This is a genomic window from Shewanella sp. GutDb-MelDb (assembly GCF_002836075.1).
Taxonomy (GTDB): domain Bacteria; phylum Pseudomonadota; class Gammaproteobacteria; order Enterobacterales; family Shewanellaceae; genus Shewanella.
This window is the reverse complement of the sequence record NZ_PJBM01000132.1, coordinates 1-46,139: the sequence shown is the minus strand read 5'-3', so window position 1 is coordinate 46,139 and position 46,139 is coordinate 1. Positions and strand designations below refer to the sequence as shown.

The following is a 46,139-nucleotide window of genomic DNA, read 5'->3' as shown; positions in this document are numbered from 1 at the left end:
TCAAAGTAAAAACTAAGCTAAAACGTCGATTTTATCTGCAGTTGTTCAGACATTAGGCTAAATAAATTATGCTTAAACAAATGTCATCAGAACATCTATTCTAAACCTCAAAATAAAATGTCATTTAGCGGTGAAAAATGAGATCTATGATTTAAAAAATATAAAAATAAATAAAGAGTCGATATAGTTAACATTTTTAAAATAAACATACTGTTATGGGTTCTTTTGGTTAACAATAAACGATACATTCATGACACTCTTTATTTAATGTAGCCAGGCTCTTATGACTGCCCTTTTAAGACAACTAACCATCCTCCAACGACTTATTTTAATGCTCATGCTGGCAGCGATCGGTACCGTTTGTTTTGCCAGTTTTTCGATAAACGAGCAATACAACAACCTTGTTACGCAAAAGTGGCAGCAAAATGATGCGCAGCTAAACACGGTTATCAGTGTTATTGAAGCGCATCGGATGCAAGCGGCTAATGGTGATATTTCTGAAAGTGATGCCAAGGTAGAAAGTGCTAACCTTATCAGCCAGATCCATTTTAGCGATAAAGGCAACTTCATTTTACTTGATAGAGATAACACCATTTTAGCCAATGGCGCGAGTAAGCAAACTATCGGTAACAAACTTGCCAGCATTAACCAGCAAGGTAATGACACCACACTCTCTGCAATCGTTGCAGCTGCTGCAATCAATGGCACAGCCAAAGGCCAAGTCAGCTTTATTAATGCTCAAAGCAGCCAGTTAGAAGATAAGTTGGTTGAGGCTAGGTACTATCCCGCTTGGGATTGGACACTCATTACCGGCAGTTATAATAGCGAGATAAACAATGTCATGTATTCGATGGCATTTGATTACGTGCTTATCATGCTAATGATATCTATTCCCATTTTTTCATTCTTCTTATTGCTTAATCTATCGATTACCGCACCGCTTAAAAATGCGATTGCGGCGATGAAAGATATTGCACAAGGTGACGGTGATCTAACCAAAAGGTTACCCACAAAAGGTAAAGATGAGGTAGCAGAGCTAGCAGAGGCTTTTAATCTGTTTGTGATAAAGATTGCAGATACTGTTGCTCAACTACAACCGCTAGGAAAAAACCTAGATGATGATGCCACACGTTTACTTAATGCCGTAGAGGAGTCAAATAGCAGTGTTGATCACCTCCATCAAGAAACCAGCAGCGTTGCAACTGCAATCAACGAGATGCTATCAACCACCCATGAGATGGCGACCAACACCAGTCAAGCCGCAGACGCCGCAAATAGTGTCAAACAGCAAGCCCAACTCAGCATGGAAAAAATGGATAACACCCTCGATAATACGCAGCGATTAGTCGAAGAGTTAAAAACATCTGAACAGATAACCCACCATCTTGGCACGTCTTCAAAACAGATTGGCAGCATATTAGATGTGATAAGAGGCATCGCCGATCAGACCAACCTGCTTGCGCTTAATGCCGCGATTGAAGCCGCCCGTGCCGGTGCGCACGGCAGAGGATTCGCTGTTGTTGCCGATGAGGTGCGTGCTTTAGCAAACCGAACTCAGGACTCTACCAATGAAATTCAAAAAATCATCACTGAGATCCAATCAGGCGTGAGTTCGGTCGTCTCTAGTAACGAGCGTACACAACAACAATCTGAGCAAGTGCAGAGTCAAGCTAAGGGTGTGGGGGAATCACTAGCTGAAATTTTGGATCTTGTTGCTCATATCAGCGATATGAATACCCAGTTAGCCAGCGCAACAGAAGAGCAATCTCTGGTCACGGAAGAGATTAATCGCAATATATGCAGTATTACAGAACTGACTGAAGTGTCAGTAAAGGCCAACGAAAGTAACCGCCATGCCGCAGTGTCATTACAATCGATTAGCAAAAACTCAGCCAAAACATTAAGCCAGTTTAAGGTCAGCTAAACGCTTATCCACATTAAAAAAGGGGCATAATTTGCCCCTTTTTCATTATTCAAACTATGTTAAGCTAAATTCAATTCGGACGATCTATCAATACGGAATTGAATTTATGGCACGCATGACCTTAGCGATTCATCCGCAACTTTTTACTATTCATAGCCTTGCTCCTGACAGTATCGTACCGAGTGCGATTTTTCAGCAAGATATCTACTTTATCGGTAAAACGAGCGAAGAACTGTCAGTTGTCGTAATTTCAACATTCGAAATGGATAGCCTAGAGCAGGAAAACGGTTGGCGCTGTCTTGAAGTATTGGGCCCTTTAGGCTTTTCCATGACAGGCATATTATCGAGCGTATCAGGCGCATTGGCCGCAGAAAAAATTAGTATATTTGCTATCTCTACATTCGATACCGACTATATTCTGGTAAAAAAAGACACCTTGGCCGAAGCCACAAAAGCACTCAAGAAAAAGAACTATCAAATCATTGAACATCAGAGCAGATAATCATCAGCTTATACAGCCGATTCTTAGCCTTTTAACGAGAAGATTATATGTACCAAAAAACCGTTACAATAACTGCTAAGCACGGTATACACACTCGACCTGCGGCACTATTAGTTAAAAAAGCCAAATCATTTGATTGCGATATCATCGTAGAATGTAACGGAAAACAGGCCAGTGCAAAAAGCCTTTTTAAGCTACAAACACTAGGGCTTTATTTCGGTATAGAAGTCAAAGTTATCGCTGAAGGTGAACAAGCTCAGCAAGCAGTTGAAGAAGTTTCTGAACTCCTTATTACACTTAGCTAAAAGGCTCCGTTATGTCGATTAAAGGTATTGTTGTTTCATCAGGCGTCGCGTTCGGCCAAGCCCTACACCTCAATCTACACCATGAAAAAATCGACTATCGACGTTTGTCCCCTGATAAAATCCCTAATGAACAACGAAAACTAGCATTAGCATTCAATAAGCAAAAAAGTCATTTAGCAGAGATACTAGCCAAGCTTAAGGTCGGTTCTGAGCATTATGATCTGATTGAAGCTGATTTACTCTTTCTTGATGATGATTCGCTCCTAGAGGTCGTCGTAAATGAAATTCGCCAGCTACAAATTAATGCAGCGGTGGCCATTGAGAGAGTATTTTCCCATCAAGCTTCGGAGATTGAACAACTAGAAGACCCCTATTTAGCCAATAGAGCACAGGATGTTTTGTGTTTAGCGAGTCGCTTAATCGCCAGACTCAGCGGCGCACAGCATCTGGACCTCAGCCAGTTAACTACGCCAACCGTTATTTTGGCCCATGATCTCACCCCTGCTGAATTCGCCATGCTACCGCTACAACACATAACAGGCTTGGTGCTTAACACCGGTGGGTTAACAAGCCATACTGCGATTTTGGCACGCAGCGCTGGGATCCCAGCGCTGTTAAGTTGCCAATTTGAACGGTCACAAATTAACGATGGCGACGCCGTCGTACTCAACGCTATCGACGGCGAGCTGCATCTAAACCCCACCGCTGACATCATCGAAAGACTGACCCAACTGCGCCAACAAGATGAAGCGCACAAACAGCAACTCTTGCTGCTTAAAGATCTCCCCGCTCAGACCCTCGACGGGCACTGTGTGGGATTACTGGCTAATGTGGGCAGTTTAAATGAAATAAGCCATCTCACCGATGTTGGCGCTGAAGGGATCGGGCTCTTTAGAACCGAGTTCATGCTAATGAATACCATGACTATTCCACAGGAGAAAATACAATACCACTTCTATTGCGATGCGCTTCAGCTCATGGATGGAAAGCCCTTTACCATACGTACCCTCGATGTGGGCGCTGATAAAGAGTTACCCTGCTTAAATCCAGCTTGTGAAGATAACCCCGCCCTAGGCATCAGAGGCATTCGATATACCTTCGCACATCCTGAAATCCTGGTCACCCAGCTAAAAGCCATTTTGCGTGCTGCGAACCACGGACCTATTCGGTTGATGTTTCCTATGATCAACCAAGTCGAAGAGCTAGACACACTTTTTGAATTGATTGAACAATGTAAAAGCAGCTTAAACGAAGAAGAAAAAGGCTACGGTGAACTGAGTTACGGAATCGTCGTTGAGACACCTGCCGCGGTGATAAACCTTGCATCAATGCTGCCTAGGCTCGACTTCATCAGCATTGGTACTAATGATTTAACACAATATGCAATGGCGGCTGACAGAACAAATCCGCAACTGACACGGGATTACCCTTCACTTTCACCTGCCATTTTAACCTTGGTTCAAATGAGTATTGATACTGCCAAGCAACATAATGTCAAAGTCTCTCTTTGTGGCGAACTGGCCAGCGACCCTATTGTTGCACCTTTACTTGTGGGAATGGGTATTGATGAACTCAGTGTCAATCTAGTCTCATTATTGGAAGTCAAATCGGCGATAAGAGCCAGCAGTTACTCATCTTGCTTAGAGATGGCCAAACAGGCACAAAAGATAGAAAGAATCGAAGAATTAAATCTTTATCTAACAGGTCTTAGTTTATAGAGATATAATAAATGCAGTCTAATTTGAATATTATAATGATTCCAAGGGGCAAATAAATGGGATTTTTAAGCCGCATTAGACGTCTTGTTTCCGGACAAACAGACATCGCGGGCAGTGTAAATGTATATGCACCCGTTTCTGGCAAAATTGTTGCGATCGAGAAAGTACCCGACGCTGTATTCTCTGAAAAAATTGTCGGGGATGGATTAGCCATCGCACCAACAGGCCAGCATATTGTTGCGCCGATAGATGGAACCATAGGCAAAATTTTTGAAACCAACCATGCCTTTAGCATTGAATCGCCGCAAGGATTAGAGATTTTTGTTCATTTTGGGATAGGCACTGTAGAGCTTAGGGGGAACGGTTTTAAACGTCTCGCTGAAGAAGGCCAAGAAGTCAAAATGGGCGAGCCTATCTTAGAGTTCGATATTGAATATCTAAAAGAGCATGCCGATAGCCTATTGACACCGGTGCTTATCGCCAACATGGAAGACGTGAAAGGTTTGGATAAAAAACAGGGGACCTTAGAAGCGGGTAAAGACATTATTTTTTCCGCCATACTTTAAGCTAATGGTTCGTTTCACATAACAAAAGCCGAATGCAATCATTCGGCTTTTGTTGCTTACATGTAATGTTTCCTAATCATGTTTATCACATATCAGCGCCAATAAGTTGAATAAAACTCAATAACCCCAAGCAGAGCTATTTCTTCCTTGAGGCTTTACAAAACCAATGACACAATGAGATTCACTAATAAAATTAATAATGGAGTACCCGCTTTGACACTTTTCGGCATTAAGAATTGCGACACCGTACGTAAAGCCCGTAAATGGCTAGAACAAAATAATCTTAGCGTTGATTTTCATGATTTTCGTGAACATGGGCTCACTGCCGAGCAAGTCGAAGAATGGGTCGCTGTCGTTGGATGGGAAACTTTATTTAATAAACGTAGCACCAGTTTTAGAAATTTAACTGACACCGAAAAAAATGACATTAATGAAAAGAAAGCTATCGCGCTAATGGTCCTTTATCCAACATTAATCAAACGCCCTGTACTCGTCAACGGCAGCAAGGTTAATGTCGGATTCAAAGAAGCTGAATATAAAGCGTGGTTTAGTCTATGAGCCAATCTAAAGATTCTTTAGTACTGGCATTGGCAAAAGATTTAATCTCTCGTCCATCCGTTACGCCGCTAGATGAAGGTTGCCAAACCTTGATGGCTACAAGACTCGCTGCTGCAGGTTTTAACATTGAAGATATGGTGTTCGAAGACACCACGAACATGTGGGCTCGAAAAGGCACCCAAGACCCTGTTTTCTGTTTCGCTGGCCATACTGATGTGGTCCCCGTTGGCGATCTCAACCGTTGGCACACGCCACCTTTTGAGCCTGTCGTCATTGATGATTACCTGCATGGACGCGGCGCAGCAGATATGAAAGGCTCACTTGCGGCAATGGTCGTTGCTACTGAACGGTTTGTTAAAAACCATCCCGACCATAATGGCTCTATCGCCTTTCTTATCACGAGCGACGAAGAGGGGCCCTTTATTAATGGCACCACTCGAGTTATTGATACCTTAGAAGAGCGTAATGAAAAAATCACTTGGTCATTAGTCGGTGAGCCATCATCAACGCATAAACTGGGTGACATTGTTAAAAATGGACGCCGTGGAAGCTTAACAGGCAACCTCACCATCAATGGGGTCCAAGGACACGTCGCGTACCCTCACCTTGCTGACAACCCTATTCACAAAGCGGCACCAGTGCTCGATGAATTAGCCCGGATGAAGTGGGACAATGGCAATGCGTTTTTCCCGCCTACCAGCTTTCAAATCGCTAACATCAATGGCGGCACAGGCGCATCAAACGTTATTCCAGGTGCGCTAGAGGTCATGTTTAACTTTAGGTACTCTACTGAAGTCACCGCTGATATATTGATCGAACGAGTGCTTAACATACTCGACGCACATGGACTGGATTATGATATAAACTGGATATTCAATGGCTTACCATTCTTAACGGGTGATGGACCACTGCTTGATGCGACACGCGATGCGATTAAGAAAGTCACCGGTTTAGATACTGATCCTCAGACATCAGGTGGTACTTCCGATGGCCGCTTTATTGCGCCAACGGGGGCACAAGTGCTGGAATTGGGGCCTGTCAACGCAACGATTCACAAAGTGAATGAATGCGTTAAAGTTACCGACCTTGAGCAACTAGCTCTGTGTTATGAAGCCATTTTGGAAAATCTGTTGTGCCAATAGCAGCCCCTCACCTTTATGGACTCAGCAGTGCTCATTTAATTGAGTGCTCCGGTTACCTCCTTGAGCAAGAAACCGCACACGCATTTGCTCAAATGCGCACCGCTGCTGAAAAAGAAGGTATTGCGATAGAGATATGCTCTGCTTTTCGAGATTTTGATCGACAACAGTTAATTTGGAATGCAAAAGCCAGTGGCACTCGCACATTACTCAACAAAGACGCTCAGCCAGTCGACATCGGCGGCAAAACTGCAGAGCAGATTATCGCGCTAATACTGCTATGGTCTGCACTACCTGGGACCTCAAGACATCATTGGGGTACTGATATCGATATTTTTGATAGTAACAAGATATCAAAGCATGATTTACAGCTAATTCCGCAGGAGTATCAACTGAATGGGCCCTGCTATACCTTGAGTTTGTGGTTAACTAACAATGCTCAACGTTTTGGCTTTTACTTGCCTTTTCAACAAGGCTTGAGTGGTGTCAGTGCTGAACCATGGCATCTTAGTTATTATCCGGTATCTAAGCACTACGTGGATGCGTTCAATGTAGAGACCTTAGCCGATATCCTGCAACACTCGTCGGTATTATATAAAGCACAAGTTCTAGATAAGTTAGACGCGTTAACCCGAGAATATGTTTACCGTGTCGCGCCAGTCCCGCTATAATCAAGTATCGAAATTAACAACAAATAAATTCACAATGACAGAGAATAATCCGTGAAAAATCTAGATTTTGCCACTCATAGACAGCAATACACTATCGATAATAAAGCCATTAGCTATATTGATATCGGCCAAGGCCCTGTGCTTTTGTTTGGGCACAGCTACCTGTGGGATGCGCAAATGTGGGCGCCACAGATTGAACTTTTGAGCCAACAATATCGTTGTATCGTTCCAGATTTATGGGGTCATGGTTTATCAACAGATATGCCAGCTCAATGCCGTAACTTACGCGATGTTTCAGCTCAAATGCTGTCTCTAATGGATTCGTTAGATATCGGAGACTTTTCGGTTATCGGTTTATCTGTCGGTGCTATGTGGGGTGCAGAATTAGCGCTACTTGCGCCAACCCGCGTCAAACGTTTGGTCATGCTCAATAGCTTTATTGGCTTTGAACCAGAGATCACCCGCGACAAATACTACGCTATGCTTGACGTCATAAAGCATGAAAAAGGTATTTCCCCAGCGCTACGAGCCACTATAATTCCGTTGTTTTTTGCGGATAATCCTAATCAATTACTGGTTGATAAGTTTGAATTAATACTCGCCAATATCAACAGCGAGCAAATCGATAGCCTATTCCGTTTAGGAAAGATGATTTTCGGCCGACGAGATACTCTGGAACAAGTGGAAGAACTGACGTTGCCCTGTTTGATAATGGCTGGGGTGCAAGATAAAGCACGTTCGGTATTAGAGAGTTACCTGATGCACGATGCCATTGATGGCAGTAAGTTTATCCATATACCCGATGCGGGGCATATATCGACGTTAGAGCAAGCTGAATTTATTAATCAGCACCTAACTGAATTTCTCTCTGCTACAAATTAGCTAGAAATGAAACAAACTAAACATACATTACTGTCACGTAACATTATTTAACAACCAGTTAAGGTTTGTGTTCTACTATTTTACTGATCGTTAGGGCACAAACAACCATGACTGAATAGACCAGCAAGGCAATCAATTGATGATATCCTTACCCTGCATCACCGTTCTAGTTAACTGACTGAAAATAAGAGCAGAATGAAATTACTAAAACCGCTTTTTGATAATAATAGACGCTGGGCTGGTCGCATACTCAAAGAAGACCCCAAATTTTTTGAGCAATTAGCCAAACAGCAAAACCCTGAGTACTTATGGATTGGTTGTTCTGATAGCAGAGTCCCTTCTAATCAGATCATTGATCTAATGCCTGGCGAAGTATTTGTTCATCGTAATATTGCCAACATGGTGATCCATACAGATCTTAACTGCCTTTCGGTACTTCAATATGCTGTCGATGTGTTAAAAGTTAAACATATCATGGTCGTAGGGCATTATGGTTGCGGTGGGGTAAAGGCTGCAATGGGCACAGAAAGGCTTGGGTTAATTGATAATTGGTTAGGTCACATACGAGACATTCATCGTCTGCATAAAGACACATTATCCAAAATGGATGAAGCGGAACGTTTTGACCGTTTGTGTGAGCTTAATGTAATGGAACAGGTCGATAACGTTTGCAGCACCACTATAGTGCAAGAGGCATGGCATCGTGGCCAAGAAGTGGCCATTCATGGTTGGATATACAGTGTCGAAAACGGCCTACTCTCTGATCTTGATGTGACAATAAACAAAGAAAGCGAGCTTAATAAAGACTAAGTAGCTTCTATATAAATACAGGCTATCAGCGCGTTAGAGTCGATAGCCTTTGTTATATCAAGTGTGTTAATGCATTAGCCAAATCCACCGTTCTAGTCGATTTATCCAATGGTCGTTCCCTAAATTAACAGACTTTTTTATTGCCCTACTTCCTTCGACTAAACCGCGTAATTGAGACTCCCGATAACCAAACAAGCATACTCACATTTCAGAAACCGCCGTTATTGCGTGTAATTCGTATTAATCGATAGAAAATTGCTAAGAAATCTCGCAGTTACCCCCATATCACAGTTATAATCCATTAGTTATTTTTAGCGCTTATGAGCGCAGTAAATTCTAAGGAAATGTCCATGCCTGGTTTTGAATTATTTGGTCCTGAAGAGAAGCAGGAAGTTGCAGACGTAATGGAGAACGGTTTTACTTTCCGTTATAACTTCGATCATATGCGTAATGATCGTTGGAAAACACGTGAGATGGAAGCCTTACTTTGCGAGAAAATGAATGCAAAGCATGCTCACTTAGTATCAAGTGGTACCGCTGCACTGCAAACCGCAATGGCTGCAGCTGGCATTGGCGCAGGTGATGAAGTTATTGTACCACCGTTCACGTTTGTCGCTTCAGTTGAAGCTGTATTCATGGCAGGCGCTGTTCCTATTTTTGCTGAGATTGATGAAACGCTTTGTTTATCTCCTGAAGGCATTGAAGCGGTTATCACACCAAAAACTAAAGCAATCAACTTAGTTCAAATGTGTGGTTCTATGGGTAAGATGGATGAGATTAAAGCAGTTTGCGCTAAGCACAACCTGGTTATTCTTGAAGATGCTTGCCAAGCTATTGGTGCCAGCTACAAAGGTCAGGCCCTTGGTACCATCGGTGATGTAGGTTGCTACTCTTTTGATTCTGTTAAAACCATCACTTGCGGTGAAGGCGGAGCGGTCATCACTAACAATGAAACCATATACAACAATGCACACATGTTCTCTGACCACGGTCATGACCATGTTGGCAACGATCGCGGCGCTGAAGGTCATCCCATGATGGGGCTCAACTTCCGCATCTCAGAGTTAAACTCTGCGATGGGCTTAGCGCAGCTGCGTAAGCTTGATAAAATTATTGATATTCAACGTACCAATAAGAAAGTCATCAAAGATGCAATGGCGACTATTCCGGAGCTTACATTCCGCGAACTGCCCGATCCAGAAGGCGATTCAGCAGGTTTCCTAACCTTCTTTATGCCGACTGAAGCTCGCACTATTGAGATCAACAAGAAGTTAGCTGAAAATGGCGTTGATGGTTGTTTCTACTGGTATATCAATAACTGGCATTACCTAAACAACTGGAAGCATATCCAAGAGCTTAAGTCTCCGGCCGCTTTACCGATCACATTAATCGAAGATCGTCCTGATTATACTAAGGTTTCAGTACCAAAGTCTGATGCCATTATGAGCCGTACTATCTCGATGTTGATCAAGCTATCTTGGACTGAAGAAGAGATAAACCAACGTATCGAAAATATTAAGCGCGCGTTCGCTTAATAAGATTTATTTCGTTGTCGCGTCTATTCTTAAGACGCGATTGCACTTTTTACAGTAATAGTCTCAACGGAGAATGTTGTAATGAGTTTTAAAAATTTCAAATGTGTACCAAAAATGATTTTTGGTCGCGGATCGTTTGTCCAGCTAGATACTGTTCTCGCTGAAGAACGCAAAAGTGAAGATGATTTTGTGGTCTTTTTGGTCGATGACGTTCACCAAGATAAGCCTCTTAGTGGCCGAGTCCCTGCTAAAGACCAAGACATGCTTATCTATGTCAATGTCGATGACGAGCCAAGCACTAAGCAAGTTGATGCGCTGACTGAACAAGTACAAGCTTTTAGCGGCAAGTTGCCAGTAAGTGTTATCGGTCTAGGCGGTGGTTCTACCCTCGACTTAGCAAAAGCTGTAGCTCTTATGCTAACCAATGACGGTGGCAGTGCTAAGTATCAAGGTTGGGATCTAATAAACAACCCAGCAGTACACCACATCGGTATTCCGACAGTATCAGGTACTGGCGCAGAAGCGTCTCGTACAGCAGTGCTTTGCGGACCTGTGCGTAAGCTTGGACTTAACTCTGATTACACCGTCTTTGATCAAATCATCATGGATTCAGAATTAATTGCTGGCGTGCCTACCGATCAGTGGTTCTATACCGGTATGGATTGCTATATTCACTGTGTTGAATCACTTGAAGGTACCTACCTCAACGAATTTGCTAAAGCGTTCGCTGAAAAGTCGATGGATCTTTGCCGTCAAGTCTTCATTGACGACCATGAAGAGAAAGACGACAAGCTGATGATGGCATCTTACATGGGCGGAATGAGCATTGCTTACAGCCAAGTAGGTGCATGTCATGCTGTTTCATATGGTCTAGGCTATGTACTTGGTTACCATCACGGTATCGGTAACTGTTTAGCATTCGACGTGCTTGAAGAGTTCTATCCTGAGGGTGTTGCAGAGTTCCGTAAGATGATGGATAAACATAACATTGTCCTACCAAAGAATATCTGTAAAGACTTGCCTGACGAAACTATCGCTAAGATGGTTGCAGTCACAAAGAGCATGGGTCCACTTTGGGACAATGTTTACGGCGAAGGCTGGGAAGAGAAAGTCACAGACGAAATGCTAACTAAGCTATTCCGTCGTATCTAAGTCCTCTTTAGATGCTAAATGGGCTTTTATCAAGAAGCCCATTAATTTTATTATTAGGTAAATTGAATGAATGTAACCTTGTTGATCCCTGCTCGATACGGCTCAAGTCGTTTTCCTGGCAAGCCGTTGGCTCCAATTAACGGTAAACCGATGATCCAGCATGTTTACGAGCGTGCATCACTAGCAAAAGGGCTTAAAGATATCTATGTCGCAACCGATGACGAACGCATAAAAGATGCCGTCGAAGGTTTCGGTGGTAAGGTTATCATGACAAGTGCAGAAGCCGCTTCAGGTACAGATCGTATCGAAGATGCGATTACACAGCTAGGGCTTGCAGAAGACGACTTAGTGGTTAATTTACAAGGTGATCAGCCACTGATAGACCCTATCTCTATCGAACAAATTATTAGCCTTTTCGACCGTCACCCTGGTGAGTTCGGAATGGCAACTCTCGGATTTCAAATTACCGAAGAGGAAGAGCTCAACGATCCAAAGCACGTAAAGCTGGTGTTTGATAATGAGTTTAATGCATTGTATTTCTCACGTGCACGCATTCCTTTTGGCCGTGATACAGACGATTACCCCGTGTATAAACACTTAGGGGTATATGCCTACACGCGTAAGTTTGTGCACACGTTTGCCAAGCTGCCACTCGGTAGATTAGAAGATTTGGAAAAGCTTGAGCAGTTACGAGCGCTAGAACATGGCTACAAGATCAAAGTCGCCATCAGTGCTTTTGACTCTCCAGAAGTGGATACACCTGAAGATATTCGTATCTGTGAATCTCGTTTGGCAGTTGATTAACAATAAGGTAAGAATATGTCTGATCTAGAAGTTGGCTTACTTATTTTATTAGTAATTGGTGTCATCGCCAGTAATTTAGCCGTGCTTAAATACAGCGCTAAATACAAGATGCCTCAGTTCGGTAAAGATCAGAAGAAACCTAAATCAACAGATCCTGTCGATCAGGATAAAAAGAAAGAACAAGATGATAAAGGCGATAAACCACAATAATTTTATCTTTCTATTTTGTTGAAATTCAGACAATAAAAAAGGCGCTTACAGCGCCTTTTTTGTTTTCTATTTTTAACTCACCTTTCTAATGAGCCTAATCCGCAAGCTCTTTTTCAAGTTGTTGGGCAACCATCTCTGGCGAACCCGAATTTTTCGCCAACAGCGAATATGCCACGGGAATAACAAATAGCGTAAAGAAAGTCGCTAAACTTATTCCCGATAAAACGACAACACCAATGACAAAGCGTGTCTCTGCGCCAGCGCCTTCGGCCATGACCAATGGAATCGCCCCCGCAGCGGTGGTGATCCCAGTCATTAAGATAGGGCGTAAGCGTTGACTAGATGCTTGAATAATAGCGTTTTGGAACTCGACGCCTTTATCACGCAGTTGATTGGCAAACTCGACAATTAAAATCCCATTTTTAGCCGCTAAGCCTACCAACATGATAATACCTATCTGGCTGTATATATTGAGGCTTTGGTCCGTCGCCCACAAACCTATTAAGGCACCGAGTGTCGCCAATGGCACTGTTAGCATGATCACCACTGGGTGAACAAAACTTTCAAATTGTGCCGCCAATACTAGGAACACAATACCGAGCGCTAAGATAAAGACGAAGTACATAGAATTACCTGAATCTTGGTAATCTAATGACTGACCTTTATAACTGACGATCGCTTCAGCTGGCAGGTACTCGAGAGTCAAATCATTAAGATAATCAAGTGCTTCACCAAGACTATAACCATCTGCAAGGTTTGCCTCAATGGTAATTGCTCGCATGCGGTTATAACGATTCAGCTGGCTTGCATCTGCAAACTCTTCAACACTGACCAAGTTTGATAACGGAATAAGCTCTTGTGAACGTTCTGAACGCACGTAAATATTCTCAAGATCTGCTGCCGTATTTTGATTATCACGATTACCTTCAATAATGACATCATACTCTTCGCCATCGCGCATAAAGGTGGTCACCAGCCTTGAACCTAACATCGATTCCAGCGTACGACCGATATGTGAAATAGAAACACCAAGATCTGCGGCTCTATCTTTATCGATAACCACTCGAAGCTGAGGCTTAGTCTCTTTATAATCATGATCGACGCCAACAAGATTAGGATTTTCTTTTACCTTTTCGAGAATTATATCGCGCCAGCGAGCAAGTTCCTCATAGCTGGGTCCACCCAGTACAAACTGTACCGGTTTACCCACACCACGCCCAAAAGCTTGACGCATAACAGGGAACGCTCGTACGCCGGCTAAATCAGATAAACGTCCACGAATATCGCCGATAATTTCAAAAGCACTGCGTCTTACAGCCCAGTCTTCTAATACGATAATCGCCATACCGTTAGAAAAGTTAGAACTCCGACCAAAACTACGAGGCGCACGGATCAATAAGCGTTTGATCTCACCTGAATCAACTAACGGCATTAATCTGTTTTCAATTTCATCCATATAAGATTCGATATACTCAAAGCTTGCCCCTTGTGGACCGTTGACGATAAGGAACATAGATCCCCTATCCTCTCTGGGTGCAAACTCTTGCGGTACTTCTGTTGCAAGGTATGCACTGCTGACCAATGCAACAAGGATGAATGATGACACAATAAACGGATGTAACATTGCCTTTCTAAGCCAAGCTCGATAGCCCGCTGATAGCTTATTCATTCCATTATCTATTTTCCTTACAAGCCAAGAAGATTGACCAGCAGGCTTAAGCAGTTTAGAACACATCATCGGGCTTAATGTTAACGCCACAATACTAGAGAAGATCACTGCTGCGCTCATTGTGACGGCAAACTCTTTAAACAGCTTACCCAAATCACCTTCGAGAAAGGTGATTGGCATAAATACCGCAACCAATACTAAGGTTGTCGCCACTACAGCAAAGGCCACTTCCCGAGCGCCAAGGTACGCGGCTTTTAGCGGACTATCGCCCTCTTCAATGCGTCTATGGATATTTTCCAGTACAACGATGGCGTCATCAACCACCATACCAATGGCGAGGATCATCGCCAGCAACGTCAATAGGTTAATGGTGTAACCCAGCGCATAAAGCACGATAAAGGTCGCCATTAATGATACGGGGACAGTGAGTGCAGGTATTAACATGGCACGCACACTGCCCAAGAACAGATAGATCACCGCTATGACCAAGAACATGGCTATAAACAGCGTTTGATAAACCTCTTTAACCGAGGCTTCAATAAAGACGGAGCTATCGTAAGAGCGTTTTATTTCCATGCCTGCTGGTAAAGTGGGGTTAATTTGATCCACTAAAGCATTCGCTGCACGAGCAACATCTAAGGTATTGGCCGTCGATTGCTTAGACACACCAAGACCAATCATCGCCTCTCTGTTACCTCTAAACGTAATGCGCTCCTCTTCAGAGCCTATTTCTACTTTTGCTACATCGCCTAGTTTAATCAAGTAGCCGTCATCACCTTCGGCGAGTACCAAATTGGCAAAGTCATCAGAGGTACGATAACTTCTTTCTAGTCTAACGGTAAAGTGACGCTCTTTAGATTCTATGCTACCTGCTGGTAACTCAACGTTTTCAGATCGCAGTGCCGATTCAATATCAGCAACGGTTAAGTTTCTTGCGGCCAATGCTTGTCTATCGATCCAGACACGCATCGCATAGACTTTACCACCGCCTAAACGCATATTGGCCACACCATCGATCACAGAGAAACGGTCGACAAGATATCGCCTGGCATAGTCGGTCAGCTGCAATGTGTTCATTTGATCCGAGACCAAGTTGAGCCACATAATGACTTCATCTCCGCCATTGGCTTTTTGGACTTCTGGTGGATCAGCTTCTACAGGAAGGTTATTCAAAAGACCTGACACTCGGTCTCTGACATCGTTGGCAGCGGCTTCAATGTCTCGACCAACGTCAAACTCTAAAGTGACGTTCGAGCGACCATCACTGCTTGATGAACTAATGTGTTTAATGCCTTCGACACCACTAATTCTATCTTCAACGAGCTGAGTAATTCGGCTTTCAACCACTGCGGCACTGGCGCCGCGGTAGTTAGTCTGAATTGAAACGACTGGGGGATCGATATTAGGATATTCGCGCAATGGCAGTTTTTCAAATGCCACTAAACCAAAAATGATTAACAAGATACTGATAACCGAAGCGAAGACTGGCCGCTTAACCGAAATGTCCGTTAAGATCATGCCACAGGCTCCACGCTAGCTTGCTTTAGAAAGCTAAATTTCTCACTAAAGGTCACTTTAACGGTATCACCTGGACGAACTTTTAAAATACCACGGATCACCACTTGCTCGTCGAGTTCAACGCCATCAATGATCTCAACCCAGCCACGTTTTCGTAAGCCAAGCGTCACTTGTTGCTGCTCCACCACGCCCTCATCATTGACCAAGTAAACATAGTGTCTATCTTGTATTGGAATAATCGCAGACTCGGGTAAGATTAAGGCTTCTCGGCTTTGTTTGATCAGTTTTACTTTCATCAACATGCCCGGCAGCAAACGGTGCTTAGGGTTTGGGATCAGTGCTCGGACAATGACGGTACGCGTACTGGGATTTATGCGGCTATCAATGGACACCACTTTACCAATAAACATCTCGCCATCAAACGCAACAGCTGTCGCTTCAACAACCTTTCCAATCGCTAACGATTGAAGAAAGCGTTCCGGTACGGAAAAGTCCAGCTTAATGACCGAGATATCATCAAGTGTAGTAATAGCGTTACCAGGAGTCACTAATGCACCGACACTGACCTGACGTAAACCGAGTGCACCTGAAAATGGTGCGGTGATCCGTCGATCACTTAACGCCGATTGCGATTGCGCTAATTCTGCTTTCGCGGTATCGATGAGTGTTTGTAATCTATCTCGCTCAAGCTCTGCAATCGTTTGGCTTGTGACTAGCGAGCGGATCCGGTCTAATTCCCGTTGATGGTCTTGCACTTTCACTTTTGCGACCGTCACTCGTGCTCTTTGCTCGCTATCTTGTAACTGCACGATTAAGCGACCTTTCTCAACCAAATCACCATCTTCAAAGTTGACCTTAGTCACGACCTCAGACACTTTAGGGGTTACCGTAATAGATTCGTTTGCTTTGCTGGTGCCTAACGCTTCCACTTCATCACGGATCGGTTGAATCGTCGCTTTAGCGACCACCACATTGGGTGTAGGCCTGGCTTTTTTAACCTTAACCACGTTCCCTTGTTGATAATATTGATACCCAAAGCCTGCTGCTAATGCAATCAGTATGATTATTGTTATTTTTTTCATGGATTTCCTAACAAACAACTTTATTCAATTAGGGGTAGTTTACCTTGCTGTGACTATGCATCAATACGTTTTACTTTTTCTTACAAATAACACACTTCAGTCACATTCGTAATCTGCAGCACTTTATCAATAGATTATCAATTATTCGGGCATACCTGTGGTAAAAATCCTTATCACCACCTTCTGCCTAAAATTTTCCTCTATCGACCGGATATAACACCCTAAGTATTATTGGCTCGAGAGATGACAAAACACTAAACCCGTTTATTGCAGATATAAAAAAAGGAGCCCAAGGCTCCTTTTTTATGTTCTGTAATGCGTTAACGCACTTTTCGGTCTTCTTCCATTAGCTCGGAGAAGCCTTCGTAAATAGCAATAACAACTTCGCTATCTAATGGCGCATTGTCAGCACCTAATAGATTGATCCGTGTTTTATTATCGTCAGTGTCGTCTTTAAGCTCTATACGGTAAGAACCTTCATCGAGTGTCAGTTTCTTTTCACCCCATAATGAGCTCCAAAAACCTGAGTCATCAGTCACATTGATATATAACAATCCTTTGTTGCTATCCATATCAACGATTTCAAAGCCCATTTCTGGCAATACGATACGCAAACGATCCCACGTACGCTTAAACTTAGCGTCAGCAAGCCAATACGCTTGCTCGTCTTGCTCTGATATCAGATTAACGTCAATACCTAGGCTCTGCTTAAGACGCTTAGCTTTCATTGCTTGAGCACGTTTAACACTCATATAGCTTATCGATTCATTTAGAATGTCGATGGTATAACGACGCTTATCTTCGCCACTGAGCAGAATGTCTTGCTCCTCACCATCATAAGATTCTTCATGTTCGATTAAATCGATGGTGACGCTACCGCTGCGACCGTGTGGTCGAACATCAATATTGTATTTGTAGCGTTGACGTAATAGATAAATTTTATCGCTGCTCCAAAAACTGGATTCGACCACCTCTGAGCGTTCAATCCAATCGGTTTCAAATGTACCCGCTTCATAATCTTCGGCGCGAACTTCAATCGACTGACTGGTGAAATACTCTTCTAGAACATCAAAGATCTCTTTCTTTAGGTCAGAATCATTATCAATCGATTCAACCATAATCTTAATATTGTCATCGCCTTCTTCAACACGTGTACCTGCTGACATAGGTAAAACCTGTAGCGGCGGACGAATGTCTAAGGTACTACCCACTAATGTGGTATCAACTTTAGAACCCACTTCAGGAATATCATATTCCTTGCTGTAGTTAGGTTGATTTAGGCCTTCAGGCATAACTAACTGAGGTGCAGAGGTGAGATCTTGATATTGTTGATCCACGTCATTTGCTTGCCTTCTGTCAATCGGCGTACTGCACGCTGTAACTGCTGCGATCAGTAATAATGGTGATACTTGCTTTAGCATTTATTCTTAAACCTCAATTCGGGCATTTTTCATTGCTTCTAGCAACAGACCATGAAACTCGGTAGAAAGTTCAGTTAAAGGTAAACGAATTTTACCTTGGCTGATAAGTCCCATTCTATGAGCTGCCCATTTTACCGGGATAGGATTAGCTTCACAAAACAGTGCACCGAACAAACATTGAATAGATTCTTCAACTTTTATAGCCTCGGCAGTGTTACCTGCTAATGCAGCATCACACATGGCCTTAAACGCTTTAGGAACAATATTGTTTGCCACCGATATCACACCATTGCCACCTAAAGAAATAAATTCTCGAGCCGTTGCATCATCACCGCTATAGAGTAAAAAGTCATCACCACATAATTTACGCAACTGACTCACTCGAGCTAAATCGCCCGTAGCCTCTTTAACGCCAATGATGTTGCTAACACTCGAGAGCTCTGCAACTGTCTCTGGTAACATATCAACGGCCGTACGACCGGGTACGTTGTATAGGATTTGAGGAACATCAGTGCTTTGTGCAACCGCTTTATAATGTGCAATAAGTCCTTTAGGCGACGGCTTATTATAATAAGGGGTCACTCCAAGCATGGCGGCAACGCCAACACTTGATAGTCCTTTTGTCAGTTCTATTGCTTCTGATGTTGCATTTGCGCCATTTCCACCAATAATTGGAATGCGCCCTGCTGCAAACTTTACAGTTTGTGCAACAACTTGAATATGCTCGTTTGCTGGCAAAGTTGCCGACTCACCTGTTGTGCCAACAGCAACAATTGCATCTGTACCTTGGGCGATATGGTACTCAACTAAATGTTCAAGACTCTTATTATCTACTGTGCCATCACTATTCATTGGTGTGATTAAGGCGACGATGCTTCCGTTTATCATGTGTATTCCCCAAGGGTTCAGGACTGGCTATGGTACTGATGCAAGCCGTTAAAAACAAGCACTACTGAGCAACTGATGCCAGATTCATTATCAACTTGAAATATATTAAATATGCCAGCTTGCATCAACGACAAAGATCGCAAATTAACTTACTTGTGGTAGCATTGTTAACCGCAAAAAAGCACACGTCATAAATTTGCTGTTTTTTTGTTCTACTAATACAAAAAATGAGGTACTTAATGTCCAATCACTTGGTCGTTACTGCAATGGGGGCCGACCGTCCAGGCATTGTGAGTAAATTTGCTCGACTCGCAAGTGAGTGTGACTGTGATATTGTCGACAGTCGAATGGCACTTTTTGGTAATGAGTTTACCTTGATTATGATGCTGTCAGGTTCATGGTCTTCTATCACTAGGATGGAATCTACCCTGCCGAGTTTAAGTGTTGAGCTTGAATTGATGACAGTCATGAAGCGAACATCAAAACATACTACGCAGAATTATATTTCCCGTTTAGAAGTCAACTTTAATGGCCATGACCAACGTGGCACCATGAAGAAGATCACCCAGTTTTTAGCTGACCGCTCGTTAGATTTAGCCGCAGTTAAGTCCCATGCTGACGAAGATGATGCGGGTAAACCATCTCAAAATATCTTATTCACCATTAATGTTCCTGAGAAAGTTGATCTCGAAAAACTCGAAATCAGTATTCACGAGCTTGCCAAAGAGATGTCGTTAGAGTGCACCTTGGAACATATGCAAGGCATTGATAGTTTAGATTAAAGAGGACATTATATGAATACGTTAGCTGCTGGCGATAAAGCGCCGCTGTTTACCTTACAGAATCAAAATAACGAAACAGTTAGCTTGAGCGATGCGTTAAAGTCAGGACCCGTGCTGGTCTACTTTTACCCAAAAGCTTCAACCCCAGGTTGTACCGTGCAAGCTTGTGGCCTACGTGATAGCCAACCTCAGCTTAATGACTTATCGGTCACTGTATTAGGCCTTAGCCCAGATCCAGTTGCAAAGCTTGCTAAGTTTTCAGATAAACAAGCACTCAACTTTTCATTACTTAGTGATGAAGACCACGCCATCGCTGATGCTTTTGGCGTTTGGGGTGAGAAAAAGTTTATGGGTAAGATCTACGATGGCATTCATCGTTTAAGCTTTCTCGTGGGACAAGATGGCAATATTGCTCATGTGTTCAATAAGTTTAAAACTAAAGATCACCATGAAGTTGTGCTAGCGCATTTGGCTCAGTAAGGCCTGCTGTTATTAAACAAAAAAAGGAGCCTTTTAGCTCCTTTTTTGTTTTAGCATTTTTTATTAACTTAGAATGAGTGTTAAATACGGGTAAACAAGTACAAATGCTATGGTCCACATAGTTAAGCAGATAAATCTATCTAGGTAACACCAGGCTTTCGGTTTTTTGAATACTGGGCTTAAGTATCTTGCGCCAATACTCAAGCTAAAAAACCACAAAAATGAGGCCAGTACTGCGCCAGCGCCAAACCACTGCTTTGCACTACCTTCAAACTGCACGCTTATGCTTCCCAGTAACACAACAGTATCAAGATACAGATGCGGATTAAGCAAACTTATCGCAAGGGTGGTTAATACCGCTTTTTTCAAACTATCTGTTGCTTGGTGTTCTTCATCCACCATGTTGTTTTCACTAAAAGAGGATTTCAGAGCGCTATAGCCATAGAACAGCAAAAAAATGGCCCCGCCAAAACTGGCAATATCTTTTATTAGCGGAAAAGCCAAAATGAGATGACCTAAACCTGCCACGCCCGCCGTAATCATTATCGCATCAATCAGTGAACACAAGGCTGCAATAGGCAGTGAATGAGCCTTCTTTAGTCCTTGCTTTAACACGAAAGCATTTTGTGCGCCGACAGCCATAATGAGGCTGCCACCGATTCCCATTCCTTGAATGAAAGCTGTTTGCATGAGTTTACCTTGATAAATATACGATGATTTGAGGCGCAGAATATTCGTCAAAGAAAAATAAGTACAACTAATTTTATTTATGTATCATAAGTAAAACTTATACAGCTATGTTGGATCATCTATGTTTGATTACGCCCACCTAAAAGCCCTGTCGGTTGTAGTATCACGAGGTGGCTTTGATAAGGCAGCAAAGTTGCTGTTTATTAGCCAATCGGCTGTATCGCAACGGATTAAACAACTAGAAGATAAAGTCGGTCAAGCGCTAGTGGTTCGAGCTTCTCCGGTTTATGCCACCGATATGGGTAAACGATTGCTCAGGCATTACGCTCAAGTTCAATTGTTAGAAAGTGAGCTTCGCAGCGAGATGAATGTTGACGACCCGTCCTTACCGACCATCGTCCGTATCGCGGTTAATGCTGATAGCTTAGCGACATGGTTTTTGCCCGCACTCACCGAAGTTTTTAAACGGCATAGTTGGCTATTGGAATTAGTGGTCGATGATGAGGCTTACACACATCATCTATTGAAAAGTGGTGACGCTGTAGGATGTGTGACCACCAGCCAATCACCAATGGCGGGTTGTAGCAGTGAGTTTCTTGGCCACATGGAATATATTTGTGTCGCGACACCCGAGTTTATACACCTTTACTTTAATGACTTAATAGACCAACCCCAATCAATACTATTGGCACCTGCCGTCGTATTTTCCACTAAAGATAAACTGCACGATAAATTTCTTAGCTTCTATTTTGATATTAGCGAATGCAGTAGTCGAGAGCATAAAATCCCCTCTTCGGAAAGTTTCTTAGAGGCAATAAAAATGGGGCTAGGTTATGGATTAGTGGCTCATTTACAGGCAAAACCCTTGCTCGACAGTGGCCAACTTGTAGAAGTATTTCCGGCTAAACGGATGCAAGTGCCGCTCTATTGGCAACATTGGAACATTAAAGCGAAGCAAACAACGATTGTTTATCGTTCATTAGCCGCGACCGCTCGTCATCTGCTGATCAATCCTAGTGAATAAAAAAAGGGGCATTAAGCCCCTTTCAATTGACCTAAGTACACAAGGATTATTTTACTTCAGGCAATGATTCATCGCTATTGGTCAGTAGTGGTTCATGCACTGGCCACGCGTTAATCACTGCTTTGACCAGTGATGCCAGCGGGATTGCAAAAAAGACGCCCCACACTCCCCACATCCCGCCAAATACCAGTACCGCTGCAATGATAAATACAGGATGTAAATCCACCGCGTCAGAAAATAATAGCGGCACTAGTACATTACCGTCTAAGGCTTGGATTATTCCATAACCAATCATGAGATAACCAAATTCAGAGCTTATACCCCACTGGAAAAAAGCCACCAATGCGATAGGTAAAGTCACCAGTGTTGCCCCAACATAAGGGATAAGCACTGACAAGCCAGTGAGCACGCCCAACAACGCTGCATATCTCAGATCCATAACGGCAAAAAAGGCATAGCTCACAACACCAATGATCACGATTTCGATCACTTTACCGCGAATATAATTAAAAATTTGTTGATGCATCTCATTCCAAACCTTACGCGCTAAATCTCGGTTTGAAGGAAAAAATCGTTTGCTACCGCGGATCAGTTGATCTTTATCTTTCAAAAAGAAAAACACCAATAATGGCACCAAAATCACATAAACCATAAGTACTAAGAGCGATGCTGAGTAACCTAACAACTGCTTACCAATATCTAACAGGTGTTGGGTATCTAGCATTTTTTTCAGCTCTCCAACCATGGTATCTAACTGCGTCGGATTGACAAATTGTGGGTACTGATTAATGTATTGCTGCGCTGTCTGCAGCCCTTTATCAATCATATTAGGCAGATCACCAATTAAACTGACACCTTGACGCCAAAGGCTTGGGATCAAGCCAAAACTTATCAGCAACATTAAACCGATAAACAAAATTAATACCAGCGATGCTGCGGGTGTGCGGTTGATCCCAATCCGTGCCATTTGAGCAACCGGCCATTCCAACAAAAATGCCAGGACTAGCGCGACGAGTAAAGGCGCAAGTAGGCCACCAGCAACATAAATAGCTAGCGCGATGCCAACAAGAATAAAGACTAAAGTCACGGCTTGTGGATCACTAAAACGTTCTTTATACCAACGGCTCAAAATGGTTAACATTTATATTCCCTAATCCAGCAAAAATACACACGGTACTCTCGCCGCTAAAAATGATGTTTTACACTTACAGATGTAAAACAGTTTAAAAGTCACTTTACTTAGTGATCTCAAGTGCCAAAATACACTCATCGTGTTTGAAAGTTTGGTGATGATAACCGACTTTTTTTAAAAAGCGGGGAACATCTTGCTTAGACCCAGGGTCTGATAACAATACCCTTAATTTTTGTCCCGGGTTAAGCTGCTTTAAAGCCAGTTTAACTTTGACTAATGGCAACGGACAGCGAAAAGCAGTTAAATCAATAATAATCATAATGAACTTGCTATAAACAATCTAAGGCTATTATCCTAATAAGCAGCGCAAACCACAAGTATGCATTGTGGCCTTACAACAAGAAAAGCATAGCCCAAATTAAGGATCCGCTTGAGTAAATTAACTTTTTCGAAATCAGTTATTGCAGGGACGTTGGCATTTATCTTAAGTACCACTACAGCGGTTACCTACGCTAACAACGATCTGCCTGATTTAGGTACTGCCGCAGTAAACACCTTCAGTTTAGAGAAAGAAACTGTATATGGTGATGCGTACATGCGTGTTATCAGGGCTTCAGCCCCAATGCTCAATGATCCCGTGCTTAACCAGTACCTAACAGAACTGGGCAATAAGCTGGTAGCGCATGCAAGTGGGGTGAAAACACCTTTCTATTTTTTCTTACTGCGTAATGATGAAATTAATGCTTTTGCCTTTTTTGGTGGCCATGTTGGCGTACATACTGGTTTGTTTCTCAATGCTGATACCGAAAGCGAACTTGCTTCAGTGCTTGGCCACGAAATAACTCACGTTACACAGCGTCACTTAGCGCGCTCGCTTGAAGCTCAGGATAAAAGCTCTACTGCCACTATAGTGGGGATGTTAGGGGCGATATTATTAACCATAGCCTCACCTCAAGCGGGTATGGCAGCCCTTGCAACGACCCAAGCGTTAGCTACTCAAGCAAAAATTAACTTCACTCGTTTACACGAAAAAGAAGCTGACAGAATCGGCATGCAGATTTTAGTTGATGCCGGTTTTGATCCCAATGGCGCTGCCAATTTCTTTGGTAAACTTGCCACCCGCTATCGATTCACCACCAAGCCACCACAAATGTTACTGACTCACCCTTTACCAGAATCACGGATTTCAGAAGCCAGAATTAGAGCACAGCAATACCCGTTAAGACATATCCCAGATAATTTGAACTTTCAGCTAGCAAAGGCACGAATTCAAGTTAGATTCTCTGGTTACAGTGAAGCTGCAGTGCTATCGATATTCGAAAAACAGTTAAAACATAACCGTTATAGTTTTAAAAGTGCGGCTGAATATGGCAAAGCACTCGCACTCTTTAGAATGGATAAATTTGACGAATCGGAAGAGATGATTGACGAATTGTTAAAAAGTGCCCCGAACAATTTGTTTTTCATTGATACGAAAACCGATCTATTGACTCAAAAAGGTGATTTTAAAGGCGCTATAGCGTTACTGCTTAAAGAGCAACAAATAAAACCAACCTCCAATGTGGTTAATACCAACTTAGCCAATGTTTACATAGAAGATGACCAAACCGAAAAGGCGATCCCATTACTCGAAGATCTTATCTTTCTTGACAAGCAAGATCAGCTTGCCTATTTACTCTTGTATCAGGCTTATAGAAAGAACGGCAACAAGGCGATGGAACATTATGTTAAAGCAGAATCTTTAGCGCTAGCCGCCGATTATAAAACAGCAATCGATCAACTGAACTTTGCCTATAAACAATCCAAAGATAATCCATTGCAGCTTGCGCGAATTGAAGCCAGAATAAGACAATTTAGACAAGCAGACAGAGCAATGGAAGCCTTGCAGTAACTACTGTTTATTGTGACTCACATCACTAATTACAGTATGATGTCGGCAATTTTAAAATAAGAATACAATGACTATGACAAGTGTAAGCATTATCCACAATCCTAGGTGCTCAAAAAGCAGACAGACGCTGGCTTTATTAGAAGAGCAAGGCTGTGATATTCAAGTCATTGAATATTTGAAAACACCTCTCTCGGCAGATGAAATCACCAGCGTACAAACCAAGCTTGGCGTACGTCCTAGACAAATGATGCGAGTAAAAGAGGATGAATACAAACAGCAAAATTTATCTGACGAAAGTTTAACAGATGCGCAGCTAATTCAAGCGATGGTCGACACTCCCAAGTTAATTGAACGACCCATTGTATTAGCCAACAATAAAGCGGCTATTGGTCGTCCCCCTGAAAATGTATTAGCAATTTTATAAGCGAGCACGCAAATGGAGTCATCCACCCTCTTTACACTTTGCCGCGCTGGATATGTCATTTTAGTTATATTGCTTGGCAGCTGGTTTATTCAACAAGGTATGTCAGGCGAATATTCAATGTTATTTAGTCTGCTATGGTTAGTGCCGTTGCTACTCCCTCTGAAAGGGATCTTGACGGGCAAGCCATACACCTACGCTTGGGCAAGTTTTATACTTTGTTTATATATGCTTCACGCCCTAACCTTACTTTATGTTACAGATACCAGTTTTATGTTTGCTCTGACTGAATCTCTCCTTATCGGCGCACTGTTAATTGGTTTTCCTTTTTACGCTAGAATTCGTGGTCGCGAATTAGGCCTTGGTCTTAAAAAGAAGAAAAAATAACACGTATCCCTAAAGGCTGGTTTGCTCCAGCCTTAACTCTTTACTTCATTTTAAAGCCTTTTCAAGGCTCACCATAGCAACAACTTTCAGTCAACTCTGAGCCAAAAAACTCTACGAAAAATGCCTACCGCGTCCATTACGCTTTTCAATCGGCACCAGAATCCGGCGCAACATATCATTAAAGTCTAGCCATAGCCCAATATTGGATTTTACGGCGTAAACCAGTGGCAGCTATCAATTTGAACTAACAATACTAGGACAAAGCAACTCGCACACGCGAATGACTTTTTCCCTCGCAGAATTCATTCAAACCTTCAAGGGCCAACACTGCTAGACGATTATCAACAGCGAGATGATGGCGAACCTCGCCGATGTGAGTTTCAGAGCTAAAACTGCCGATAATACCCAAAAGGCCTATCGCCCAAGTGGTATAACATGCTTTTTCTCGACCGATACCGCACTTGATTACTATGCATATTCAACGCGTAGGGAAGATGCTGCGATGTTATTTGAAGAGCATGATGAATTGTTGACTTTCAATACTACGAGACGTTGCAGTGACTGACGGGCCTGAAGTGACCACAGCGAAAGCATTAGTGCTGATTGAGGGCAAGAGGGAGAGTCGGTGATAATGCCCTGCTGTCACGCGCTGCATTCGTTATTGGGCAAATATTGCCAGAACTCGATAGTGTTGGCTTGGTGAGTCGCTTACTGCGGCCAAATCTCACTGTTCAAGGAGATAGCGGCTCTGAAAATTTAACGATTTCAGAAGCGATATCTAATTCAACCAATCGCGTATCACGCCGAGTTGAAGTGGCAATCGACACCTCTTACGCGAAGAGTCGCTCAGTAGATGCAGTCCAAGTTGCAAAAAGCCCAGCAAACGCTGGGCTTTTTATCTTTAATATTTTGACTCAATGACAACGATTAAAGTCGTAGCATCTCTTTTATAAAAGGAATGGTCAGTTTACGTTGGTGAACCAATGATGCTTTATCCAGACGGTCTAACACATCAAACAAGGTTCTTAAGTCTCTGGCTAATCGATTCAGCAAAAAACGACCAACATCGTCAGTCAGCTGTAACCCGCGCATCGCGGCGCGGCGCTGCAGCGCTGCAAGCTTTTCATCATCAGCCATAGGCTGTAGTTGGTAGTTAAGACCCCACTGCATACGTGAGATGAGATCGGGTAACGAAAATCCGGTATCTCCCGGTGAAACACTGGCACTTAATACCAATGAACAGGTTTTTTGTTCGGATATTCGATTGTAAAGATCGAAAATAGCTTCTTCCCAAACGGGATGGCCTGCGATGGCATTGACATCATCAATACAGACTAAATCAATCTTTTCCAAACCTTCTAACAATGCAGGAGAGATACTGGCATGGATCCCTAATGGGATATAAAAGCTACTGCGTCCGAGCTCGTTAGCATGGGCACACGCTGCATGCATTAAATGAGTGCGACCAGACTTCTCTGGGCCCCAGATAAAAACAGCACCTTCAGCGAACCCTTCGGCGCAGGCTTGCAAACTCTGTATGAGTTGATCATTTCCAGCAGCTGGATAATAACTGTTAAAGGTTTCATCATCTGGTAGATGAACGGGTAATGATAATTGTAACGGTGAGTTTGATTTCACTCAGGAGTATCTCGACAACGCAGTATTCAGTTTAGGTGCACATGCTACCATGTGCACCTCCTAATTGGGAGCTATTGACCTTTCCAATAGTAGATCTGTGTCTGTTTCTCGACCTTGGTCATTGTTTCAAAGCTTGCATATTCGACTTCATCAGCAGTAATACTGCTGATGACTTCAATTCGCGGATCTAGCTTCATCAGGCGATGTAGGTCATCTTCATTACCAAATAGTGCGACGTTAAATTCAACGGTCATGCCTTCAATACGCGCAACGCTTACTGTTTTGATCGCGCTTAACTGATTAAGGTATTTTTCTATTTCAACCAACTGCTTCATTTGACTGACATCGGTAAACGCAACTTTAGCGGTCAACTTTTCACCTGAATCAGCGATCGCATATTGGCCCACATAATACTCACTCGCCGCTGCCGTTATCGCCGTTACAGCCTGTTCTACCGTCGAGACTTCACCATTAGCACTGATTAAGGGGGTGAGTTGACTCGCGTCATCAGCACGCTCTCTTGGATAAAGTGCCATTTGGTAACGTAATACAGCCCCTTGCGGTTCTATGGTCGCCATAATGAAATAGTTTGATTGATACCTTAATGACGCGTTGGCGACATTATCAGTAAACTGACCACGAATATCGTTAACACCAACCTGCATCGCATCATCTAAGTCCATTAAAGGGAACACTAAAGGCACACCACGATTAGCCGACTGTGTATTAAACGCATCACGAGTTGTCGACGAAGAGGCATCACTTAGAATACTTTTATCATCTTCTACATCTTCAACAAGCCACACTAAGGTTAATGGACGTTGCCTTCCCCAAACAGGCAAACCAGCTTGGCGTAATAGACTAATTAAACGTTTATGGTCGAAGTTAACTTGGATGAATAACTCACCGTCTAACTCTTGATACCCGTACTGGGTCATCAATGAACTGGCACTCGCTAACTGCTTAACAACATCTGGATGAGATAAAGCACTCTGGGTACCTGTATTTTTAAGCACAACTTCCTTGAAAGCCTGTTTAATCGCTTGGCTTCTCAAATTATTGGCTCTTGATTCAACAGCCACAAGGCTTTCATCAAGCTTACTCACTTCAGCGGCGGTAACAAGGGGAGGAATACTCGCGAATAGCGCAAATATCATCAAGTAACGACAAATAGATCTCAGCATACTTAGGCTTCAAAAACGACACGATTATGCAAATTGTACCACAGTAGCTGAGATTAGGAATTTTTATCAACAAGGCTTTATTGTAATAAGATCAGTATAGTTTGAGCTAAATCGCTTTATATTTTGCTGCATAAAGATATGATTGATAAGTTTATTTAAAATCAGAGAATAATAATGAAAAACCTTACACTGCCTTTGCAGGGGGCACAAATGTTGTTTGTCGCCTTTGGTGCGCTAGTATTGATGCCTTTATTGACAGGCTTAGATACCAATGTTGCATTATTTACTGCGGGGATCGGCACCTTAATCTTTCAATTAATTACCAAACGTCAAATTCCGATCTTCTTAGCATCTTCTTTCGCCTTTATTGCGCCCATTATGTATGGAGTACAAACATGGGGGATCCCTTCAACCATGGGTGGACTGATGGCCGCCGGCATGGTGTATGTATTATTAGCCACCGTTGTCAAAGTACGCGGCCCAGGCTTTATTAAACGTTTATTACCTCCAGTCGTTGTTGGTCCGGTGATTATCGTTATCGGATTGGGCTTAGCTCCTGTTGCGGTCAATATGGCCATCGGAAAAACGGGCGATGGTAGCTTAGTATTAATAGAGCAAAATACGGCGTTAATCATCTCTTTGGCCTCTTTGTTTACCACCATCGCGGTGGCAATATTTGCTAAAGGCATGTTAAAGCTAATGCCCATTTTGGCAGGTATCTCTGTTGGCTATGGCTTAAGTTTGGCATTTGGTATCGTAGATTTCTCAGCCGTGACCAACGCGAGCTGGATTGCCATGCCTAACTTTGTGGCTCCAGAATTTAACTGGCATGCGATCCTCTTTATGATCCCGGTAGCGATAGCACCAGCGGTAGAGCACATTGGTGATATTCTGGCGATATCCAACGTCACAGGAAAAGATTTTATCAAGAAACCAGGCCTCCACAGAACACTCGCGGGTGATGGTTTTGCGACCATAGCCTCTTCTGCATTCGGTGGCCCACCAAACACCACCTATTCTGAAGTGACTGGCGCTGTAACCCTAACAAAAGCCTTTAATCCCGTGATCATGACATGGACTGCCATTACCGCCATTACTCTGGCCTTTGTCGGTAAATTGGGCGCCTTGATGCAAACTATCCCTGTCCCTGTGATGGGCGGTATTATGTGCTTACTATTCGGCTCAATCGCAGCAGTAGGGCTTAATTCTCTAATCAAAAATAACGTTGATATGAATGAACCGCGTAACTTAAGTATTGTAGGTGTGACCTTGGTTTTTGGTATTGGGGGGATGGCCTTTGGTATCGGTTCATTTAGCCTTACTGGGATCAGTTTATGCGGTATCGTAGCGATATTAATGAATCTTGTGCTTCCTGATAATGCAGCAGCACATAGCAAAATCATCAGTGAAGAGATTGACCAGATTTAGGTCACTGAGTTTACATACTTCATAAAAACCCCATCAATAAAAAAGCCCTGAATATCTAAAATATTCAGGGCTTTTCTTTAACAAACTGAAGATTAGCTACTCGCTTGCTCATCTTCCGTTTTATGTTTTGCAGCCGTTTCCTTGATAAGGGTCTGTAACTCGCCCTTTTGGAACATTTCAGTAAGGATATCGCACCCACCGATCAGCTCGCCTTCGATCCACAATTGTGGAAAAGTCGGCCAGTTAGCGTATTTAGGCAGCTCGCTACGAATATCTGGGTGCAGAAGAATATCAACGAAAGCAAATTGCGCTTCACAATTAATCATGATCTGCGCGACTTGAGAAGAAAAACCACAGCTCGGTAACTTTGGTGAGCCTTTCATGTAAACGATAATTGGATTCTCAGCTATTTGCTGCTTGATTTTCTCAACTGTTTCCATTTTTATTTCCTGAGTTATACAACATTGCAATTTAGCTATTGTACGCCAGTATAGTACAGAACAAAAACCTACTTTTAGTAAGGACAATTGCTAATAGATATAATCGATTGAGGTAATCGACCAATTCGAATAAACAATGATACACTTCACAAGTTTATTAGGTAAAATGTCTCGCAGTGAGCAAGAACGCATAAAACAACAATCTAGAGTTAACGGAGAAAACTAATGGCTTTCGAATTACCAGCATTACCTTACGCAAAAAACGCACTTGAGCCGCATATCTCAGAAGAAACAATCAACTACCATTACGGTAAGCATCACAACACTTACGTTGTAAAGCTTAACGGCCTAGTTGAAGGAACTGACCTTGCACAGAAGAGCCTAGAAGAGATCATCAAGACCTCTACTGGTGGTATCTTCAACAACGCAGCTCAAATCTGGAATCACACTTTTTACTGGAACTGCCTATCACCAAATGGTGGCGGAGAAGCAACTGGACCAGTAGCTGACGCTATTGTTGCAGCTTTTGGTTCTTTTGAAGCATTTAAAGCACAGTTTACAGATTCTGCAGTTAACAACTTCGGTAGCGCTTGGACTTGGTTAGTGAAGAAAGCTGATGGTACTGTTGCAATCGTTAATACTAGCAATGCAGCGACTCCACTAACTGATGAAACTGTTACGCCAATCATGACTGTTGATGTTTGGGAACATGCTTACTATATCGATTACCGCAATGTTCGCCCTGACTACATGGCTCACTTCTGGCAACTAATTAACTGGGAATTTGTTAACGCAAACTTCGCTGGTTAATAGCAAGTCTCTTTCAACGCAAATACTGTTGAAAATGGACTAAATACAAAATCCGAGCTCTTTCAGAGGTCGGATTTTTTTATACCTGCCTATGGTCCCCACTGACCTTAATCGTGCACTTTTTACTGTGCTAAATTATAGCGGCAGCTTATAAGTGCGAATGATGAAACCTAACTATACAAGCAACTTGAAGGTATACCTCGACTTATAACCGTGATTTAAAACCAGTCTTCAAGTGTCGTTAGGCTGACAATGTTAGTGAACTACATTCAATAAAAACTGCGTTTACTGACGTCATAAAACGAATGGATAGCCACTAAGGCGCTAAAACAAAAATGCCGATAAGCAAAGCGTATCGGCATTTATATTCAGGGCAAATGATTCAATCGCCCCCTTTAACTTTACTTACGTTAAAACTTATACAGTACTGGTGCCATTGCAGGCGTTGTAGATTCAGTTGCTCGCCCTGAAAATATTGCCTGTAAGTAATAACCCTTTTCTATAGCGGATGCCATATCAGCAGTAATGCTAAATTTTACGTTTTGCGTTTTACCCGCTGCCATCACTGTTTCACGTAATGCTTGAGTAAACATCATCTCATTAGACCAAGCCCATACTTTTTTGCCTGCTGAATTAAACAGCCATAGGTCAGCAGTCATTCCTGAACGAAACATCAGTGGTACACCATGTGATTGATTATTGGTATATTGCAAGGTTACTTTCATTGCACTACCTGCAACGCGATCTACAATCAGCTTGCCATCAAACAAGCTTTTGGCGATAAGCTTAGCCTTCATATCATCACTCTTATCGATTGGAGTAATAATCGCTGGCGACACCTTTGCATTACTCGATGCTTTTGTCATCTCTGCGACCTCTACCGAACTGTGACTCGTCGCGCCCTGTGAGCACCCCAAAGCACTTAATACCACTAAACCTAATCCTGCTTTATGTAACATCAAAATCCTCCGAATTTTTTAAATAAGCTGTCTTTCAGCTTATTGGTTTCATCTTTTAGCTTTGAATCAAACAAGGCTTTAGTATCTAACGAAAATTTAGGCTCTGACATTGTCCCGCTTATTGCAAATGGGATCTCAACACCGTATAGCGCATCGCGTTCATTGCCTCCTTGCCCTTCCAGCGAGCCAACGACCGACGTGGTCAACCTGTAATCTAACGCTTCGTTGATGACATTAGCGGTCCCCGCTCCCGTAAGTCGTATGAGAGGGGACGCCATATGAAGGTCTGGATTTGAGACAAGCCCTTTGGCGACCTTAAAGGACCCCGTCATACTGGTGAAGTCAGTCTTTTGTTCTGTTGAGTCACTTGGTGACATATCACCGCCAAGTTTGGCTTTTGCATCGCGGATCATTTGTGGAATATTTACGCCATGAATAGCACCATCGGCAATTTCAAATTTTCCATTTGCAAGCAAGTTCTTTTTCAAATTATCAGGGAGCAAACTCTTGCCCTTACCTGCAACATTAAAGTTAGCCGTACCATCGAGCATATCAATTTCAGCAGCATCCACTAATAATGCACGAATATCGACACCGCTCAAGCGTTTGTCAAATTGATACTGTGCCACTTTATTTCGGCCATCGAGTTTTGCCGACGCCTTTATCGTTCCACCATATAAATCGGCAGATAACTGGCTGATATTGGCAACACCTTGCTTCATGACCATTTTAAATACCCAGTTTTGAGTTTTTAAATTGGCTACTTTTACTGATTTAACATTAACGTTGATATCTAAGTTAACTGTTTTCATTGCCGTTAAATCTGGTTCAACGGCAGCCGCATTAGATGGACTGGTCTGTTTTTGAGTTGCAGCACCCTCCTCTTGTTTTGGCAATAAACGATCTATATCAATATCTCCAATATCAAGCTTGGCAACGACAGAGGGGACTTTCGCCCCATACGCAATATCGACTTTACCTGATGCATTAATATCAGCGGCACTGAAACTGGCTAACACTAAGCTCATTGTTTGCTTATCTAACGCCATTTCAAGCGACGTATTGATGTCAGCTTTTAAGGAGCCATTTGGAATACTGTTACCGGTAATGAGGTTTGTCACCACAAAATCGTTAATCGTCACATGTTGTAGATCTTGGGAAACTCTAATTTGGCCTTCACCACTGCTGTCTAGATTAAGATCGGGTAATGACGCGGATAACTCATATTGTAATGTCGCAAACTGATCTAGCTGAAAGCGCCCTAGCGTTAATGACTTGAGTGACAACACTTGTGTCGCGTTTGTTTGATGGTCAAAATTACTGATTTTGGTATTGGTGATTGAAATGCCACCAATATCTAATTTTGATAAGGTTGCACTTGATGTCGCACCGTCACTGGATTGTGGTTGAACGCTATCGCTAGCCTGCCCAGTAAGCCCGTCAAAACTGGTTCTACCGTCTTTTTGAGTTTCTAACGCCAATGTCAATCCATCTAAGTTTAGCTGGGAGATCTCTACCTCTTTCTTTAGCAAAGGCATTAACGCCACTTCAGCGACGACTTCATTGATTGAAACCATGGCTGCATTTTCAAACCCTGCTGGATTTGAAAGTGTGATCCCCCCGAGCTTGATCCCTAAACTAGGAAAGAAGGTCCACGATAGATCACTGCTTATTGCCAAATTACGACCTGTTTTATCTTTAACCACATCGACAATTTGAGGTTTAAAATCATTTGGGTCAAAAATTAAGGTGATATATAACACCAACGCTGCAACTAAACCTAAGATTGCTACAAAAAACCATTTTAAAAATTTCATGACAGATTCCATCTGAATAATAAAAAGCGATTACTATAAATTTAGCACGGATAAATCTAAAGCATGATGAGATATTGCGATCCCGTTCAGATCAGCATATACAAATGAGTGTGGAGAAATAATGACACCGTATATTTCTACCGCGATATTAATCTCCCCAAGCCCTTTCTTAACTGTTTTAATTGGGTTAGCCCCAATTGCTTGTATGCCAATATCCATAGTCTTAAGCGCAGCCACATCTCGAACGCAGCCAAAAATAACAATACCTTGCCAACCATTATCTTCGGCACTTTTTGCGATCATATCGCCTAGCAGTGCGCTGTCAGTTATTCCTTGCCCATCGACAACAAGCACCTTACCTTTACCATTTTTCGATAACACCTCTTTTACTAATGAGTTATCTTTAAAGCATTTAACGGTTACAACTTCACCCCAGAAACAATCTTGTTTACCAAAAGACTTAAACATGGGGGGAAGCAGTGACAAACGTTCAGCATATGAATCAAATAAATCAGGTAATAGATCTTGCATCAGCGGTTCCTTGCTTTAAAAGCGTTAACTCATATTAACTAGACTGACAGGTCATTAAGCTAAACCCAAGTAAATAGTTGTCCTTTTATACTAAAAATGACGTTTTTCCTTTTACAGATATAGATTACAAACTATAATCTATATCAATGTCTACTTTTAGACGCGAATCTTGTTAACCTCGGACTCCTATGAAAGAAAATCTTGATTTAGAAAATGCCATCGCAGCTTTAGACCAATACGGTTATGATAAAAAAACCAGCAGCGACCTTGAGCAAGCTCGTAATAAGCCACAAATGCTAAAATATATTGATTCGCTTGATTTTAACTTACGACGTTTACTTATTTTACAAGAGGCTGTGAGTGAACTTGTTGATAATGAAAAAAGATTACTTGCTCAGCAAGAAAGCATTCAAACATATAAAACAAAAATAATTAATCTTTCTCGTCAATTCAATATCTCTTACGATGACGTCATCCAAATCATGAGACAACAAGAAAGCGCATAAAAATAATCCGTGTGATTTTCCACTCCTTAATGATTGTGATGTTATAGAAGCACTGCGATATGTATCTCAATCCTCAGTTATTCGTTGAATAAATTGCGCCATTAAACATTCGCAAAACGCCTACGGATGGGCGCCAGCGAGACATCGGCTACAAATATCGTTCTTATATGAGATCAATATTCAATAGAACCAGTACTAAGCTACTGCAATAGCCATTTTCGGTGATGATCAACAGCGTATTTGATACTGCTTCAAGACATTAATAGCGTTACGTCTTATTCATGCCTATAAAAAAGGCCAGGCATTTATCAATACCCAGCCTCTTTGAACTAGAGATGTTAAGATTCAGGATTTATTACTCTGCCTTTAAACTTACTTTTAACAGATAACTGTTTCCACCAACGTGACTTTTTCAATCTTATTCCTAACAGTAAACCCATTATTATAAAATATAGTATCGGTTCTATAATCTCAGATTTTACCGACCAATAAAAATGTATTGGAATAAGTAACGCTATTAGGTAAATAGCATTATGCAGCTTTTGCCAGCGTCTCCCCATTTTTCGCATAACGGTTTTAAACGAAGTAAACGCCAGTGCAGTTAGGAGTAAATAAGCTGCCGCTCCCACTAGAATGTAAGGTCGCTTTAGCACTTCTTCAAAAAATAGTCCCCACGCAAACAATAAGTCTAGGCTAAAAAAAGCCAGTATATGCAGGCTTGCGTACGCAAATACATAAAGGCCCACAAGCCGCCTTGTTTGCAATAACATGCCTTGCTTAAACTTTTTGGCAATAGGCGATATCAACAACGTAGCAATCAATGCGTTGAGGGCGCCAACGCCCGTGTAGTGGATGATGTATTGCACTGGGTCGCCGCCAGCCTTATCATTTAATACCAATAACACCAAATAGATAATAGGTAACAATCCGATACAATGCATCAAGCCTTTAAGCCAAAACAGCGAGCGAGCGGTTAATCTAAATTGTTTATTCTTCATCAAACCCTCTCACTAAAAGTTTCTTTTTAGGTCTAGCCCTTCATATAAACCAGATACTAAATCACCATAACCGTTAAAAGGAAGTGTGGGGATCCTTTTCGCTGAAAACAGTCCTCCTTCTGCAATGCGTCGTTCTGACGCTTGTGACCATCGAGGATGATCCACTTCTGGATTCACATTCGCATAAAAACCATATTCACTCGCAGCCAAGAGGTTCCAAGAAGATTTGGGTCTACTATCGGTAACACGAATTCGAACAATAGATTTAATGCTTTTAAAACCATATTTCCAAGGCACAACTAATCTGATTGGCGCTCCGTTTTGTGGCGGCAACGTTTTACCATACAAACCCACAGACATAAACGTAAGGTCGGTCATCGCTTCCGCTAATGTGAGGCCTTCAACATAGGGATAGTTTATTCCACCACCGCTATAACGATTCTTTTGTCCTGGCATTTGTTCAGGGTCATACAGTGTTTCAAACGCGACGTGAGTTGCATTGCTTTTGACACCCGCCTTTTTTAATAGATTGGCCAATGAAAAACCTACCCACGGGATCACCATTGACCATGCCTCAACACATCTAAAGTTGTAGATCCGCTCCTCTAACGGAAACATCTTTAAAATGTCGTCATAATCCAATGTCAAAGGGGTATCAACTTCACCATCAATCACTAACTGCCAAGGATTAACCCTTAAGCCCTGCGCATTTTCGACAGGATCCGTCTTACTGGTACCAAACTCATAGAAATTGTTATGTGATATCACCTTATTTTCAGGTGTCAGCTCACCATAAAGCAGATGATCGTATTCAGTCTGTTTCGCATGTGGCAAGGCTACGCGTGCAAAGGCCGCTTTTTCCTCTTCGCTAGAGAAAAGATCGAACACCCCCGCGTTAGCATGGGAAGAAAGCAAGGCACCCGCGCCCACAAACCCCATCTGCTTCAAAATACGTCTTCTGTCGTGGTAAACCTCTTCAGGTGTCACATCACAATCTTTAAATTTGTCCCATGCAGCTTTCTTAATTATATTCATTGGCCGCTATCCTCTAGATCCGTCAAATTAAAACACTTAAATAATCAGACCGCGCTATTGTGTAAAAGATTTCGTAACCGTTAAAACATTACATTTCATTAACAGCTGATTACGTCTGCAGCACTCATCTTATACTTGATGTACTTAAGCTTGCAGTGTTTAAAGCAGCATGCCACTCTACGGTTTTCATCAACCATGTTAAGAGCCTTCTCACATGCCTTTAAATATCGCTTTTTCTACTCCTGAGATTATCATCATAATCGCAATCGCGTTTCTTTCTATTTTAATCGGTGCTCTTTTTAACCAACGTAAAACGCGCATTAAATGGGAATACGTTCGTAAACAGCTAACAGATGACATTGAACTGACGAAAGTTGAACTCAATTCAGAGATTTTAGAACTAAAACAGTCGCTACATCAAAAAGATGATCAATTAAGTCATTTGCAAGAAAAATTAGAATATCGCATAGAGCAACTGGGTAAGGCACAAGCACAAGCAGAAAGAGCTCCCGAGCTTGAACAAGCGTTAAGCGATAATCAGCGCAAGCAAATGGAAACCCAATTAGCCCTGTCTAAATCCAATGCTATGCAACAAACCATCACGGCACGCTATGATGCGGAGCAGCAAGCGCTTAACGATAAAATTCAATTACTAGAAGATACAGAAATTAGGCTTAATGCTCAGTTTGAAAATCTAGCCACTAAAATATTTGAAGCAAGAAGCGAGAAACTGCAAACCCAGAACAATCAGCAGCTTGACAGCGTGCTAGCGCCCTTCAAACAACAGCTAGAAGGGTTCAGAGTCCAAGTTCAAACCTCTTATGCCCATGAACAAAACCAGCGCAGCGCTTTGAAACACCAATTAGATTCTTTAACTGAACTCAATCTCAAAATGAGCCAAGACGCTATTAACCTTACCAAAGCGTTAAAGGGCGATAACAAGCAACAGGGTAACTGGGGTGAGGTTATTTTAGAGCGAGTATTACAAGAAAGCGGGCTACGCGAAGGACATGAGTATGACACTCAAGCCGAACTAAAAAACGATGATGGCAAACGCTTTAAGCCCGATGTCATTGTGCACCTGCCTGAGAATAAAGACGTTGTTATCGACGCAAAAATGTCATTGGTTGCTTATGAGCGCTATTTTAACAGTGACGATGATGTAGTGCGCGCTCAAGCTATTAAAGAACACATTGTATCGGTTAGAGCTCATATTAAAGGATTAAGCCACAAGGATTATCAAAAACTACACGGTTTAACTAGCTTAGATTATGTATTGATGTTTATTCCGCTGGAACCGGCATTTTTACTCGCGTTAGAGCATGATCCAAGTTTAGTTAATTATGCGCTTGATAGTAATATCATGCTGGTGAGTCCTACCAATTTATTAGTGGCACTTAGAACCATACATAATATTTGGCGTTACGAGTATCAGAATCAAAATGCGCAGTTGATAGCAAAGCAAGCAGGGAAAATTTACGACAAGTTATGTGGGTTCCTAGAAGACATGGAAAAAATCGGTCGCTCTCTGGAGTCTGCTGATAAAAATTATAACAATGCCATGAACAAACTCGCATCCGGTAAAGGTAACGTTATACGTCAAGCTCACCAAATGCAGCTACTCGGAGTCGAAACCAGTAAAAAAGTCGATACCCAGTTGCTGGATAAAGCGCTAAGCTTATCTCAAGATGAAATCATCTCGCAATAAATAGAGAAACATATCTTGCAATAGGGACATTGAAAGAGGATTTAAGCAGATGCACAAGCAATTACGAGGCATTTTATTCGCGGTTATAACGTTCATTTCCTACCCTATTACTGCTGCTCAGGCGTTAACGCCTGAGCAGCAACTTTACCTCGATGCCAAACAAGCACTCGATAAAAAAAAGCTAAATACTTATCAACAATTACGCGATAAATTAGCAGATTACCCTTTAGCTATCTATCTGGATTTTAACAAAAATATCGAATCGATATTAAAACAACCCGGTAGCAAAGCAGCAGAATCTTTCCTCCAATTTGACGGTAGTCCTTTATATAACACTGCTCGTTCTCGATATTTAACCCGCAGTGGCAAACAAAAACGCTGGAATGACTTTCTGGCAGTTAGCCCCGAAAGACCCAATAACATCTCATTGCAATGCTATTTTTATCGTGCCCAATTACAAAAAGGCGACAAGCAGCAAGCCTACAAAGGTGCAGGCGAGCTTTGGCTTTATGGCCGTTCACGTCCAAAAGAGTGTGATCCACTGTTTATGGAGTGGAGAAAAGCAGGTTTTCAGACTCAAGAGATGATTTGGTCAAGAATGCTGCTCAGTTTTAAGCAAGGTCAATACGGCCTATTAAGCTACCTATCTAGAAAAGTCACCAGTAATAAGCAAGCCGCTGAGCGTCTAGTGAATGTCTATAAAGATCCTCGTAGCCTTCGTCACACCTCAAGATTTAGTGGGAAAGCCAAGATAAACGCGACAATTGTAGATTTTGGACTGCGACGTTTAGCAAAAAAAGATTTAAAGCAGGCGGTTAAGCTATATGCTAAGTATCAAAAAGCGGATCGTTTTAGCGATTATAAAGGACGCCAACTTAGCCGTTACCTCGTCCGTAGAGCCTTAATTTACCAGACTGAAGAGCTAAAGAGTTTTGTCGATACTATGTTACCGCTGCTTGATAGTGACGATTTAGTTGAGATGCGATTGCGTTGGGCACTAAGAACAAATGAACGCACTCAATTTGAACAATTTGTCCCTTTGCTCAGTCAAGAAAAACAAAATACCGCTCGCTGGACATATTGGCGCGCAAATATTTTGCTCAATAGTGACAATAAGCAAAACCAACAAAAGGCTCAAAAACTATTATTATCACTAAGCCAACAACGTAATTTTTATGGCTTTTTAGCGGCAAATGCTATTAAGGTCCCCGTTCAGGTACAACATCAACCGACTCTTAGTGTTTTAGCTCGTCAAAGCAAGATTGGTACTGATAAAGGGCTAGCGCGTGTCACGGAACTATTAGCGCTAGACAAACAGTCAGATGCCCGTGCTGAATGGGTTATGTTATTAAATCGATACGATAAAGCCATGCAAAAAGAGTACGCTGTCTATGCTATTTCGCAACAATGGCACAGCCTAGGTGTGCAAGCGAGTATCCAAGCTAAATTATGGAACGATATGGATATGCGCTTCCCTTATGCGGCTCAATCTTCATTTACCAATGCCAGTAAAAAGTATCACGTCGATATTGATGAAATACGCGCCATAGCAAGGCGTGAAAGTGCTTATTACCCCAATGCCACCTCAGGTGTCGGCGCAAGAGGTTACATGCAGCTCATGCCAACTACAGCCAAACAGACCGCAAAAAAAGCCAAGCTGAACTACCGCGGTACCCGTAGCCTTTACGATGAGAAACTTAATATTGCCTTGGGCAGTGCCTACTATTCAGGTTTACTTAAACAGTTCGATAATAATAGAGTTCTAGCCACTGCATCCTATAATGCAGGGCCACACCGGATTAAGGGGTGGCTTAAAAAGAGCGACGCGCAGCTCGATGCGGTGAGTTTTATTGAGTCTATCCCGTTCACTGAAACAAGAGAATATGTACAAGCCGTGCTAAGTTATCGAATTATCTATCAAGTAAAGCAAGGTAAAATACCCGAATTACTTTCTAAAGATGAACTCGATTTTGAGTACTAAATCATAAATACTTAGAATGAATCGCAGCTAAGCGGCTTCCATTTAGGGACCGGCATTTAACGACTGTAATTTAAGCACTGACACTTTTGCATGTGCATCAACCTAAGCGTATTACCGTACTCATGAGGGCCCTTACATAGCGTTCTCATCCATCAAAGTGTTGTAAATCAATCCTTGAACAAGCCTATACTTTCTAGTCTAATCACTTATAAGTGTCTATAAATAAGCCACTTAAATATTATTTCCATTCTGTTTACCTCAATACATGATAGTGTTAACAATTATCATTTCACATGGAAGCGCTACGATTGGAAAGTACTATTTTTGAGCTGACGGGCCTACATTTAAGTGCAGAGTTTCAACCTCTGTTAAATCCTCACACCAATGAAATCTACGGTTATGAAGCGCTTTCACGTTTTTATAACCAAGACGGCATACCAATAGCGCCCAATATTGTGTTTGAAGAATTACATGCTCATCATGAGTTACTCAGCAATGTTGAAATGGCGGCGAAATCTTTCCAGTTTAAGCATGCACCTAAAGAGGGTGTGCTCTTCGTTAATATTGACCCTCATGCGGTTGAATTTAATACTCCTGACATGCTGTCTTTACTTAGGCAGAGGCAGAGGCAGAAGCACAATATCTGCGTTGAGATAATTGAGAATACCTGTATAAATGATGCACACCTAGCCACAAGCTTTATCAAACAATTGCTGAAATATGATATTCCCGTCGGTTTAGATGACGTTGGTGCCCCCCACTCCATGCTTTCAATCGATTTAGTAAGCCAAGTTAGCTGCCTGAAATTTGATAAATACTGGCTAGAAACCGCTAAAGATCCTCAGTATCACCATCTCATTACCGCCCTATTAAGTTTTGCAAAAAAAACTAATAAACTCACCGTTCTAGAAGGTATCGAAACTGAGGAACAACTGTTATTTGCCCAGCAGATTGGCGTCGATTTAGTACAAGGATTCCTGTTTAAACCCCTGTTTATTTCAGCGGATAAAAAAGTGTTACTGGCACCCTTGATAGAGTCATCTCAGCAACAGCCAATCATTAGTTAACCCCGAACCGGCATTCTATGACTAACAAGATTTTAATTAGCCTAGTCCAAATAATAGAGTGGAAAGCAAGAGGGTTTTCCACCATAGTCATTAAGAAGCTTAATTCACCAGCGAACAATAGCTTCAGCAGTTTATTATTGGCATCTAACTGAGTAAAGGACGCTCATGACTAATGAAAATATCGCTATTCTATTAGCCCAATTAGATCAGGTATTACTCGGTAAAAATCACCAGATAAAACTCGCGTTGTGCTGCATCTTAGCGAGGGGGCACCTATTGATCGAAGATCTACCTGGTATGGGTAAAACCAGCCTATCTCACGCACTAGCGCAAAGTCTTAGCCTCAGTTATCAAAGGATCCAGTTTACCAGTGACATGTTGCCAGCCGATATCCTCGGCGTGACCATTTTCGACAAACAACAAACAAAATTCATCTTTCACCCGGGCCCCATTTTTAAACAGATGATCCTTGCCGATGAAATCAACCGTGCCAGTCCTAAAACCCAAAGTTCTTTGCTAGAGGCTATGGCGGAGAAACAGATCACCGTCGATGGTGAAACATACCCTTTACCCGCACCGTTTTTTGTTATTGCAACGCAAAACCCCAGCGATCAATCAGGCACCTTCCCGCTGCCAGAATCTCAGCTTGACCGCTTTATGATGCGCTTATCTATTGGCTATCCCGATCCCAGCTCTGAATTCGCGATGTTAAAGAACCAACAAGATGACAACGCAATAGCGTTACCACAATGCTTAAATGCGATGACTCTGCAAGCATTACAAGAAAACGTCAGTGACGTCAGCGCCTCTGATTCACTGCTAAAGTATATTTTGGCTTTGGTGAATACTTCACGAAACCAAACTGAAGGCATAGGTTTATCACCAAGAGCAAGTAAAGCAATTTTACAAGCCGCTAAAGCCTGGGCCTTAATCAATGGCCGCCAATATGTTGTTCCCGAAGATGTACAAGTTATATTCCCTTATGTTGCTGAGCATAGAATTAGACAAAATGCCCAACAACAAGGCCAGGTGATGTCAGCAGCGATATTGAGCCAAGTAAACCCCATTCTTTAATCACGCTGTTAAAGGGATCTATGATATTAACTTTTACCGCAATTAAACGTCAGATAAAGTTTCGATTAGATAGCTGGTTATCTCGGCGTATACCTGCGGCTAAATCAGTCACCTTAAGCCACAAAAGTATTTTCATACTGCCCACGGGTTTCGGTTTTGCTTGGATTTTTTTGTTTATTATTCTGTTTCTCTTCGGCACCAATTATCAAAACAACCTGGTAATGGGGTTAAGCTTTTTGCTATTAAGCATGTTTAATACTTGTATCATCTACAGTTACCAGAATCTTGCTGGGCTCACCCTTTCCAGTACTCAGTCATCAACTCATTCTTTTGCAGATCAACCTAGTTACATCCCTATATTGTTGTCATCGAAAAGCAGTGCATTTGAGATCCAACTCAATTTTAATGGCCAACCGTTGGAAATTGCTAACAAAGTGGTTGCTCAATCGCTCCCTAGCCGACTCACCGTGCAGCACCCTTTTCGCGGCTTATTAAGGCCTGGCCGACTAAAAGTCGAATCACGCTACCCTCTAGGACTTTGCCGAGCTTGGTCTCATGTTGATTTAGACATAAAACAGGTTATCTTTGCTAAACCCATAAGCGGGCAAGACACACTTGCCTACAATCTCGGGGCACACGATGATCAATTACAGAGTGGTAAATTCATTGCTGGAATCGATGAATTTAAAGGGCTGAAACAATACGTAAAAGGCGAGTCACTTAAGCAAGTGGCTTGGAAACAATGGGCTCAAGGCCGAGGTATGTTAACTAAAGAGTTTCAGCAACCACAAGGGGCCCCAATGTGGCTAACCTTAGACTTAACCGCCAGCAACCCAGAACTGAGCTTAAGTAAGCTTGCGTGGCAAACCGAACAATTGACGAATAAACAACAAATATTCGGCCTCAAAATTGGTTCCAATACCATCGCCCCTGCGAAAGGTGAACAGCACAGAATAAAAGTGCAAACCCAACTGGCGCTATTTCCTAAAAAATACCCAGTGCATAGCGATGATTAAATTAAGCCGTAATAAAAAAGTAAAATTAACTGCACAGAGGAGTATCTCGAGGCACACACTGATGTGGCTGCTGATCACTAATATCGCCATATTATCGCCTCTGTACCAGCAAGTAACAGTATGGTCATTAGCCATTTGCACTATCTGTATTATTTGGCGAGTCGGTATTTATCTCGGCAAAGTAGCCAAGCCTCCACAGTGGTTGGTGACTACTTTAGCTTTTGCCTCAGCGATGACACTGGCAATGGTGTCCAATAAGATTGGTGTGCTCACTGCCCTTATCAATTTATTAATCTTAGGTTACGCTCTTAAGTACATTGAGATGCGCAATCGAAGAGATGTACAGGTTGTGGTGCTTGCTGGGTATTTTTTAATTGCCTTAACCTTTATTCAGCAACAAAGTCTGTGGTCAACATTGCACTTACTTGTGGTCACCTTCATTAATACCTGCGTGTTAATTAGTCTTTATCACGACGAAAATAATTTTAAACACGCCGCTAAACTCGGCGCCAAAATCCTATTACAAAGTGTTCCGCTAGCGGTCATTCTGTTTGTTATTCTGCCACGCATTCCTCCGCTGTGGATGGTTCCGCCTCAGGGCGGCGCCAAAACAGGCCTGTCTAATACCGTGAGTTTCGCCAATATCACTGAGCTCACTCGCTCTGCAGAATTGGCTTTTAGAGCCACCTTTAGTGACAATGTTTTGCTCCAAAATTCAGCGCTTTACTGGCGAGCTATCGTGATGGAGGATTACGATGGCACCCAGTGGTTACAAAATCCAAGTATTATCGCTGTCGAACGAGGGCTCACAAGCCCTAAAGGCCTTGATACTGCAGTGTTCCAGCGCTTCGCACCCGTTAGCAATAATGTATTTAACTCCGCCAAAGCACTCTCCTATTCAGTCATAGCTCAACCAAGTTCACAACATTGGCTGTTTGGTTTAGATCGGGCCACCAGCCAAGATCACGGCATCAATATGTTGGCTGATTTTCGTTTGTACGCCTCCAAGCCGATTGATCAACAAAGGCTCTATAATGTCACCTCTTACCCAAACCAACCGTTAGAACCGAGCCTTTCTCCAGCTTTGAGAGCAGTCAATTTAAGCTTGCCTAACAACAGTAATCCGCGCACCACACGTTTAGCCATGCAGTTTGCAGCTCAATATCCCAAAGAAACCGATCGGCTTGATGCCATGATGCGTTACTTTACCCAGCAGCCTTATTACTACACCCTGCGGCCTCCTGCGGTAGGCAAACAGCAAATCGATAATTTTTTACTGGATAACAAAGCCGGTTTTTGTGTGCATTACGCCAGTGCTTTCGCCTTTATGGCTAGAGCATCCGGTATTCCTGCCAGATTGGTCAGCGGCTATCAAGGCGGCGAATATAACTCGGCTGCAGGTTATTACAGTATTTATCAATATATGGCCCATGCATGGGTTGAGGTATGGCTACCCGCTCGCGGCTGGGTTCGCTTTGATCCCACCGCCATGATCGCTCCCGAAAGAATTGAAGCTGGCTTTGACGCGTTTTTCGATCCACAGGAGAGCTATTTAGCCGACAGTCCTTTCGGTTACATGAGCTACCGCACCAGCGAAATGTTTAACCAGCTGCGAATGCAATTTGCCAGTGTTGATTACTTTTGGAGCGTATGGGTGCTGGGATTTAACACTGACAAACAGCAACGTGTTTTAGAGGAGGTATTAGGTGAAGTCACTCGCATCAAGCTGGCGATGTTTATCATCGTCAGTTTAGGTGTGATAGGGCTATCTATCGCCTATAGCGCA

Annotated in this window: 45 protein-coding genes; 30 read left to right on the top strand and 15 right to left on the bottom strand. The window is 42.4% G+C overall.

Annotated elements, in window-relative coordinates:
- Positions 1-283: 283 nt before the first annotated feature.
- The 14 genes from CXF82_RS05100 to CXF82_RS05035 all read left to right on the top strand — a co-directional run bounded on the left by CXF82_RS05100 (position 284) and on the right by CXF82_RS05035 (position 12,776).
- Positions 284-1,924, top strand: a complete 1,641-nt coding sequence (locus tag CXF82_RS05100) for a methyl-accepting chemotaxis protein (protein ID WP_102043763.1) — start codon at positions 284-286, stop codon at positions 1,922-1,924.
- A 106-nt stretch (positions 1,925-2,030) separates the two neighbouring features.
- Positions 2,031-2,426, top strand: coding sequence for an ACT domain-containing protein (locus CXF82_RS05095; RefSeq protein WP_102043762.1), 396 nt, complete (start codon positions 2,031-2,033; stop codon positions 2,424-2,426).
- 47 nt (positions 2,427-2,473) lie between these two features.
- Positions 2,474-2,731, top strand: coding sequence for an HPr family phosphocarrier protein (locus CXF82_RS05090; protein WP_102039496.1), 258 nt, complete (start codon positions 2,474-2,476; stop codon positions 2,729-2,731).
- Positions 2,732-2,742: 11 nt separating this feature from the next.
- Positions 2,743-4,449, top strand: a complete 1,707-nt coding sequence (ptsP, locus tag CXF82_RS05085; protein WP_102039497.1) for a phosphoenolpyruvate--protein phosphotransferase — start codon at positions 2,743-2,745, stop codon at positions 4,447-4,449.
- 56 nt (positions 4,450-4,505) lie between these two features.
- Positions 4,506-5,015, top strand: coding sequence for a PTS glucose transporter subunit IIA (gene crr, locus CXF82_RS05080; RefSeq protein WP_101090948.1), 510 nt, complete (start codon positions 4,506-4,508; stop codon positions 5,013-5,015).
- Between the two features lie 174 nt (positions 5,016-5,189).
- A complete protein-coding gene (locus CXF82_RS05075) occupies positions 5,190-5,573 on the top strand; it encodes an ArsC family reductase (RefSeq protein WP_101090949.1) in 384 nt (127 codons plus the stop codon).
- The gene (gene dapE / locus CXF82_RS05070) at positions 5,570-6,715 is read left to right on the top strand and encodes a succinyl-diaminopimelate desuccinylase (protein ID WP_102039498.1); all 1,146 of its coding nucleotides are present in this window, start codon (positions 5,570-5,572) and stop codon (positions 6,713-6,715) included. The genes CXF82_RS05075 and dapE overlap by 4 nt, the downstream gene beginning before the upstream one ends.
- Entirely contained in the window at positions 6,706-7,383 is a 678-nt protein-coding gene (locus CXF82_RS05065; protein ID WP_101090951.1) for a M15 family metallopeptidase, read from the top strand. Before dapE ends, CXF82_RS05065 begins: the two co-directional genes overlap by 10 nt.
- 51 nt (positions 7,384-7,434) lie before the next feature.
- A complete protein-coding gene (locus tag CXF82_RS05060) occupies positions 7,435-8,265 on the top strand; it encodes an alpha/beta fold hydrolase (protein WP_102043761.1) in 831 nt (276 codons plus the stop codon).
- A gap of 195 nt (positions 8,266-8,460) precedes the next feature.
- Complete coding sequence (gene can / locus CXF82_RS05055) at positions 8,461-9,075, top strand: carbonate dehydratase (protein ID WP_101090953.1); 615 nt, start codon at positions 8,461-8,463, stop codon at positions 9,073-9,075.
- A gap of 350 nt (positions 9,076-9,425) precedes the next feature.
- Positions 9,426-10,610, top strand: a complete 1,185-nt coding sequence (gene kdnA / locus CXF82_RS05050) for an 8-amino-3,8-dideoxy-alpha-D-manno-octulosonate transaminase KdnA (RefSeq protein WP_102039501.1) — start codon at positions 9,426-9,428, stop codon at positions 10,608-10,610.
- Between the two features lie 81 nt (positions 10,611-10,691).
- On the top strand, positions 10,692-11,762 hold the full coding sequence (kdnB, locus tag CXF82_RS05045) for a 3-deoxy-alpha-D-manno-octulosonate 8-oxidase KdnB (protein WP_101090955.1): 1,071 nt from the start codon (positions 10,692-10,694) through the stop codon (positions 11,760-11,762).
- Positions 11,763-11,828: 66 nt separating this feature from the next.
- The gene (kdsB, locus tag CXF82_RS05040; protein WP_101090956.1) at positions 11,829-12,566 is read left to right on the top strand and encodes a 3-deoxy-manno-octulosonate cytidylyltransferase; all 738 of its coding nucleotides are present in this window, start codon (positions 11,829-11,831) and stop codon (positions 12,564-12,566) included.
- 15 nt (positions 12,567-12,581) lie between these two features.
- Complete coding sequence (locus CXF82_RS05035) at positions 12,582-12,776, top strand: DUF2897 family protein (protein WP_101090957.1); 195 nt, start codon at positions 12,582-12,584, stop codon at positions 12,774-12,776.
- Positions 12,777-12,870: 94 nt separating this feature from the next.
- Here CXF82_RS05035 and CXF82_RS05030 read toward each other — a convergent pair whose 3' ends face one another.
- The 4 genes from CXF82_RS05030 to dapA all read right to left on the bottom strand — a co-directional run bounded on the left by CXF82_RS05030 (position 12,871) and on the right by dapA (position 19,354).
- Positions 12,871-15,963: an efflux RND transporter permease subunit gene (locus CXF82_RS05030; RefSeq protein ID WP_101090958.1), complete on the bottom strand. Its 3,093-nt coding sequence runs from the start codon at positions 15,961-15,963 to the stop codon at positions 12,871-12,873.
- A complete protein-coding gene (locus CXF82_RS05025; protein ID WP_101090959.1) occupies positions 15,960-17,045 on the bottom strand; it encodes an efflux RND transporter periplasmic adaptor subunit in 1,086 nt (361 codons plus the stop codon). Before CXF82_RS05025 ends, CXF82_RS05030 begins: the two co-directional genes overlap by 4 nt.
- A gap of 320 nt (positions 17,046-17,365) precedes the next feature.
- A complete protein-coding gene (bamC, locus tag CXF82_RS05020; RefSeq protein ID WP_102039503.1) occupies positions 17,366-18,466 on the bottom strand; it encodes an outer membrane protein assembly factor BamC in 1,101 nt (366 codons plus the stop codon).
- 6 nt (positions 18,467-18,472) lie between these two features.
- Positions 18,473-19,354 carry a 4-hydroxy-tetrahydrodipicolinate synthase gene (dapA, locus tag CXF82_RS05015; protein ID WP_101090961.1) on the bottom strand — a complete coding sequence of 294 codons (882 nt, stop codon included), beginning with the start codon at positions 19,352-19,354 and terminating at the stop codon, positions 18,473-18,475.
- Between the two features lie 239 nt (positions 19,355-19,593).
- Between dapA and CXF82_RS05010 the strand changes: the two genes are divergently transcribed.
- The gene (locus CXF82_RS05010) at positions 19,594-20,136 is read left to right on the top strand and encodes a glycine cleavage system transcriptional repressor (protein ID WP_101090962.1); all 543 of its coding nucleotides are present in this window, start codon (positions 19,594-19,596) and stop codon (positions 20,134-20,136) included.
- Between the two features lie 12 nt (positions 20,137-20,148).
- Entirely contained in the window at positions 20,149-20,616 is a 468-nt protein-coding gene (bcp, locus tag CXF82_RS05005; protein ID WP_101090963.1) for a thioredoxin-dependent thiol peroxidase, read from the top strand.
- A 63-nt stretch (positions 20,617-20,679) separates the two neighbouring features.
- Here the strand turns inward: bcp and CXF82_RS05000 are convergent, their stop codons facing one another.
- Positions 20,680-21,306 (bottom strand): LysE/ArgO family amino acid transporter, encoded by a 627-nt coding sequence (locus tag CXF82_RS05000; protein ID WP_101090964.1) that lies wholly within the window; start codon positions 21,304-21,306, stop codon positions 20,680-20,682.
- A 121-nt stretch (positions 21,307-21,427) separates the two neighbouring features.
- Between CXF82_RS05000 and CXF82_RS04995 the strand changes: the two genes are divergently transcribed.
- On the top strand, positions 21,428-22,330 hold the full coding sequence (locus tag CXF82_RS04995; RefSeq protein ID WP_101090965.1) for a LysR family transcriptional regulator ArgP: 903 nt from the start codon (positions 21,428-21,430) through the stop codon (positions 22,328-22,330).
- Between the two features lie 46 nt (positions 22,331-22,376).
- Here the strand turns inward: CXF82_RS04995 and CXF82_RS04990 are convergent, their stop codons facing one another.
- Entirely contained in the window at positions 22,377-23,471 is a 1,095-nt protein-coding gene (locus tag CXF82_RS04990) for an AI-2E family transporter (protein ID WP_101090966.1), read from the bottom strand.
- A 94-nt stretch (positions 23,472-23,565) separates the two neighbouring features.
- Positions 23,566-23,781 carry a sulfurtransferase TusA family protein gene (locus CXF82_RS04985; protein ID WP_101090967.1) on the bottom strand — a complete coding sequence of 72 codons (216 nt, stop codon included), beginning with the start codon at positions 23,779-23,781 and terminating at the stop codon, positions 23,566-23,568.
- Between the two features lie 111 nt (positions 23,782-23,892).
- Here CXF82_RS04985 and CXF82_RS04980 point away from each other — a divergent pair, with 111 nt between their 5' ends.
- The 4 genes from CXF82_RS04980 to CXF82_RS04960 all read left to right on the top strand — a co-directional run bounded on the left by CXF82_RS04980 (position 23,893) and on the right by CXF82_RS04960 (position 27,082).
- Positions 23,893-25,353 carry a beta-barrel assembly-enhancing protease gene (locus CXF82_RS04980; protein WP_101090968.1) on the top strand — a complete coding sequence of 487 codons (1,461 nt, stop codon included), beginning with the start codon at positions 23,893-23,895 and terminating at the stop codon, positions 25,351-25,353.
- Between the two features lie 73 nt (positions 25,354-25,426).
- Positions 25,427-25,777, top strand: coding sequence for an arsenate reductase (glutaredoxin) (arsC, locus tag CXF82_RS04975; protein ID WP_101091229.1), 351 nt, complete (start codon positions 25,427-25,429; stop codon positions 25,775-25,777).
- Positions 25,778-25,789: 12 nt separating this feature from the next.
- A complete protein-coding gene (locus CXF82_RS04970; protein ID WP_101090969.1) occupies positions 25,790-26,161 on the top strand; it encodes a DUF2069 domain-containing protein in 372 nt (123 codons plus the stop codon).
- Between the two features lie 603 nt (positions 26,162-26,764).
- On the top strand, positions 26,765-27,082 hold the full coding sequence (locus tag CXF82_RS04960) for a hypothetical protein (protein ID WP_102039504.1): 318 nt from the start codon (positions 26,765-26,767) through the stop codon (positions 27,080-27,082).
- 6 nt (positions 27,083-27,088) lie between these two features.
- On the opposite strand, the gene hda is transcribed toward CXF82_RS04960, so the two are convergent.
- The gene (hda, locus tag CXF82_RS04955; protein ID WP_101090972.1) at positions 27,089-27,799 is read right to left on the bottom strand and encodes a DnaA inactivator Hda; all 711 of its coding nucleotides are present in this window, start codon (positions 27,797-27,799) and stop codon (positions 27,089-27,091) included.
- A gap of 71 nt (positions 27,800-27,870) precedes the next feature.
- Positions 27,871-28,983 carry a DUF2066 domain-containing protein gene (locus CXF82_RS04950; protein ID WP_102043760.1) on the bottom strand — a complete coding sequence of 371 codons (1,113 nt, stop codon included), beginning with the start codon at positions 28,981-28,983 and terminating at the stop codon, positions 27,871-27,873.
- Positions 28,984-29,157: 174 nt separating this feature from the next.
- Between CXF82_RS04950 and CXF82_RS04945 the strand changes: the two genes are divergently transcribed.
- Positions 29,158-30,411 (top strand): uracil-xanthine permease family protein, encoded by a 1,254-nt coding sequence (locus CXF82_RS04945; RefSeq protein WP_101090974.1) that lies wholly within the window; start codon positions 29,158-29,160, stop codon positions 30,409-30,411.
- Between the two features lie 92 nt (positions 30,412-30,503).
- On the opposite strand, the gene grxD is transcribed toward CXF82_RS04945, so the two are convergent.
- On the bottom strand, positions 30,504-30,851 hold the full coding sequence (gene grxD / locus CXF82_RS04940; protein WP_101090975.1) for a Grx4 family monothiol glutaredoxin: 348 nt from the start codon (positions 30,849-30,851) through the stop codon (positions 30,504-30,506).
- Positions 30,852-31,076: 225 nt separating this feature from the next.
- Between grxD and sodB the strand changes: the two genes are divergently transcribed.
- The gene (sodB, locus tag CXF82_RS04935; RefSeq protein WP_101090976.1) at positions 31,077-31,661 is read left to right on the top strand and encodes a superoxide dismutase [Fe]; all 585 of its coding nucleotides are present in this window, start codon (positions 31,077-31,079) and stop codon (positions 31,659-31,661) included.
- A gap of 410 nt (positions 31,662-32,071) precedes the next feature.
- Here the strand turns inward: sodB and CXF82_RS04930 are convergent, their stop codons facing one another.
- The 3 genes from CXF82_RS04930 to CXF82_RS04920 are packed head-to-tail and all read right to left on the bottom strand — an operon-like array spanning position 32,072 to position 34,968.
- Complete coding sequence (locus tag CXF82_RS04930) at positions 32,072-32,620, bottom strand: BsuPI-related putative proteinase inhibitor (protein ID WP_101090977.1); 549 nt, start codon at positions 32,618-32,620, stop codon at positions 32,072-32,074.
- Entirely contained in the window at positions 32,620-34,437 is a 1,818-nt protein-coding gene (locus CXF82_RS04925; RefSeq protein WP_102043759.1) for an AsmA family protein, read from the bottom strand. Before CXF82_RS04925 ends, CXF82_RS04930 begins: the two co-directional genes overlap by 1 nt.
- Positions 34,438-34,470: 33 nt before the next feature.
- A complete protein-coding gene (locus CXF82_RS04920; RefSeq protein ID WP_101090979.1) occupies positions 34,471-34,968 on the bottom strand; it encodes a putative 4-hydroxy-4-methyl-2-oxoglutarate aldolase in 498 nt (165 codons plus the stop codon).
- Positions 34,969-35,156: 188 nt separating this feature from the next.
- On the opposite strand from CXF82_RS04920, the gene CXF82_RS04915 reads away from it, so the two are divergent.
- Positions 35,157-35,474 (top strand): hypothetical protein, encoded by a 318-nt coding sequence (locus CXF82_RS04915; RefSeq protein WP_101090980.1) that lies wholly within the window; start codon positions 35,157-35,159, stop codon positions 35,472-35,474.
- Between the two features lie 338 nt (positions 35,475-35,812).
- Here the strand turns inward: CXF82_RS04915 and msrQ are convergent, their stop codons facing one another.
- Positions 35,813-36,472, bottom strand: a complete 660-nt coding sequence (gene msrQ, locus CXF82_RS04910; RefSeq protein ID WP_101090981.1) for a protein-methionine-sulfoxide reductase heme-binding subunit MsrQ — start codon at positions 36,470-36,472, stop codon at positions 35,813-35,815.
- A gap of 12 nt (positions 36,473-36,484) precedes the next feature.
- Positions 36,485-37,507 carry a protein-methionine-sulfoxide reductase catalytic subunit MsrP gene (msrP, locus tag CXF82_RS04905; protein WP_101090982.1) on the bottom strand — a complete coding sequence of 341 codons (1,023 nt, stop codon included), beginning with the start codon at positions 37,505-37,507 and terminating at the stop codon, positions 36,485-36,487.
- 214 nt (positions 37,508-37,721) lie between these two features.
- Here msrP and rmuC point away from each other — a divergent pair, with 214 nt between their 5' ends.
- The 6 genes from rmuC to CXF82_RS04875 all read left to right on the top strand — a co-directional run.
- Positions 37,722-39,215 (top strand): DNA recombination protein RmuC, encoded by a 1,494-nt coding sequence (rmuC, locus tag CXF82_RS04900; protein WP_101090983.1) that lies wholly within the window; start codon positions 37,722-37,724, stop codon positions 39,213-39,215.
- Positions 39,216-39,264: 49 nt separating this feature from the next.
- A complete protein-coding gene (locus tag CXF82_RS04895; RefSeq protein ID WP_102043758.1) occupies positions 39,265-41,196 on the top strand; it encodes a transglycosylase SLT domain-containing protein in 1,932 nt (643 codons plus the stop codon).
- Positions 41,197-41,516: 320 nt separating this feature from the next.
- The gene (locus CXF82_RS04890; RefSeq protein WP_102043765.1) at positions 41,517-42,263 is read left to right on the top strand and encodes an EAL domain-containing protein; all 747 of its coding nucleotides are present in this window, start codon (positions 41,517-41,519) and stop codon (positions 42,261-42,263) included.
- Positions 42,264-42,428: 165 nt separating this feature from the next.
- Positions 42,429-43,337, top strand: a complete 909-nt coding sequence (locus tag CXF82_RS04885) for an AAA family ATPase (protein ID WP_102039509.1) — start codon at positions 42,429-42,431, stop codon at positions 43,335-43,337.
- A gap of 20 nt (positions 43,338-43,357) precedes the next feature.
- Positions 43,358-44,353, top strand: a complete 996-nt coding sequence (locus CXF82_RS04880; RefSeq protein ID WP_102043757.1) for a DUF58 domain-containing protein — start codon at positions 43,358-43,360, stop codon at positions 44,351-44,353.
- A 61-nt stretch (positions 44,354-44,414) separates the two neighbouring features.
- On the top strand, positions 44,415-46,139 hold a 1,725-nt coding region (locus CXF82_RS04875; protein WP_257982733.1), incomplete at its 3' end, for a transglutaminase TgpA family protein.

What these genes read in the sequence shown, in the direction of transcription:
- bcp (WP_101090963.1), top strand. Translation starts at nt 20,149, where the DNA reads ATGAATACGTTAGCTGCTGGCGATAAAGCGCCGCTGTTTACCTTACAG.
- CXF82_RS05095 (WP_102043762.1), top strand. Translation starts at nt 2,031, where the DNA reads ATGGCACGCATGACCTTAGCGATTCATCCGCAACTTTTTACTATTCAT.
- rmuC (WP_101090983.1), top strand. Translation starts at nt 37,722, where the DNA reads ATGCCTTTAAATATCGCTTTTTCTACTCCTGAGATTATCATCATAATC.
- CXF82_RS04995 (WP_101090965.1), top strand. Translation starts at nt 21,428, where the DNA reads ATGTTTGATTACGCCCACCTAAAAGCCCTGTCGGTTGTAGTATCACGA.
- CXF82_RS04920 (WP_101090979.1), bottom strand. Translation starts at nt 34,968, where the DNA reads ATGCAAGATCTATTACCTGATTTATTTGATTCATATGCTGAACGTTTG.
- CXF82_RS05100 (WP_102043763.1), top strand. Translation starts at nt 284, where the DNA reads ATGACTGCCCTTTTAAGACAACTAACCATCCTCCAACGACTTATTTTA.
- kdsB (WP_101090956.1), top strand. Translation starts at nt 11,829, where the DNA reads ATGAATGTAACCTTGTTGATCCCTGCTCGATACGGCTCAAGTCGTTTT.
- CXF82_RS04915 (WP_101090980.1), top strand. Translation starts at nt 35,157, where the DNA reads ATGAAAGAAAATCTTGATTTAGAAAATGCCATCGCAGCTTTAGACCAA.
- can (WP_101090953.1), top strand. Translation starts at nt 8,461, where the DNA reads ATGAAATTACTAAAACCGCTTTTTGATAATAATAGACGCTGGGCTGGT.
- CXF82_RS05090 (WP_102039496.1), top strand. Translation starts at nt 2,474, where the DNA reads ATGTACCAAAAAACCGTTACAATAACTGCTAAGCACGGTATACACACT.
- bamC (WP_102039503.1), bottom strand. Translation starts at nt 18,466, where the DNA reads ATGCTAAAGCAAGTATCACCATTATTACTGATCGCAGCAGTTACAGCG.
- CXF82_RS05030 (WP_101090958.1), bottom strand. Translation starts at nt 15,963, where the DNA reads ATGATCTTAACGGACATTTCGGTTAAGCGGCCAGTCTTCGCTTCGGTT.
- kdnB (WP_101090955.1), top strand. Translation starts at nt 10,692, where the DNA reads ATGAGTTTTAAAAATTTCAAATGTGTACCAAAAATGATTTTTGGTCGC.
- CXF82_RS04930 (WP_101090977.1), bottom strand. Translation starts at nt 32,620, where the DNA reads ATGTTACATAAAGCAGGATTAGGTTTAGTGGTATTAAGTGCTTTGGGG.
- CXF82_RS04985 (WP_101090967.1), bottom strand. Translation starts at nt 23,781, where the DNA reads ATGATTATTATTGATTTAACTGCTTTTCGCTGTCCGTTGCCATTAGTC.
- CXF82_RS04970 (WP_101090969.1), top strand. Translation starts at nt 25,790, where the DNA reads ATGGAGTCATCCACCCTCTTTACACTTTGCCGCGCTGGATATGTCATT.
- arsC (WP_101091229.1), top strand. Translation starts at nt 25,427, where the DNA reads ATGACAAGTGTAAGCATTATCCACAATCCTAGGTGCTCAAAAAGCAGA.
- dapE (WP_102039498.1), top strand. Translation starts at nt 5,570, where the DNA reads ATGAGCCAATCTAAAGATTCTTTAGTACTGGCATTGGCAAAAGATTTA.
- dapA (WP_101090961.1), bottom strand. Translation starts at nt 19,354, where the DNA reads ATGATAAACGGAAGCATCGTCGCCTTAATCACACCAATGAATAGTGAT.
- msrQ (WP_101090981.1), bottom strand. Translation starts at nt 36,472, where the DNA reads ATGAAGAATAAACAATTTAGATTAACCGCTCGCTCGCTGTTTTGGCTT.
- CXF82_RS04945 (WP_101090974.1), top strand. Translation starts at nt 29,158, where the DNA reads ATGAAAAACCTTACACTGCCTTTGCAGGGGGCACAAATGTTGTTTGTC.
- CXF82_RS04925 (WP_102043759.1), bottom strand. Translation starts at nt 34,437, where the DNA reads ATGAAATTTTTAAAATGGTTTTTTGTAGCAATCTTAGGTTTAGTTGCA.
- sodB (WP_101090976.1), top strand. Translation starts at nt 31,077, where the DNA reads ATGGCTTTCGAATTACCAGCATTACCTTACGCAAAAAACGCACTTGAG.
- CXF82_RS05075 (WP_101090949.1), top strand. Translation starts at nt 5,190, where the DNA reads ATGAGATTCACTAATAAAATTAATAATGGAGTACCCGCTTTGACACTT.
- CXF82_RS04990 (WP_101090966.1), bottom strand. Translation starts at nt 23,471, where the DNA reads ATGTTAACCATTTTGAGCCGTTGGTATAAAGAACGTTTTAGTGATCCA.
- CXF82_RS05025 (WP_101090959.1), bottom strand. Translation starts at nt 17,045, where the DNA reads ATGAAAAAAATAACAATAATCATACTGATTGCATTAGCAGCAGGCTTT.
- msrP (WP_101090982.1), bottom strand. Translation starts at nt 37,507, where the DNA reads ATGAATATAATTAAGAAAGCTGCATGGGACAAATTTAAAGATTGTGAT.
- CXF82_RS05000 (WP_101090964.1), bottom strand. Translation starts at nt 21,306, where the DNA reads ATGCAAACAGCTTTCATTCAAGGAATGGGAATCGGTGGCAGCCTCATT.
- kdnA (WP_102039501.1), top strand. Translation starts at nt 9,426, where the DNA reads ATGCCTGGTTTTGAATTATTTGGTCCTGAAGAGAAGCAGGAAGTTGCA.
- CXF82_RS04895 (WP_102043758.1), top strand. Translation starts at nt 39,265, where the DNA reads ATGCACAAGCAATTACGAGGCATTTTATTCGCGGTTATAACGTTCATT.
- CXF82_RS04950 (WP_102043760.1), bottom strand. Translation starts at nt 28,983, where the DNA reads ATGCTGAGATCTATTTGTCGTTACTTGATGATATTTGCGCTATTCGCG.
- crr (WP_101090948.1), top strand. Translation starts at nt 4,506, where the DNA reads ATGGGATTTTTAAGCCGCATTAGACGTCTTGTTTCCGGACAAACAGAC.
- CXF82_RS04880 (WP_102043757.1), top strand. Translation starts at nt 43,358, where the DNA reads ATGATATTAACTTTTACCGCAATTAAACGTCAGATAAAGTTTCGATTA.
- CXF82_RS05035 (WP_101090957.1), top strand. Translation starts at nt 12,582, where the DNA reads ATGTCTGATCTAGAAGTTGGCTTACTTATTTTATTAGTAATTGGTGTC.
- ptsP (WP_102039497.1), top strand. Translation starts at nt 2,743, where the DNA reads ATGTCGATTAAAGGTATTGTTGTTTCATCAGGCGTCGCGTTCGGCCAA.
- CXF82_RS04885 (WP_102039509.1), top strand. Translation starts at nt 42,429, where the DNA reads ATGACTAATGAAAATATCGCTATTCTATTAGCCCAATTAGATCAGGTA.
- CXF82_RS05010 (WP_101090962.1), top strand. Translation starts at nt 19,594, where the DNA reads ATGTCCAATCACTTGGTCGTTACTGCAATGGGGGCCGACCGTCCAGGC.
- grxD (WP_101090975.1), bottom strand. Translation starts at nt 30,851, where the DNA reads ATGGAAACAGTTGAGAAAATCAAGCAGCAAATAGCTGAGAATCCAATT.